The organism is Wylensekiella montiformis (assembly GCF_009697385.1).
In the GTDB taxonomy this organism is placed as follows: domain Bacteria; phylum Bacillota; class Negativicutes; order Selenomonadales; family Selenomonadaceae; genus Selenomonas_A; species Selenomonas_A montiformis.
On the sequence record NZ_VUNL01000011.1, the window covers coordinates 1 to 57,671 of the forward strand.

General features: G+C 52.6%; 56 protein-coding genes and 1 pseudogene (1 of these 57 running past the window's edge). 10 read left to right on the plus strand and 47 right to left on the minus strand.

Going from position 1 to position 57,671, the window contains the following annotated elements; genetic code table 11:
- Positions 1–211 precede the first annotated feature (211 nt).
- The 8 genes from FYJ78_RS09685 to FYJ78_RS09720 form a co-directional block, all read right to left on the minus strand.
- Complete coding sequence (locus FYJ78_RS09685; RefSeq protein ID WP_154621195.1) at positions 212–1,027, minus strand: D-alanyl-D-alanine carboxypeptidase family protein; 816 nt, start codon at positions 1,025–1,027, stop codon at positions 212–214.
- Positions 1,028–1,074: 47 nt separating this feature from the next.
- Complete coding sequence (locus FYJ78_RS09690; protein WP_154621196.1) at positions 1,075–2,220, minus strand: cysteine desulfurase family protein; 1,146 nt, start codon at positions 2,218–2,220, stop codon at positions 1,075–1,077.
- A complete protein-coding gene (locus tag FYJ78_RS09695; RefSeq protein ID WP_154621197.1) occupies positions 2,217–2,666 on the minus strand; it encodes an RrF2 family transcriptional regulator in 450 nt (149 codons plus the stop codon). Before FYJ78_RS09695 ends, FYJ78_RS09690 begins: the two co-directional genes overlap by 4 nt.
- A gap of 71 nt (positions 2,667–2,737) precedes the next feature.
- A complete protein-coding gene (locus FYJ78_RS09700) occupies positions 2,738–4,084 on the minus strand; it encodes a replication-associated recombination protein A (RefSeq protein ID WP_154621198.1) in 1,347 nt (448 codons plus the stop codon).
- A gap of 5 nt (positions 4,085–4,089) precedes the next feature.
- Positions 4,090–4,545: a dUTP diphosphatase gene (gene dut / locus FYJ78_RS09705; protein WP_154621199.1), complete on the minus strand. Its 456-nt coding sequence runs from the start codon at positions 4,543–4,545 to the stop codon at positions 4,090–4,092.
- A gap of 82 nt (positions 4,546–4,627) precedes the next feature.
- Entirely contained in the window at positions 4,628–4,876 is a 249-nt protein-coding gene (gene hfq / locus FYJ78_RS09710; RefSeq protein WP_154621200.1) for an RNA chaperone Hfq, read from the minus strand.
- Positions 4,877–4,919: 43 nt separating this feature from the next.
- Positions 4,920–5,885 (minus strand): tRNA (adenosine(37)-N6)-dimethylallyltransferase MiaA, encoded by a 966-nt coding sequence (gene miaA, locus FYJ78_RS09715; protein WP_154621201.1) that lies wholly within the window; start codon positions 5,883–5,885, stop codon positions 4,920–4,922.
- Positions 5,885–6,559 carry a metal-dependent hydrolase gene (locus FYJ78_RS09720; protein ID WP_154621202.1) on the minus strand — a complete coding sequence of 225 codons (675 nt, stop codon included), beginning with the start codon at positions 6,557–6,559 and terminating at the stop codon, positions 5,885–5,887. Before FYJ78_RS09720 ends, miaA begins: the two co-directional genes overlap by 1 nt.
- 141 nt (positions 6,560–6,700) lie before the next feature.
- Here FYJ78_RS09720 and FYJ78_RS09725 point away from each other — a divergent pair, with 141 nt between their 5' ends.
- Positions 6,701–7,417, plus strand: coding sequence for a thiamine diphosphokinase (locus FYJ78_RS09725; protein ID WP_154621203.1), 717 nt, complete (start codon positions 6,701–6,703; stop codon positions 7,415–7,417).
- Here the strand turns inward: FYJ78_RS09725 and FYJ78_RS09730 are convergent.
- The 4 genes from FYJ78_RS09730 to infC all read right to left on the minus strand — a co-directional run bounded on the left by FYJ78_RS09730 (position 7,396) and on the right by infC (position 9,485).
- Complete coding sequence (locus FYJ78_RS09730; RefSeq protein ID WP_154621283.1) at positions 7,396–8,193, minus strand: TrmH family RNA methyltransferase; 798 nt, start codon at positions 8,191–8,193, stop codon at positions 7,396–7,398. The two genes, FYJ78_RS09725 and FYJ78_RS09730, sit on opposite strands and share 22 nt — an antisense overlap.
- 124 nt (positions 8,194–8,317) lie before the next feature.
- The gene (gene rplT, locus FYJ78_RS09735; protein ID WP_154621204.1) at positions 8,318–8,671 is read right to left on the minus strand and encodes a 50S ribosomal protein L20; all 354 of its coding nucleotides are present in this window, start codon (positions 8,669–8,671) and stop codon (positions 8,318–8,320) included.
- A 48-nt stretch (positions 8,672–8,719) separates the two neighbouring features.
- On the minus strand, positions 8,720–8,917 hold the full coding sequence (gene rpmI, locus FYJ78_RS09740; RefSeq protein ID WP_154621205.1) for a 50S ribosomal protein L35: 198 nt from the start codon (positions 8,915–8,917) through the stop codon (positions 8,720–8,722).
- Entirely contained in the window at positions 8,904–9,485 is a 582-nt protein-coding gene (infC, locus tag FYJ78_RS09745; RefSeq protein ID WP_328597704.1) for a translation initiation factor IF-3, read from the minus strand. Before infC ends, rpmI begins: the two co-directional genes overlap by 14 nt.
- Positions 9,486–10,126: 641 nt before the next feature.
- Between infC and FYJ78_RS09750 the strand changes: the two genes are divergently transcribed.
- The 4 genes from FYJ78_RS09750 to FYJ78_RS09765 all read left to right on the plus strand — a co-directional run bounded on the left by FYJ78_RS09750 (position 10,127) and on the right by FYJ78_RS09765 (position 15,828).
- On the plus strand, positions 10,127–12,076 hold the full coding sequence (locus FYJ78_RS09750) for a peptidase U32 family protein (RefSeq protein ID WP_154621206.1): 1,950 nt from the start codon (positions 10,127–10,129) through the stop codon (positions 12,074–12,076).
- A gap of 78 nt (positions 12,077–12,154) precedes the next feature.
- Complete coding sequence (locus FYJ78_RS09755) at positions 12,155–13,453, plus strand: aspartate aminotransferase family protein (RefSeq protein ID WP_154621207.1); 1,299 nt, start codon at positions 12,155–12,157, stop codon at positions 13,451–13,453.
- A 215-nt stretch (positions 13,454–13,668) separates the two neighbouring features.
- Positions 13,669–14,694 carry an inositol 2-dehydrogenase gene (gene iolG / locus FYJ78_RS09760; protein ID WP_154621208.1) on the plus strand — a complete coding sequence of 342 codons (1,026 nt, stop codon included), beginning with the start codon at positions 13,669–13,671 and terminating at the stop codon, positions 14,692–14,694.
- Between the two features lie 294 nt (positions 14,695–14,988).
- Entirely contained in the window at positions 14,989–15,828 is an 840-nt protein-coding gene (locus tag FYJ78_RS09765; RefSeq protein ID WP_235899990.1) for a helix-turn-helix transcriptional regulator, read from the plus strand.
- 126 nt (positions 15,829–15,954) lie between these two features.
- Here FYJ78_RS09765 and FYJ78_RS09770 read toward each other — a convergent pair whose 3' ends face one another.
- The 10 genes from FYJ78_RS09770 to FYJ78_RS09815 all read right to left on the minus strand — a co-directional run bounded on the left by FYJ78_RS09770 (position 15,955) and on the right by FYJ78_RS09815 (position 27,680).
- Positions 15,955–16,557, minus strand: coding sequence for a cytidylate kinase-like family protein (locus FYJ78_RS09770; RefSeq protein WP_154621209.1), 603 nt, complete (start codon positions 16,555–16,557; stop codon positions 15,955–15,957).
- A gap of 67 nt (positions 16,558–16,624) precedes the next feature.
- The gene (locus FYJ78_RS09775; RefSeq protein WP_154621210.1) at positions 16,625–18,016 is read right to left on the minus strand and encodes an MFS transporter; all 1,392 of its coding nucleotides are present in this window, start codon (positions 18,014–18,016) and stop codon (positions 16,625–16,627) included.
- Positions 18,017–18,328: 312 nt separating this feature from the next.
- Positions 18,329–19,219, minus strand: coding sequence for a DMT family transporter (locus tag FYJ78_RS09780; RefSeq protein ID WP_154621211.1), 891 nt, complete (start codon positions 19,217–19,219; stop codon positions 18,329–18,331).
- Between the two features lie 44 nt (positions 19,220–19,263).
- Entirely contained in the window at positions 19,264–20,679 is a 1,416-nt protein-coding gene (locus tag FYJ78_RS09785) for a GntP family permease (RefSeq protein WP_154621212.1), read from the minus strand.
- Between the two features lie 127 nt (positions 20,680–20,806).
- Positions 20,807–21,694, minus strand: a complete 888-nt coding sequence (gene iolE, locus FYJ78_RS09790; protein ID WP_154621213.1) for a myo-inosose-2 dehydratase — start codon at positions 21,692–21,694, stop codon at positions 20,807–20,809.
- A gap of 94 nt (positions 21,695–21,788) precedes the next feature.
- Entirely contained in the window at positions 21,789–23,738 is a 1,950-nt protein-coding gene (iolD, locus tag FYJ78_RS09795; RefSeq protein ID WP_154621214.1) for a 3D-(3,5/4)-trihydroxycyclohexane-1,2-dione acylhydrolase (decyclizing), read from the minus strand.
- Between the two features lie 48 nt (positions 23,739–23,786).
- The gene (locus FYJ78_RS09800) at positions 23,787–24,584 is read right to left on the minus strand and encodes a 5-deoxy-glucuronate isomerase (protein WP_036375835.1); all 798 of its coding nucleotides are present in this window, start codon (positions 24,582–24,584) and stop codon (positions 23,787–23,789) included.
- A complete protein-coding gene (gene iolC / locus FYJ78_RS09805) occupies positions 24,581–25,615 on the minus strand; it encodes a 5-dehydro-2-deoxygluconokinase (RefSeq protein WP_154621215.1) in 1,035 nt (344 codons plus the stop codon). The genes FYJ78_RS09800 and iolC overlap by 4 nt, the downstream gene beginning before the upstream one ends.
- Positions 25,616–25,628: 13 nt before the next feature.
- Positions 25,629–26,471, minus strand: coding sequence for a class II fructose-bisphosphate aldolase (locus FYJ78_RS09810; protein WP_154621216.1), 843 nt, complete (start codon positions 26,469–26,471; stop codon positions 25,629–25,631).
- Between the two features lie 39 nt (positions 26,472–26,510).
- Positions 26,511–27,680: an iron-containing alcohol dehydrogenase gene (locus tag FYJ78_RS09815; RefSeq protein ID WP_154621217.1), complete on the minus strand. Its 1,170-nt coding sequence runs from the start codon at positions 27,678–27,680 to the stop codon at positions 26,511–26,513.
- 379 nt (positions 27,681–28,059) lie between these two features.
- Between FYJ78_RS09815 and FYJ78_RS09820 the strand changes: the two genes are divergently transcribed.
- Complete coding sequence (locus tag FYJ78_RS09820; protein ID WP_154621218.1) at positions 28,060–28,863, plus strand: DeoR/GlpR family DNA-binding transcription regulator; 804 nt, start codon at positions 28,060–28,062, stop codon at positions 28,861–28,863.
- 31 nt (positions 28,864–28,894) lie between these two features.
- The gene (locus tag FYJ78_RS09825) at positions 28,895–30,319 is read left to right on the plus strand and encodes an aldehyde dehydrogenase family protein (protein WP_154621219.1); all 1,425 of its coding nucleotides are present in this window, start codon (positions 28,895–28,897) and stop codon (positions 30,317–30,319) included.
- 167 nt (positions 30,320–30,486) lie between these two features.
- Here FYJ78_RS09825 and FYJ78_RS09830 read toward each other — a convergent pair whose 3' ends face one another.
- Both FYJ78_RS09830 and FYJ78_RS09835 read right to left on the minus strand, forming a co-directional pair.
- On the minus strand, positions 30,487–33,396 hold the full coding sequence (locus FYJ78_RS09830) for a metallophosphoesterase (protein ID WP_154621220.1): 2,910 nt from the start codon (positions 33,394–33,396) through the stop codon (positions 30,487–30,489).
- Positions 33,397–33,563: 167 nt separating this feature from the next.
- Entirely contained in the window at positions 33,564–34,916 is a 1,353-nt protein-coding gene (locus FYJ78_RS09835) for an MFS transporter (protein ID WP_154621285.1), read from the minus strand.
- Between the two features lie 281 nt (positions 34,917–35,197).
- On the opposite strand from FYJ78_RS09835, the gene FYJ78_RS09840 reads away from it, so the two are divergent.
- On the plus strand, positions 35,198–36,049 hold the full coding sequence (locus FYJ78_RS09840) for a helix-turn-helix transcriptional regulator (RefSeq protein ID WP_154621221.1): 852 nt from the start codon (positions 35,198–35,200) through the stop codon (positions 36,047–36,049).
- 73 nt (positions 36,050–36,122) lie between these two features.
- On the opposite strand, the gene FYJ78_RS09845 is transcribed toward FYJ78_RS09840, so the two are convergent.
- The 6 genes from FYJ78_RS09845 to FYJ78_RS09870 all read right to left on the minus strand — a co-directional run bounded on the left by FYJ78_RS09845 (position 36,123) and on the right by FYJ78_RS09870 (position 43,191).
- Complete coding sequence (locus tag FYJ78_RS09845; protein ID WP_154621222.1) at positions 36,123–37,271, minus strand: twin-arginine translocation signal domain-containing protein; 1,149 nt, start codon at positions 37,269–37,271, stop codon at positions 36,123–36,125.
- Between the two features lie 96 nt (positions 37,272–37,367).
- The gene (locus tag FYJ78_RS09850; protein WP_154621223.1) at positions 37,368–39,290 is read right to left on the minus strand and encodes a phosphatase domain-containing putative toxin; all 1,923 of its coding nucleotides are present in this window, start codon (positions 39,288–39,290) and stop codon (positions 37,368–37,370) included.
- Between the two features lie 90 nt (positions 39,291–39,380).
- The gene (locus FYJ78_RS09855; RefSeq protein ID WP_235899992.1) at positions 39,381–40,331 is read right to left on the minus strand and encodes a phosphatase domain-containing putative toxin; all 951 of its coding nucleotides are present in this window, start codon (positions 40,329–40,331) and stop codon (positions 39,381–39,383) included.
- A 42-nt stretch (positions 40,332–40,373) separates the two neighbouring features.
- Positions 40,374–41,579: a hypothetical protein gene (locus FYJ78_RS09860; RefSeq protein ID WP_154621225.1), complete on the minus strand. Its 1,206-nt coding sequence runs from the start codon at positions 41,577–41,579 to the stop codon at positions 40,374–40,376.
- A gap of 242 nt (positions 41,580–41,821) precedes the next feature.
- Positions 41,822–42,016 (minus strand): hypothetical protein, encoded by a 195-nt coding sequence (locus FYJ78_RS09865; RefSeq protein ID WP_154621226.1) that lies wholly within the window; start codon positions 42,014–42,016, stop codon positions 41,822–41,824.
- Between the two features lie 26 nt (positions 42,017–42,042).
- Positions 42,043–43,191, minus strand: coding sequence for a type III PLP-dependent enzyme (locus FYJ78_RS09870; RefSeq protein WP_328597701.1), 1,149 nt, complete (start codon positions 43,189–43,191; stop codon positions 42,043–42,045).
- Between the two features lie 240 nt (positions 43,192–43,431).
- Between FYJ78_RS09870 and FYJ78_RS09875 the strand changes: the two genes are divergently transcribed.
- Positions 43,432–43,986, plus strand: a complete 555-nt coding sequence (locus tag FYJ78_RS09875) for a phosphoribosyltransferase family protein (protein WP_154621228.1) — start codon at positions 43,432–43,434, stop codon at positions 43,984–43,986.
- Between the two features lie 198 nt (positions 43,987–44,184).
- On the opposite strand, the gene FYJ78_RS09880 is transcribed toward FYJ78_RS09875, so the two are convergent.
- The 14 genes and pseudogenes from FYJ78_RS09880 to FYJ78_RS09945 all read right to left on the minus strand — a co-directional run bounded on the left by FYJ78_RS09880 (position 44,185) and on the right by FYJ78_RS09945 (position 54,326).
- Positions 44,185–44,685, minus strand: a complete 501-nt coding sequence (locus FYJ78_RS09880; RefSeq protein WP_154621229.1) for a hypothetical protein — start codon at positions 44,683–44,685, stop codon at positions 44,185–44,187.
- Between the two features lie 88 nt (positions 44,686–44,773).
- Positions 44,774–45,457, minus strand: a complete 684-nt coding sequence (locus FYJ78_RS09885) for a hypothetical protein (protein ID WP_154621230.1) — start codon at positions 45,455–45,457, stop codon at positions 44,774–44,776.
- A gap of 194 nt (positions 45,458–45,651) precedes the next feature.
- The gene (locus tag FYJ78_RS09890) at positions 45,652–45,924 is read right to left on the minus strand and encodes an HU family DNA-binding protein (RefSeq protein WP_154621231.1); all 273 of its coding nucleotides are present in this window, start codon (positions 45,922–45,924) and stop codon (positions 45,652–45,654) included.
- Positions 45,925–46,033: 109 nt separating this feature from the next.
- Positions 46,034–46,246 carry a hypothetical protein gene (locus FYJ78_RS09895; RefSeq protein ID WP_154621232.1) on the minus strand — a complete coding sequence of 71 codons (213 nt, stop codon included), beginning with the start codon at positions 46,244–46,246 and terminating at the stop codon, positions 46,034–46,036.
- Positions 46,247–46,372: 126 nt separating this feature from the next.
- Positions 46,373–46,963 carry an aminotransferase class I/II-fold pyridoxal phosphate-dependent enzyme gene (locus FYJ78_RS13030; protein WP_408014449.1) on the minus strand — a complete coding sequence of 197 codons (591 nt, stop codon included), beginning with the start codon at positions 46,961–46,963 and terminating at the stop codon, positions 46,373–46,375.
- Positions 46,890–47,237, minus strand: a pseudogene (locus tag FYJ78_RS13035) (PLP-dependent transferase); the annotation flags it as partial. The gene FYJ78_RS13030 and the pseudogene FYJ78_RS13035, both read right to left, overlap by 74 nt.
- Positions 47,238–47,305: 68 nt before the next feature.
- Positions 47,306–49,234, minus strand: coding sequence for a lysine--tRNA ligase (gene lysS / locus FYJ78_RS09910; protein ID WP_154621235.1), 1,929 nt, complete (start codon positions 49,232–49,234; stop codon positions 47,306–47,308).
- Positions 49,235–49,280: 46 nt separating this feature from the next.
- Positions 49,281–49,757 carry a transcription elongation factor GreA gene (gene greA, locus FYJ78_RS09915; protein ID WP_154621236.1) on the minus strand — a complete coding sequence of 159 codons (477 nt, stop codon included), beginning with the start codon at positions 49,755–49,757 and terminating at the stop codon, positions 49,281–49,283.
- A 45-nt stretch (positions 49,758–49,802) separates the two neighbouring features.
- On the minus strand, positions 49,803–50,075 hold the full coding sequence (locus FYJ78_RS09920) for a GIY-YIG nuclease family protein (RefSeq protein WP_154621237.1): 273 nt from the start codon (positions 50,073–50,075) through the stop codon (positions 49,803–49,805).
- Positions 50,075–50,650: a peptidylprolyl isomerase gene (locus tag FYJ78_RS09925; protein WP_154621238.1), complete on the minus strand. Its 576-nt coding sequence runs from the start codon at positions 50,648–50,650 to the stop codon at positions 50,075–50,077. The genes FYJ78_RS09920 and FYJ78_RS09925 overlap by 1 nt, the downstream gene beginning before the upstream one ends.
- Before the next feature lie 36 nt (positions 50,651–50,686).
- On the minus strand, positions 50,687–51,424 hold the full coding sequence (locus tag FYJ78_RS09930) for an MBL fold metallo-hydrolase (RefSeq protein ID WP_235899994.1): 738 nt from the start codon (positions 51,422–51,424) through the stop codon (positions 50,687–50,689).
- Positions 51,408–52,319 carry a YitT family protein gene (locus FYJ78_RS09935; protein ID WP_154621239.1) on the minus strand — a complete coding sequence of 304 codons (912 nt, stop codon included), beginning with the start codon at positions 52,317–52,319 and terminating at the stop codon, positions 51,408–51,410. Before FYJ78_RS09935 ends, FYJ78_RS09930 begins: the two co-directional genes overlap by 17 nt.
- Positions 52,316–52,981, minus strand: a complete 666-nt coding sequence (locus tag FYJ78_RS09940) for a hypothetical protein (RefSeq protein WP_154621240.1) — start codon at positions 52,979–52,981, stop codon at positions 52,316–52,318. Before FYJ78_RS09940 ends, FYJ78_RS09935 begins: the two co-directional genes overlap by 4 nt.
- Positions 52,982–53,093: 112 nt before the next feature.
- Entirely contained in the window at positions 53,094–54,326 is a 1,233-nt protein-coding gene (locus FYJ78_RS09945; protein ID WP_154621241.1) for an aminopeptidase, read from the minus strand.
- Positions 54,327–54,578: 252 nt separating this feature from the next.
- On the opposite strand from FYJ78_RS09945, the gene FYJ78_RS09950 reads away from it, so the two are divergent.
- Positions 54,579–55,505, plus strand: coding sequence for a ketopantoate reductase family protein (locus FYJ78_RS09950; RefSeq protein WP_154621242.1), 927 nt, complete (start codon positions 54,579–54,581; stop codon positions 55,503–55,505).
- 41 nt (positions 55,506–55,546) lie between these two features.
- Here FYJ78_RS09950 and dtd read toward each other — a convergent pair whose 3' ends face one another.
- The 3 genes from dtd to FYJ78_RS09965 form a co-directional block, all read right to left on the minus strand.
- On the minus strand, positions 55,547–56,002 hold the full coding sequence (dtd, locus tag FYJ78_RS09955) for a D-aminoacyl-tRNA deacylase (RefSeq protein ID WP_154621243.1): 456 nt from the start codon (positions 56,000–56,002) through the stop codon (positions 55,547–55,549).
- A 27-nt stretch (positions 56,003–56,029) separates the two neighbouring features.
- Positions 56,030–56,992 (minus strand): alpha/beta hydrolase, encoded by a 963-nt coding sequence (locus FYJ78_RS09960; RefSeq protein ID WP_154621244.1) that lies wholly within the window; start codon positions 56,990–56,992, stop codon positions 56,030–56,032.
- A 68-nt stretch (positions 56,993–57,060) separates the two neighbouring features.
- A protein-coding gene (locus tag FYJ78_RS09965; RefSeq protein WP_235899999.1) for a 2-isopropylmalate synthase crosses the window boundary here: on the minus strand, positions 57,061–57,671 show its final stretch. The gene runs 1,060 nt beyond the window's last position; 611 of the gene's 1,671 nt are visible here — the last part of the coding sequence; the start codon falls outside the window, past its right edge; its stop codon occupies positions 57,061–57,063.

Below are 57,671 nucleotides of genomic sequence, written 5' to 3' on the forward strand. Positions count from 1 at the left end.
TATCCGTGGTAAAATGATTTTGATCCATAGCGATTCTCCTTTGTGGTTGTGTTTTTGTGCAACTACATTTTACCACAAAGGTTCGCTATGGATTTTTAAGTGTTCAACTTAATTATACAATCCGCCAAAAAGTTCAGCGGGCTCCCATGCCTGTCAAAAAAGGAAAAAGGAGAGCTTCCGAAAACGAAACCCCTCCAAAAAACCGAGCCGATCACTGCTGAAATCCATAATCCAATAAAGCTTCTGCTTCGGAAAATCTTGTTTCTTCATCCTGCGAATGCATGACAACCGTCAGAAGTTCGCGGCCGTTCCTTGCAGCGGCAGCCATCAAGCAGCCGCGGGCCGATCTTGTCCAGCCAGTTTTTCCTCCCGTGCAGCCGGGATAGTCCCGCAGCAGATCGTCCGTATTGACGCAATATTCCGTATGCCCTGCAGGAAAAAGATACGAAACGGTCGCATGCTCTGTGCCAACAATATGTCGAAAGGTTTCATTATGCATGGCGTAACAGGCAATGTCTGCCATATCCCGCGCCGTCGAATAATGATTGGGATCCGGCATCCCGTTTGCATTCACAAAATGTGTATTCACCGCACCAAGTTCTTTTGCCCGGCGGTTCATAAGCCGCGCAAAGTCCTGAACATCACCGGCAGAAAGCGATTCGCCGACCGCTGTCGCGCATCCATTGTCCGAAATCATCATCATCTGCAGCAGAAGGGTGCTCATACGGGCCCGATAGCCTGGTCTCAGGCGAGTACATTCCACATCAGCGGCGCGGTCGCTGACCTCGACAATACGCTGAAGGTTGCCATTTTCCACAGCCAGCAAACAAGTCATGATTTTCGTCATACTGGCAGGATATTCGCGCTTGTCCGGATTTTTCTCATAAAGAACCTCCCCGGTATTTTCATCGACTACAATGGCCGCATCGGCCGTAATGTCCGGCGGCGCCGCCGCCCATGCCGGAAGATAACTCCCTATCCAAAAAATAACCGCAAGACATGCGATCCATTGCTTCTTGCCTTTCATCCCGAATGACTTCTTTCCTTTCAAAACTGCCGTTATTCTTTCGCCTTTCACCGTCCGCGGATCGCCCCGACCAGCAAGCTCAGCTTACGGATAAACCGCTGTACCTCTTCCACCGAAGTAAAGCGCCCCAGTGTGACGCGTATCGCAGAAGATGCCTGCTCTTTCGTTTGTCCCATCGCCAGCAGAACATGCGATGGCTCCAGCGCTCCGGCACTGCACGCACTGCCAGCCGAAACAGCAAAACCTGCCATGTCCAGACGGATCAGAAGGGTATCCTGAGATATGCCGCGCAGGCCAAAGGAAACATGTCCCGGCAGACGATATTTTTCATCACCATTGATCCAACTGTCCCCGAGCTCACGCACCGCGGCAATCAGCATATCACGAAGATCCGACAGGCGCTCCCACTCGTCGCTCATCTCCTGTTTCGCCAGTTCCGCTGCCTGTCCCAAGCCAACGATTCCTGCCGTATTTTCCGTGCCAGCCCGCATTTCCCGTTCCTGAGGGCCGCCGTGAACCAGCGAATCCAGCGAAGAGCCCCGACGAAGATAAAGAGCCCCCACACCCTTCGGTCCGTATAATTTATGGCCGGACAGAGACAGCGCGTCCACATGGAGCTCATCAACCGCAATCGGAATATGGCCTGCGGCCTGCACCGCATCGGTATGAAAAAAAATCTGCTGCTCCTGCATGCGCCGGCCGATCTCTGCGATGGGCTCAATCGTGCCCACTTCATTATTCGCCGTCATAATGCTGACCAGAACCGTATCGTCCCGAAGCGCATCAAAGACCTGCTCCGGCAATACCCGTCCATTTTTATCCACAGGAAGATAGGTAACCTCGAACCCTTCCTGCTCCAGCCAGCGGCAAGCATTCAGCACGGCATGATGTTCAACACAGGACGTGATGATATGCTTTCCCCGTCCTGCCCGGCGCAGCGCAAAAGCCGCCCCCTTGATGGCCCAGTTATCGCTTTCGCTTCCGCCGCTCGTAAAATAAACCTCCGAAGGAGATGCCTGCAGCAGGGCAGCCACTTTCTCCCGGGCTTCTGCAACGGCTTTTCTCGCCTCCCGGCCCCAGGAATACAAACTGGAGGCATTTCCAAACCGTTCGCAGAAATACGGCTTCATCGCCTGAAGAACCCGTTCATCTACGGGGGTTGTCGCTGCATAATCCAGATACACCGGATTCATCTTGCACACCCCACATGTTCATGGCTGGAATCATTATCCATTAAATTGCGCAGCGTGATGTTATCCAATACGCTGCTGATGCTTGCGCAGACTTTTTCCCAGATCCCGCGCGTTACACAATCTCCCGCTTTTTCGCAGGGCTGATCCTCTGCTCCAGCTTCCGTCAACAAACAATCCACTACAGCGATCGGCCCTTCCACCGTCGTAATGATCTCGCCAATGGTAATCTTCTCCGGTTCCCGCGACAGCATATACCCGCCCTGTGCGCCACGAATGCTCTGTACCAGATCTGCGCGGCGCAGCGGCACCATAAGCTGTTCCAAGTAGTTTTCTGACAGCCCCTGACTCCGGGCAATACATTTCAATGAGACCGGCCCCTTTCCATAATGAAGAGCCAGCTCATAAAGAGCCGTCACGCTGTATCTTCCTTTTGTCGATATCTTCATATTCCACCTCGGAATTCTGAGTAATTCAGTCGGATTTCATGCCTACAATATAGCAGAAACCTGCCAGAATGTCAAAAGCGATCCGGCCAGCAGCGATGCAGGTATTCCCCCAGACGCTTTTCCGCCCCGTTCTCAGACGGATGATAGTAACGGGCGTGTTTCAAGGCCTCCGGCAAATATCCCTGCGGAGTAAAGTGCCCCGGATAGTCATGCGGATATCGATACCCCTTTCCATGCCCGAGGCTCGCCGCTCCTTTATAATGTGAATCGCGCAAATGCAGCGGTATTCCTCCACAGTTTTTGGTTTGAACATCCTGCATTGCCGCCTGAATCCCCAAATAAGCCGCATTGCTTTTCGGCGCAGAAGCAACATATGTGGCAGCCTGCCCCAGCGTGATCCGTGCTTCCGGCATGCCGACGAACTGTACGGCCTGTGCCGCATTCATCGCTACGACCAGCGCCATGGGATCGGCATTGCCTACATCTTCTGAAGCGCAGATTACAATGCGGCGCGCAATGAACTTCACATCCTCGCCGGCAGCCAGCATCCGGGCCAGATAATGCAGCGCCGCATCCGGGTCGCTCCCCCGCATGCTTTTGATGAAGGCCGAGACGGTATCATAATGATTGTCCCCCTTCTTGTCATACCGTTGTACGCGCTGTCCCAGGACTTCCTGAATGCGCTCTGCCGTGATCACGCCTCCATCCGGCAGGAGAGCCGCTACTCCTTCCAAAAGATTCAATGCCATGCGGGCATCCCCGGCCGCCATCTGCGCAAGAATCAGCAGAACTTCATCCTCAGCGGAAAGATGCTGTTCTCCCAATCCGCGTTCCTCATCGCTCAAGGCCCGTCTGAGGATTTGAACCAGCTCGCCGTCTTCCAGCTGATGGAACGGTATTACGCGGACGCGCGACAGCAGTGCATGATTAACTTCGAAATAAGGATTCTCTGTCGTTGCTCCGATCAAAACCAAGCGGCCATCCTCGACATAAGGAAGCAGGACATCCTGCTGGCTCTTGCTGAAACGATGAATCTCATCGATAAACACAATGGTGCGGCGCTGGTAATAACGCCGTTCTTCATCCGCTTTTTTGACGATTTGGCGAATTTCCTGTATCCCGGAAGACACGGCATTGAGCTTGCAAAACGTACAGCCCGTCATGCCGGCGATCATCTGCGCCAACGTCGTTTTCCCAGTTCCCGGCGGGCCGAAAAAGACCATGGAAGGAATCTGATCTTTCTCTATCATCTGCCGCAGAAAACGCCCCTGCCCCACGGTATCCCATTGTCCGATGAACTCCTGAAAATTTCTCGGACGCATGCGCCGGGCCAGCGGTTCGAACGGTCTGACTGCTCCATCCGCCCCGCTGGAAGCAGATACAGGCTCTGCAAAAAGATCCATGCTTTCTTCTGACATATCGCTCACGCCCTTCCTGTCGAGCCGAAGCCCCCCTGACGCACGGCGCCTATGCCTGCCCGGTCATCATCGACAGTCAGATAGGCCTGAAAAACTCCCTGCGCAATGCGATCCCCCTTACGGACGAGAACGTCCTCTTCCCCTCCATTTTGAAGCGCAATAAAAATATGCCCCTCATTCTCCTCATTGCCATAATAATCCGCATCAATGACTCCCGTTCCATTGGCCAGAACAATATGATGCCGCGCAGCCAGACTGGAGCGAACAAAGAGATACAACACCTCATCCGAGTTCATATACGCCTTGATTCCTGTCGGCACCATGGCCATTTTCCCCGCAGGAACAAGAACATCTGCTCCTGCTTCCAGATCATATCCGGCACTGGATGCCGTTTTCCGAACCGGCAGGCGTATTCCGCGTGCTTCCCATCCTGACACGATTTCAAATCCTCTGCACTTCATACTGTTTCTCCCCCGATTTCCTATTCCGGTTTCCTGCATAAGAAAAGCCTCCCCTGCAGGAAGGCCTGTCCTCTTACCGTCTTTATCCTTCGTCATGCCTTTCCGCTCCGAACATGCCGCCGATAGGACGCACCGGCGTAATGGTCGAAATGGCATGTTTATACACCATCTGCTGTTTGCCCATAACATCCAAAACAACCGTGAAATTGTCAAACCCTTTCACACTGCCCTTGATCTGAAAGCCATTGACCAGGTGGATGGTCACCCCTACATTTTCTTTACGGACCTGATTCAGAAAGCTGTCCTGCAGGTTGATCGTCCTGATTGCCATATAAACCCCTCCATAACTACGATCCTTCTAAAGATAATCCATTCTACCTCAAAGAAAAAAATCCTTCCACATCCTTCAATACCCGAGGCAGAAGCTTATCCTCCGGAATTTCATCCACCATATACCAATGGATATATTTCATTCTCCGATACCAGGTCAACTGACGCTTCGCAAAATGACGCGTCGCTTTTTGAATCTGCCACAGGGCTTCTTCACGAGAAATCTCACCGGCCAGCAAGGATGCCGTCTCCTTATAACCGATGCCCTTCATGGCCTGGCTGCCCCGCGGCACGCCGGTCTCCAACAACGCGCGAACCTCCTTTTCCAGCCCGTGCTCAAACATAAGTTCTGCCCGACGATTGATGCGCTCATATAAAGCCTGCCGTTCCCGGTTCAGCCCAATGACCAGCGCATCGTAACATAGAGTCCCGGCATGTCCGTCCATCTGCTTTTCCCGGGAAATCGATTCGCGCCCAAAATGCACAACCTCCAGAGCCCGGATCACCCGGCGAACATCATGCGAATGAAGGCGTCCGGCTGCTTCCGGATCCCTCCGTGCCAGCAACGCATGAACAAAATCCTTCCCCCTGCACTCCGCCAAACGGTACAGACGGCGGCGGAACATTTCGTGCTGTTCGGTTTCATTGAATCGATATCCTTCCAGCAGGGCCTGCAAATAGAGCCCTGTTCCGCCTGCCAGTATCGGAATCCTGCCCCGTTCATTCAAACGAAGTATCAACGGGCGCGCCAACGCGATAAAATCCGTCACATTAAACGTCCGATCCGGAGGGAGAATATCCACCAAGTGGTGCGGAACGCCCTGACGTTCTTCCCGCGTCGGCTTAGCCGTTCCAATATCCATTCCACGATAGACCAGCATGGAATCTCCTGACAAGATCTCCGTATGCAAAGCCCGGGCCAGTTCAATGGAAAGCGCGGTCTTGCCGACCGCCGTCGGACCCAAAATAACGATCAGGCGCGGCTTACCGCCGGATTCGCGGCCTGCCATCAAAGCTCCAGTTTCGAGCCGGGCTCGACGATATGTACTTCAGCCCGGCACATTGCTTCAGTCAGTTCGCGATAATGACGCACATCCTGATTGATCAGCGGCCAGGTATTGTAATGAACCGGAATCACATGACGTGCATTCAGCCATTGCGCGGCCAGTGCAGCATCTTCCAGACCCATCGTATAATTATCACCGATCGGAAGAATCGCATAATCGATTTCATCCTTGCGGCCGATCAGCTGCATATCGCCGAACAGAGCCGTGTCCCCGGCAAAATAAATCTGCAGTCCGCCTATATAAATCACATAACCGCAGGCGGTGCCGCCGGCAACGCCCGAGCTGTGCTTGGCCATGGTCATGCGTACTTTGCCAAACGGAAGATTCAGCGACCCCCCGAGATTCATCGGATGCTGACGAAGGCCAGCCACACGCTGTTCGCAAAGCTCCAGAACCTCCGGCGTGCTGACCAGTTCTGCGCCGGTACGCCCGGCAATTTCTGGAGCATCGCCCAAATGATCGCTGTGTGCATGGGAAATCAGGATAAAATCACATTCCACATCATCCGGCTTTACGGAAGCTTTTGGATTTCCGGAAAGAAACGGATCGACCAGTACCTTATGCTGTCCATCGTCCAGCAGGAAGCAGGAATGTCCATAGTAATTGAACGTTACCATCTTGTATCAGTCTCCTTTGTTGCTCCTTATTTTTTTCCGTGCTATTCTATAAGCATCAAGGATATTATATCATAACCATGATGAAAATCATCGGGACACAACGCGTTCTCAAAGAATATTTTATCGAATCGAGGTCGTATCATGAAACAGGACACCGGCTTTCTGCTCCGCCTTCCCCAGCAGCACATTCTCTATCACACATTGCCTTGCTCCATTCGCCCCTGGCTTCTCATATCCGGCGGCCGCGCACCGGAAGCATCCTGGATGCGACAGCTGACCGGATATGATGTTTGCTGGGCCGCGGATCATGGCATCGACTTTTGCCACGAAACCGGCCTTGTCCCGGATCATTTGATCGGCGATGGAGACAGCGCCCGTCCTGACGCGTGGTCATGGGCCGAGTCGCATGCAGTCCCCACGGAACGTTATCCTGCTGCAAAAGACTTTACCGACACCCAGCTGGCTGTCCGAAAAATCAAATCGGAAGGGGCAGCCTTTCTCATCCTGACCGGTGTATTCGGAGGCCGAACCGACCATCTCTTCAGCACGCTATTCAGTACCGCATCAGCAAAGCTTCCCTGCTGCCTCGCCGATGAAAAAGAATCGGCTCTGTTCGTACAATCCGGCCAGTCTGTATCGGTTCAGTTTCTTCGCCGCCCCAAGGCTGTTTCCCTGCTTCCCATCAGCCGCCAGTGCAGCGGCGTAACCATCGATCACGTCCGCTGGCCCCTGAATCAGGCCGTGCTCACACAATCCTTCCCTCAGGCCATAAGCAACGAATTATCCACAGAGGAAAACACCATCCATCTTTCTGTTTCCACCGGCACGCTGTGCCTCTACTGCTGCTGGGAGGAATAACGCCTCTGCCGAATCGCTTCATAAAGAAGAATCGAAGCAGATGCCCCTACGTTAAGCGATTCTGCCCGGCCATACATCGGAATATACAAATGGTCAGTCCGGGCCAGCAACGAATCGCTCACGCCGCTGCCCTCATTGCCGAATACAATCGCACATCCCGGACGAAAATCCCGCTCCCAATAGGGGCGGGCATTTTGATCTAAAGCAGCAGACAAAAGCTCCACGTTTCTCTGAGCCGAAAAGGCCAGCAAATCTTCCGCAGCGACATCCATACAAACCGGTATATGGAACAGGCTGCCCATGGAAGATCGCACCGCTTTTTCCCCGAACACATCCACCGTGCCGCAAAGGAGAATGACGGCATCCGCTCCGGCAGCATCCGCCGTCCGAATGATGGTTCCCGCGTTGCCCGGATCCTGTACCCCGTCCAAAATGACATACAGCGGCGCTTCCCGAACCGGAAGTTCGCTCAGACTGTATCGCTGCTGTTCCATCACCAGCAGAATCCCCTGCGGCGTATCCGTTCCGCTCGCCTTGCGATAAACCGGTTCTGGCACCTCATAGAGTGGACAGCCGTCATGTTCCAGTCTTTCCAGCAGAGCCCGTCCGCGGGGCTGTTTTTCCATATCCGACATATACAGTGCATAAACCATATTCCAGGAAGATTCCACTGCCATTTCCGCCAGACGAATTCCTTCCGCAACAAACAGGCCCTCTTTTTCCCGCTTTTTTCGATTCTGCAGTCCCGCAGCCTGTTTGATTTTCACATTCGTCATACTGCTGATTTTTCCCCGCACTTCTGCCCCTCCTTCCCTATCTTTCTCCCAAAAGTTGCGCTTCAAATAAGAAAAGGGCCTGACGAAACAAAACGTTCCGTCAAACCCACACTGAGAATCAATATTACTGATTCTCCTTAGCCACAGCAACCAGCTGTGCAAAAGCCTTTTCATCCGAAACAGCAAGATCAGCCAGCATTTTACGGTTTACTTCAACGCCAGCTTTCGTCAGGCCGCAGATCAGACGGCTGTACGAAATCCCGTTGATGCGGGCAGCCGCATTGATACGGGCGATCCAAAGACGACGGAAGTTCCCTTTCTTAGCACGACGGTCACGACGGGCATAATAAAGGGCCTTCATGACGGTTTCATTTGCTTTTTTAAACTGCTTGCTCTTGGAGCCTTTATAGCCTTTTGCCAGCTTCAAAATCTTTTTATGACGTCTATGCGCAGTCACGCCTACTTTAACTCTTGGCATGTTTTCATCCTCCTGATAATCAAATGATACGCTGTTTCCGCATTACGATCAGGTATACGGAAGCATCCTCTTCACACGTCCGAAATCAGCGGACGCAGCCAGCGCGGCTTTGCGAAGATTGCGTTTGCGTTTCGGAGACTTTTTCTCCAGAATATGGCTCTTGAACGCCTTGTTCCGTTTGAATTCACCGCTTCCCGTCACGGTAAAGCGTTTTGCAGCAGCTCTACGAGTTTTAATCTTTGGCATTACTGTTTCCTCCTTCAGACTGAGTCTTATTCGACTTCTTGGATTTCGATGTCTTCTGCACTTTTGGCGCAACAATCATCGTCATATTTTTTCCCTCAAGTTTGGCATTCCGCTCTATCGAGACGCTGTCGCCCAGCCTTTCAGCCACGCGTCCCAGCACCTCTTTGCCGAGTTCCGGATGAGATAACTCTCTTCCACGGAACATGATTGTCACTTTGACCTTATTTCCTTCTTCGACAAAACGAAGCGCATTCTTCAACTTGACGTCAAAATCATGTTGTTCAATATTCGGGCGAAGCTTTACTTCTTTAATATTGATGATTTTCTGCTTCTTTTTTGCTTCTTTTTCCCGCTTCTGCTGTTCGTACCGGTACTTCCCGAAGTCCATGATACGACAGACCGGCGGCTTTGCTTTCGGAGCAACCTCAACCAGATCGAGATGCTGTTCCTCGGCCATGCGAAGCGCTTCGCGGGTTGGCATAATACCCAGCTGCTCGCCAGTTGCACTGGTCACACGCACTTCACGAATCCGAATTTCTTCATTGATGCGTAATGAATCTCTGCTAATGGTAGAAACACCTCCTAATAAACGAAAAATCCATTCAAAACAAGAAAAAGAGGCGGCACAAAGCCACCTCCGAAACACTCATGCTATAAACCCGACTGACCTTTGCCAGCAGGTGAGAAGCGGTGGCTCCTTCTTGTTCACGACTCCGTTAGTATATCACACCTTCATATCGCTGTCAAATATTTTCCGCCAGATTTCGACAGAGGCGGTTCGACAGAGGCGGATTGTATAATCAACCTGCACACTAAAAATCCATAGTAAAATCCCTTGTGGTAAAATGTAATTACACCAAAACACCTACACAAGGAGAATGGCCATGGATCAAATACAGTTTATCACAAATCCAATACGAAAGAAAGGAAAACATGACTATTCAGCCGAGCATATAGAGCGTGTTCAGCAATGAGCGAACACTTCGCCACGAAGGATTCTGAGTTATCGAACTCCGGAAGAATGCTTTTCCGAAGAACTCTCGGTATGCCTTACTTCTTGATAGGGTTGCCAGGTGTTCAAGTTATTATTGCAATTCAGGGATCCCTTTCAAAACCAGTCCTGCATTGAAGCCGGATAAAAACTCTGTTATACTAATACGATAAGTACTATATTGTTATAAGTCAGGATATAAAAGGAGTTTATCATTAATGATTCTCAACCGTAAGTCTGTAGAGCTGCTGTCGCCAGCAGGAACGTGGGATGCGCTTGTCGCAGGAGTCGAGTCCGGTGCAGATGCCGTTTATCTCGGCGGCAAGCATTTTAATATGCGCATGCATGAAGGCAATTTCAACTTCGACGACGAAATGCTAAAAGAAGCAATTGCCTATGCCCATGCACACGATGTCCGTCTCTACATCACTTTGAACAATCTCATCAGCGACGAAGAGATTCCCGCCCTGCGCGAGTACCTCGCCTACCTCAGCGAAATCAAGCCGGACGCACTGCTCGTTCAGGATTTTGCCGTACTCGAACTCGTGCATGAAATGGGTATTGACATTCCCATCCATACGTCGGTCATGATGAACACGCATAATGAGCATGCCATCGAAAAGCTCAAGGAATACGGTATCACGCGCATCGTCGTCGGCCGTGAGATGACGCTTTCCGAGCTCAGCCTGTTCCGCGAGCGAACGGGCATCGAGGTCGAGTACTTCATGCATGGCGATATGTGTATCAGCGAAAGCGGCCAGTGCATCCACTCCGGCGTCGTCTTTGGCCAGAGCGGCAACCGCGGACGCTGTCTCAAGCCCTGCCGTTGGGCTTACTCATTGATCGACGAGAAAACAGGCGAAGTCCTCGACAAGGACAGCGATGGCGCTTATAAACTCGCACTCAAGGACATGTGCATGTACCGCTCGATTCCTCAGCTGATTCAGGCTGGTGTCTTCTCGTTCAAGATTGAAGGCCGCATGCGTCCGGCACCGTTTATCCGCCGCATTGTCTCGACCTACCGCAAGGCCATCGACGCCTATATCGCGGACCCGACAGGCTATCAGGTCGACGAGGAGGGCTGGAAAAGCCTCTACGAAAACCGCGCACGCGACTTCACGACGACCTTTGCCTTCGGCAGCACGACCAGGAAAGACATCGGCATGACCGGCGAGCGCGAACCGCGTTTCTTCAGCGACGCGGTCAAAGAAGCCGGGTTCCAGGACGAAATTCTCAGACAGGAAGAAGACATCCACAAGAAAAACGCCGACCGCCGCACGCTGAGCGTCCGCGTAAATACCCTCGACTCGGCAAAAGCCGCTGTCGATAACGGTGCCGATGTCATCTACGTCGGCGGCGAGGCCTTCCGCCCGCTCCGCCCGTGGACACTGGCTGAGTATGCCGATATCATCGCCTATGCCAACAGCAAGGCAAAAGTCGTCATCAACACGCCACGCACGACGATGCGCCGCGAGTGCGGCGAGCTTGAGCAGTTCCTGACGGCCGTTTCCTCCCGCCCGGAACTTGCCGCTGACGGCATCATGGTCAGCAACCTCGGCTCCTTAAAACTTGCCAAACAGTACACCACCCTGCCGGTTCAGGCCGATGTTTCATTCAACCTGTTCAACCATCTGACAGCTGAATTTCTGAAGGAAAACGGCCTCACGCAGGCCTGCTCCTCACTTGAGCTTTCCTTCGAGCAGCTGCGCGAAATCGTTGAAAACTCTAAGCTGCCGATTGAGACCATCGTCCACGGCTCCTACGAGTCCATGATCTGCGATCACAATCTCCCGGGCATGTCGCTGCCGCATTATAACAGCCTCGACAATCCCGAAGTACTCGACCGTCGCTACGCGCTCGTCGACCATGCAGGGGAGAAACACGCTATCCGCATTGACCAGTTTGACCGCAACCATATCTACTTTGCCAAGGACCTCTGCCTCTATCCATATCTTAAAAAATTCAACGGCATCGCGTCTTACCGCATCGAAGCGCAGGACTACACGCCGGAATTCACGGGCAAAGTCACAAAAATCTATCGCGAGGCACTCGACGCCCTTGCTGACGGTCAGGAAGTCGACCCGTCAAGACTTGACGAACTCAAACAGGGTCCGCGCGAGCTTGGCCTTGGCACCTACCGCTTCCGTCAAAGCCGCAATTCCATCTAACCCATACCATTAACCATACGACCAAACGCCCTCCGGCAGTGATGCGCCGGAGGGCGTCTTAAGAAAGGATACCGATAAATGGAAAAACAAAAATACATTGGCCCCGAGGCCATCATTGAAAAGAAAAAGAAATATATCATGCCGTGCCTAGCGCATTTCTACTCGAATCCGCAGCAGATGGTCAAAGGCTCGATGCAGTACCTCTGGGACAGCAACGGCAAGAAATACCTCGACATGTACGCTGGCGTATCCGTCATGAACTGCGGCCATTGCAATCCCGAAATCACGGCAAAAATCAAAGCTCAAACCGATAAACTCCAGCACGTCTGCAACATCTACCTGACCGAAAACTTCGTCAATCTCGCCGAAAAACTCGCCGAGATCACGCCGGGCGACCTGCAGAAGTCCTTCTTCTGCTCCACGGGCTCTGAGGCCACCGAGGGCGCTTTGCTGCTGGCCGAGATATACAGCGGCAACAGCGAAATCATCGCTCTGCGCCACGGTTTGCACGGCCGCACGAAACTCGGCATGAGCGTCACGGGCCTTACGATGTGGCGCACAGCGCCGACGCCGGTCGGCGGCATTCACTTTGCCCCGAACCCGAACTGCTACCGCTGCCCGATGAACAAGAAGTTCCCGGAATGCGACTACGCCTGTGCCAACGCCATCGAAGACCTCATCAAAACGGCAACATCCGGCCATCCGGGAGCCTTTATCGCCGAAACGATTCAGGGCAATGCCGGCTGCATCGTGCCGCCGAAGGGCTACTTTAAGCGCGTCAGAGAAATCCTTGAAACATACCGTACTCTGCTGGTTATCGATGAAGTCCAGACTGGATTTGCACGTACAGGAAAAATGTTTGGTATTGAAAACTACGACGTTGTCCCCGACATCATGTGCATGGCGAAAGCCCTCGGCAACGGCACGCCGATTTCAGCCTTTATCGCGAGCAGCAAGATCGCCGACACCTATACCCGCCCGGGCGCATCAACGCTTGGCGGCAACCCGGTTTCCTCCGAAGCAGCGCTCGCCGTTCTCGGCTACATCGAAGAGCACAAGCTCGCCAAGAACGCCATGGAGCGCGGCGAGCAGCTGCGCGCCGGCCTGCGTGAACTCCAGAAGAAACATCCGGTCATCGGCGACGTACGCGGCCTCGGCCTCATGGACGGTGCCGAATTCATCCACGCTGACGGCTCCGAAGCTCCCGAAATCCTCGACGACGTTCTAGAGGAGCTCAAGGACCGAGGTTTCATCATCGGCAAAAACGGCGTAGGCCGCAACGTCATGGCCTTCCAGCCGCCTCTTGTCATCACCGCGGAAAACGTAAACGAAGTCCTCAATGCCGTCGACCTCGTCCTGACAAAAAAACAATGGTAAAAACAGCATTTTCACGCTTGAAACGCAAGATATTATAGCATTACGATTCCCTTTCCGTCGAAATTCCGCTATGTCCTTGAATATTTCAAAAAATTACACCAAAAAAACGAAGAACAAATACTACTCTGCATGATATAATAATCATAAAGTTAATCAATACAAACAATACATATGATCAAAAGTTCTTCATCAAAAAGGAAAGGCGGTTATCCAAAATGATTCAAGTAGGTATTATCGGCGCAGGACGCATTGGTCACGTACACGGCGAGAGCATTTCAAAATTTGTCAAAAATGCCACGGTAAAAACCATCGCAGACCCGTTTATGAATGAAAAGACAGAAGCCTGGGCGAAATCGCTCGGCGTTGATCGTGTGACCAAAGATTATCATGACATTCTCAACGATCCGGAAATCGATGCTGTCCTGATCTGCGCTTCCACTGATCAGCATTCTCCGCTCTCTATTGAAGCGCTTCGTTCCGGAAAGCATGTATTCTGTGAAAAGCCGATTGACCACGATGTCAATAAGATAAAAGAGGTTCTCAACGTCGTTAAGGAAACTGGCAAAAAATATCAGGTTGGCTTCAATCGCCGCTTCGATCACAATTTCAAAGCCATTCACGATGCTGTCGCTGCCGGAAAGGTAGGAAAGCAGCAAATCATAAAAATCACTTCTCGCGATCCGGAACCGCCTTCCATTGATTATGTAAAAGTTTCCGGCGGTATCTTCCTCGATATGACGATTCATGATTTTGATATGGTTCGCTACCTCTCCGGTGCAGAAGTCGAAGAAGTCTACGCAGAAGGCTCTGTAACCGTCGATCCGGAAATCGGCAAAGCCGGAGATCTGGACACTGCCGTCATCACGCTGAAGCTGAGTAACGGTGCCACAGCGGTCATTGATAACTGCCGTGCCGCCTGCTATGGGTACGATCAGCGTGCAGAAGTCTTTGGCACAAAGGGATGTGTTGCCATTTCCAACGATTCCGATTCCAATGCAGTTTACAGCTGTCAGGATGGCGTCATTGCAGAAAAGCCCATGTTTTTCTTTCTCGAACGCTATATGATGGCTTATGCCAATGAAGTCAATCAATTCATCGAAGCCATTGTCAACGATACACCGACGCCTGTCAATGCCAATGATGGCCTGCAGCCGGTTCTTATCGGCCTTGCAGCGAAAAAGTCCGCCGAGGAGCATCGCCCGGTCAAAATTGCCGAGATCTGTAAACAATATGGACTGTAACCCCTCCTCACTGCCGCCACGACGGCAGGATATCCCTTGATTCTTTCGTTTCCTTTCATTATCATGGCTCCCCCCGCCATTGTTTTCGTACAGAGGATCCGGATTTTATCCGGATCCTTTTTTGAATAGTTTCTTCGCAAAAATATTATATATTGAGTATATTTCGATGAAATTTAGATTAACTATTTGCGTAAAAATGAATATTCTGCTAAAATAAAAACAGGAATCCTATCGTTTCGAACCCATAAGACGTTCTATTATGCTGTCTGTCCGGTCAGGAAGGGGGAACTATCCTTGCTGCAATACGCACCAAACCATCGTTATCATTCGACGTTCTGCAAAAATACAGCACCGCGCCTCGAATATGTCTGTCATGTCGGTGAAGACGCTTCCTCTATGCCGCGCAGCATGCATGAACACGATCAGCTTTGTGAAATTCTCTTTGTTTATCAAGGGACCGGCATCTATATGATTAACGGAAAACGCTATACCGCACGGAAAGGCGATCTGATTTTCTACAACAGCCGCACCGTTCACGATGAATTTGGCAGCATCGACAACAAACTTGGCACCTATTGCATCGCTGTCAGCGGGCTGCGCATCGAAAATCTCCCTCCGGATCACCTTTTGCCAGCTGGCCTTTCTCCTGTCCAGTCGGCAAAAGACTCCTTTCAGGAATTCTTTCATCTTTTTCAATCCATTGAGCAGGAAGCCCGAAGCCATATCGAAATCGCCCACTATCTCACCATGGCTCTGCTGACAAAGCTCACCGCTTTCCTGCGCGAACACGGTATTCCCGAAAATCAACCGGTGCCGACACTCGTAACCAGTGCCCGTGCGTTCATTGACAAAAATTACAGGGAGGATCTGCGCCTTGACGATATCGCCAGAGCCATCCATACCAACGCCTATTACCTCGCCCACCTCTTCAAAGCGGAAATCGGACTTTCCCCGATGAAATATGTCATCCTTCGCCGGCTGGGCGAGGCGCAAAACCTTCTGATCAATACCAACATGACAATCACACAGATCGCAGCCCAAGTCGGGTACAATAACTCCAACTATTTCCAAAATGTATTCAAGGGAGCGCTCGCCATGACACCGGGGGAATATCGACGAAAATGGACAACCTGAAAAATGGCAGCTCTTCCTCCTAACAGGCATGTTTTCCTTTTCCGTCAGCCCCAAAAACGTTCTCCTCCAAAAAACAGGATGACGGCATGAAACCAAGTTTCATGCCGTCATCCTGTTTTTGCTAAATTACCGATCAGCGTTCTGACGCATCTCAATGTAGGAAAGGATAAGATTCGCAGCGGCCTCCAGAGGCAGATTGCTCGTATTAATCATAAGATCATAGTTCTGCGGATCCCCCCAGGTGCGTCCCGTATAATACGCATAATACTGAGCGCGATGCTTTTCTTCCGCATCAAGATCTTTGAGCGTGTAACCGACATACTGCGCCTTGGCGCGCTGTTGACGAAACGCATTATCCGCATAGATGAAAAAGGAAAACGTATTCGGTGTATCCCGAAGGATATAGTCCGCACAGCGGCCAAGAAAAACCGCACTTCCCTCCCGCGCTATACCGAGAATAACCTTGGCTTGTTCAATGTACATGCGATTATGCTGTGGTACGCGCTCATACGCATAGTCGCCAAGATTGCCCAGACAATTATCCGGAGCATTATACGAACGTTCTATGAGATCATGAAAGTTCGTCTCATCTCCCAGCTTTTCAGCAGCCATGGCCACTACTTTGCGGTCGTAACGCCGTACCCCCATTTTTTTTGCCACAAGATCGGCGATTTCTCGTCCGCCGCTTCCGTACTGACGCGTAATGGTAACCATCGTATTTGTTTTCATATGCGTGCTCTCCTTTCGGATTATAAACAATAAGATGAATGAAAAAGATCATGCCCATCCAAGGCGCTTAGAGTTCCCCCTTGGCTTCGCGGGCAACGAGATCCCGCATGATCTGCGGATAGGCCTTATCCAGCTTATACGAGACAAGAACGACGATCAGGACAGCCCATACCAGCAGCGGTCCCCATTTATAAATCGAAACAATCATATCAATAACATTCTGTGACTGAACAACGGCTCCCGATGAAGTGGCAACATAACCGACATAAGCGAGCAGACCGGTAAGGATGGCGCTCGTAAGACCGGAACCGACTTTTGTCCCGACAGAACCGCCGGAGAAGATCAGACCTTCCTGGCGGATGTGGGTCTTCCACTGGCCATACTCAACAGCATCGCCGAGGAAGCCAAAGATGACGGACTGGACCGGAGCAAAGCCGATGCCGCGAATGACGCAGCTGAATACGACCCAGTTGAAGTCCGTCGGGTTCAGCAGGAAGATCGCATGACCGGCAAAGCAGAGGCTAACGCCGTAAAGACTCATATTGCGCTTGCCGAAACGCTTGAGGAGTCTTGGACTGAAGACGGCCATGACAAAGATCGTGATGAGCGTCTCCAAGAGGTACAGTCCGCTGTAAAGCGAATCATCCATGAAGATGTACTTGCAGTAATACGGCAGAATGGTACCGGTGATCGTGAAGATGACGTTCTGCATCATCCAGATGATCATGCCAGCCCAGAAGTATTTGTTGACGGCCAGGCACTTAAGCGCTTTGCCGACTGGTACCTTAGCAACCTTCTTACGCGCCTCGATGACGACCGTCTCTTTACATTTCGAGAAACAGAAGAGCAGCAGCAACAGGGCGACGACAGCCCATACGCTCATGACTTCGACCCAGGCCATCTGATTGTCGCCAAAGACCTTGACGAGCGGCAGCGTAGCCGAGACGGAAAGGATACGGCCCCAGGGAGACAGGCACATACGCGTGATGGAAAGCATATCACGCTCTTTCGATGAGCGCGTCATCATCGCGGACAGCGAGCCGTACGGCAGGTTGAGTGCCGTGTAGCAGACCGTCGTGCAGAGATTGTAGGTCACAAACAGGTATGCAAACTGCATAGCCGAGGAACCATGTGGCACCGTGTAGATGAGAACGATGGAAATGGCAAATGGCACGCTCATCCAGAGAATCCACGGCCTCGATTTGCCCCATTTTGAATTCGTGCGCTCGACGAGGAAGCCCATGATGACATCGGAAAAACCATCGAAGCAGCGGGAAATCAACATGACCAGACCGACCATGGCCGGGTCGATGCCCGCGTAATCGGTGTAAAAGAATGTCAGGATGCCCATTGCACCCCAGACGACGTTCTGTGCCGTATCGCCGAGACCGTACGCAATACGCGTCAGCCAGGGCAGATGCGCACCGGATTCAGCCGGAGCTGCTCCTGGATTACTCATTGAAAACCCCTCCCAGATTGAAAATAAAAAGATCCTACGCGTGATATCTCGTGGAGGAAATTGCCTCCATCTCTATCCAGATACTATATTAATATTTTTCGCACTATTTCATCTATATTTTCTTGTCTTTCTTGAGCATGTTATGATTTTATTTTGTTATCATCATTGGTATTTTCAATGCTTTATTGGGGCTATATTTATGAGGTCGAATTATCTTGCTATAAAATATTGTTTTTTGCCTCTGAAACAATGGAAAAGCGGTCAAACGCCATGCATCTGACCGCTTTTCTAGTAATCTCTCTGAGGGCCGACTCACCGAAGGCCGCCATGTGTCGTCAGGTAGACGCCGCCAAAGATGGCCGCTGCGCCGAGCAGTTCCATGATGCCGATGACCTCGCCGAAGCAGAGGACACCGCCGATCATACCGACGACTGGCGTGATGTTCTGGAAGATGGAGGTGACGCTGGCACCGGCATTGTGCACGCCGATATTCCAGAAGAGCATCGCCATGACGCCGCCGAAGATGACCGTGTAGAAGAACGCAATCCAGAGCGTGGGCGTCAGCATGACGGGCGCAAACTGCCCCGTCACTAGGCCGTAGCCCGTCACGATGAAGGCGCCGAAAAGCCCGGCCCAGCCCGTCGTCTGCAGCGCAGACATGCGCCGCATGATCTTCAGGGCGATCAGGGAATACGTCGTCCAGGCCACCTGCGCGAGCAGGAAGAGGATATCGCCTGCATTGAACGACATCTTCTGGATCACGTTGAGCGAGCCGTGGCTGATGACGAGCAGCGCGCCGAGGAAGGACAGGACGATGCCTCCCCAGGCCAGCAGGCTCAGCCGCTCGCTCACGAAGATGACCGCCATGAATGCCGTGATGGCGGGGCTGGCCGCCGCGATCAGCGTGCAGTTCGTCACCGTCGAGATAGCGAGGCCCGTGAACTGCATAACATTATTGAGCCCAATGCCCGTGACCCCCATGAAGAAGAGACCGAGGAGGCAGCTGCGCGGCGGCAGCAGGCGCTCGCCGCGGTAGACGGAGAGTGCCAGGAGCGTCGTGCCAATCAGGTAGTAGCGCATGGCCGTGATCGTCACAGGCGACCAGGTCGTCACGAGCCACTTGATGCAGAGCGGCTGGATGCCCCAGATGATCGTCGTCGCCGCCAACAGGAAATACGTCTTTCGTTTTGTCGCTTCGTCCATATGAGACATCCTCCTTTTTCTAGCGTCTCGATTTCTGCTGCTCGTCATTCAATACCTGTCATCAGGTAGACGCCCAGGCAGGCGAAAACGACAAGCGTCTTCAGGAGCGTCAGGATCACAACGTCGTAATACGACTCGCGATGCGTCAGGCCGCAGACGGCGAGCAGTGTGACGAGTGCGCCCGACTGCGGCACGGTGTCGATGCACTCAGAGGCCATGCAGATGATGCGGTGCAGGACATCTGCACTCATGCCGATCTGTTGCGCCCAGGCCAGCCACTCCTGTCCGAGCATGCCGAGGGCAATCGTCATGCCGCCCGAGGAAGAGCCCGTGACGCCCGTCATGATGCCCGTCGTCACGATGGCAGACATCAGCGGGCCGTCGCCGAGGTGCAGGCCGAGCAATGCTTCCTTGATGATCGTGAAGGCTGGCAAGGCTGCGATGACACAGCCGTAGGCGTAGCCTGAAGCTACGTTGAGGATGGCCGTCGTCGAGCCGATGGCTCCCGTGTTGATGGGCTTTGAGAGACCGCCCTTGAGTCTCAGCCGTCTGCGGCCGATGATGGCCGCGACGATGGAGCTCACGATAAGAGCCGCATTGATGGACCAGATGGCCTGTACCTTGTCGACGCCGCCCGCGAGCAGGGAGAGGTGCAGTGGGATGAAGCTGTCGAGGCTTTCCGGATCCCAGTGGTACGCCCAATCCCAATGGAACGGATTGATGATCAGGAGATTCAGCACGATAACGAGAAGCAGCGGCAGTGAGGACAGGAGCCAGTCCGGCAGAGCCTCCCGCGACTCCTCCGGCTCATTGAGCACATGATGACCGTATCCCTCACCCTTTGCCTTGAGTTTCTTGTGGCGATAGCTGATCCAGCCCCAGGCCAGTCCGAAGTAGAGTACGGCACCGATGAGGCCGAGCACCGGAGCCGACCAGGTCGAAGTGCCAAAGAACGACGTCGGGATGATGTTCTGGATCTGCGGTGTGCCCGGGATGGCCACCATGCTGTAGGTGAAGATACCCATCCAGAGCAGCCCCGGCAACAGACGCTTCGGGATATCAGCCTGCTTGAAGAGGATGGCAGCAAATGGGTACATGACAAAGGCGACGACGAAGACAGAGAGGCCGCCGTACGTCAGGACGCCGCATCCGAGCAGTACGGCCAGAATGGCCTTGTCGCGGCCCAGCGCCGAGACGATCTTGTCGGCCACGGCCGCCGCGAGCCCGCCCTGCTCCATGATCTTGGCGAAGACGGCGCCGAGCAGGAAGACGGGGTAATACGTCTTGATGTACTCCGCGGCTTTCGTCATATAGATCTCACTGTAGACCGGCATGGAGGCGTGGCCGCTGCCGATGGCGGCGACGACGGCGAAAATCGGTGCGATGAAGATGATAGAATAGCCACGATACGCGAAGAACATCAAAAGTATCAGGCTGAAGACAATCATGCTAATGCCCATGGAGATAATTCCTTTCTAGATGATCCTGAATGATTCCAAGAGAAACGGTGAACCGGCAGAAAAAAGGCTCCCCTGCCCATAGTGGACAGGAGAGCAGTCTTTCTGGGAATCCGATGCCTTCCGGCAATCAGATATGTGCTTTTTCCTTGATATACTTGCGAGCTTTGATCGCATACTCGAGCGGGTTGGCCTTGGCCGGATCCTGCTCAGCTTCGACGATGAACCAGCCATCGTAGTCGCTGTCATTGATGATGTCGAAGACCGGACCGAAGTCGAAGTCGCCATCGCCCGGGACCGTGAACATGCCTGCGCGGACGCCTGCGAGGAAGCTCATGTTCTCTTCCTTGACTTTGTTGCGGATGTCCATGCGGATGTCCTTGAGATGTATGTGGCGGATGCGCGGCAGGTACTTCTTGAGGATGTAGATCGGATCCTCACCGGAGCAGACGAGATGACCCGTATCGTAGAGCAGGAATACGAGGTCTGGATCCGTCATCTCCATGAGGCGGTCGATCTCTTCCGCCGTCTGGACGCAGGTACCCATGTGATGATGGTACGTCATCGTCAGGCCGATTTTCTTGGCGACAGCGCCGAGCTTGTTGAGGCCCTCAGCGAGCGTCTTCCACTGCTCTTCCGTGTTGTACGGCTTATCGCGGAAAACGGCCTTGTCGAGCTTGCCCTGAACACTCGTGCCCTGCTCTGCGACATTGCAGAACTTCGCCCCCATGGCCTTGAGGAATTCACAGTGCTTGATGAAGTCTTTCTCGACCTGCTCGTACGGCTGCGTGAGGAGGTAGGAGCTGAACCATGCGCTGGCGATCTGGAGTCCGCGCAGGTCAAGAGCCTTCTTGAGGACAGCCGGATCTTTCGGGTACTTGTTGCCGATCTCGCAGCCCGTGAAGCCAGCCAGAGCCATCTCGCTGACACACTGTTCAAACGTGTTCTCTTTGCCGAGGTCCGGCATGTCGTCGTTCGTCCAAGCAATCGGAGCGATGCCAAGTTTGATATTAGCCATTTGATAAACCCCCAAACTTCAATTTATACAACAGGGCCCGCCTGCCGCAGGTGCGGCAGGTGCCCTCCATACACAAGATAGACAAGAAAACGGATCAATACTTGCGAGCTGCATCGTAATGCGGCTTCATGAGTTTCTCGTAACAGTCGTGGACTTTCTTGCTCTTGGAGACCTGTGCGACGCCGACACGCCACCAGTCACCGTAGCCATGGACCATCGTCTTCGGCATGACCTTGCAGTCGATGAGCGTCGAGACCTTCTGCTTCTTAGCATCCTCGATCGCTGCAATGAGCTCTTCCTCAGTGTGAGCCGTGTAGCTCTTGCAGCCGTAGGAAGCAGCGTTCATGGCGAAATCAACCGGTACATAGGCACCGTCGAGCTGGCCCGTCTTCTCGTTGCGGAAGCGGAACTCCGTGCCGTAGCTGCCCTGGCCGTGGCCGATCTCGAGGTTGTTGATGCAGCCACCCTGCATGTTGTCGAACAGGATGACGTTAATCTTCTTGCCCTCAGCGATGGACGTCGGCAGTTCCGAATGGAGCATCATGTAAGCATAGTCACCGACGAGAGCGTAGACCTCGCGCTGCGGCTCAGCGAGCTTGACGCCGAGCGCCGCATTTACTTCATAGCCCATGCAGGAGAAGCCATACTCGACATGGTAGCTGCCGACCGTCTTCGGACGCCATACGCGCTGCAGGTCGCCTGGCAGGGAGCCCGATGCACCGACAATGATGCCGTTCGGATCCATGTACTCCTCGAGCAGGCCGAGGACGCGCGTCTGCGGCAGCGTCCCGCCGACTGCTTCTTTATAGGCTTTCTCCGCTGCCTTGTAGTCGAAGTCATCGTTGACTTCCGGCACGAAGTTGTCGCCGAACTGGATGTGGAAGACGCGCTCGACTTCCTTCGTGTAGGCTTCCTTGGCTGCCTTGATGTCAGCAGCATAGGCATCCGACACATGGTAGCCCGTCTTGCCGAGTGCCTCGTCGAGCATCTCAAGTGCTGCACCGGCATCGCCGACAACCTGGATGCCATCGAGCTTGTAAGCGTGGAAGCGGGAAACGTTGATGTTGACGTACTGGACGTTCGGGTTCTGGAAGATCCACTTGGAGGACGTCGTGAAATCCGTGTAGCGCGTGCCGACGCCGATGACGACATCTGCATCCTTGGCGAGCGTGTTGGCTGCAAGGCCACCCGTCTCACCGACGCCGCCCATGTTGAGCTCATGCTCCCACGTGATCGTGCCCTTGCCGGCCTGCGTCTCGCCGAACGGGATGCCGTACTTCTCAGCAAACTTCTGGAATACCGCCTCTGCCTCGGAGTACTTGACGCCGCCGCCGAAGATCATCAGCGGACGCTCAGCCTTCGCGATGGCCTTGACAGCCTCTTCGATGGCACGTTCCGTCGGCTTTACGCGGTCGATGTGATGGACGCGCTTCCGGAAGAAGTACTCAGGATAATCCCAAGCCTCGCCCTCGACATCCTGCGGCAGAGCGATGCAGACAGCACCCGTCTCAGCCGGGTCCGTCAGGACGCGCATCGCATTGATGCAGGCCGTCATGAGAATCTCAGGACGCGTGACGCGGTCCCAGTATTTGCAGACGGCGCGGAAAGCGTCGTTCGTCGTCGTCGTCAGGCTTACCGTCTGCTCCATCTGCTGGAGTACCGGATCCGGCTGGCGGTCAGCGTACGTGTCGCCCGGCAGGAACAGGACTGGGATGCAGTTTGCCGTAGCCGTAGCAGCTGCCGTGACCATGTTGGCAGCGCCCGGGCCGACAGAAGACGTGCAGGCGTACATCTGCTTGCGGCGCTTCTGCTTTGCAAAGCCCATCGCTGCGTGTGCCATGCCCTGCTCATTGCGGCCCATGCGCATGATCAGATGGCCCGGATCCTCTTCGAGAGCCTGGCCGATGCCGATGACATTGCCATGGCCGAAGATGCCGAAGATGCCTTCGAACATCGGCACTTCTTTGCCGTCAAATTCTACGTACTGATTATTGAGGAACTTCACGAGAGCCTGTGCTACCGTGAGTCTGATTGTCTTAGCCATTGGAATACCCTCCACTATGCCACGTTTCACCACGTCGCGGATACGCTATCACTTCTTGTGCGGCTGCCAGATCTTCGAATCGGCATCCGGCTCGAGCAGCCAGGTGTGCTCCGGCAGGTCATTGCGCGTCTTCTTCCACGGATCGCCGTCGAGATGACGAATCATCCAGCTGTACCAGATGGCGTAGCCAGGAGCTGCGCACTGCGGATGCATGTAGCCGCCCGAGATCTCCGACCAGGTGTTGTCCTCGATCTTGAAGACGTTGTCGCCGATGAACGCACAGCCAAAGCCCTGCGGACGGTCGACTTTGTAGGTGTAGACTTCCGGCTGCGGATGATTGTGCGGCGTGTAGCCCGTCCAGCAGCCCGGCGTCATGATGACTTCGCCGTTGACCATGTTGGAGTACGGCGCATTGTCGTAATCGAAGATCGTGCGGACCGTGCGCTCTGCCGTGCCCTGCCATACGCCGCCGCCGAAAACGTCAGCCTGGACATCTTTCGGACGGTAGAAGACCGGCTCAAAGTCGCGGTCGTTGAGCGTCTTCTGGATCAGAAGCTCCGATTTCTTCAGGGCCTTGACGACGACCTTGACGCCGTGCGGCACGTGCAGGCAGTACGGGTTCTCGTCAAGCAGCGACTCGCGATGCATGAGCTCTTTCTTGCCATTCCAGCAGATCTCCACATCGCCCGTCGTGATGACGAAGGCCGTCTCCTGAAGGGGATCTTCGAACTCGACGATCTCGTTCTCATCCATCTCCTGGTAACCGATATCCATGAGCATATCGCTCTCGCGCGTCGTCATTGCATTGTAGCCGTGCTTGAGCTGACCTAAGCGACCGAATCTCATAATGCTGCCTCCCAATCCAATTCCGTGATGACTTTCTCGTCTTTATGTTCCTGCATGAAGGCGTCAATCTGCTCAACCGTCTGCATGGCATCTGAGCAGCTGTGGCTTGCGACGACCATAGCGGCGTGTGCCGTGCCGTGCTGCAGAGCCTGCGGCACCGTCCAGCCTGCGAGCAGGCCATAGACGAAGGCGCTGCCATACGCATCGCCGCCGCCGAACGACTTCAGCAGCTTGATGTGGTACGACTCAACCTTGTAGGCCTTCTTGTCGGCCGTGTAAGCGATCGAGCCCTTCTTGCCGTGCTTGATGATGACGATCTTGGCACCCTGCTCGATGTACTTCTCGGCGATGACGTGATCTGCCGGCTCCGTTGCCTCCTCATCGAGACCTTCCGTGAGGTTGACCTCATCGCGCGAACCGATGATGACATCGGCCATGCTCGCGAGCAGCGAGTAGTAGATCTGGATGTCCTTCTTGCTGCGCCAGCTGTACGGACGGTAGTCGATATCGAAGATGACGCGCGTGCCATGTTTCTTGGCGTACTGGACAGCCAGCAGGCAGGCCTCGCGCGACGGGCTCTTCGAGAGCGCCGTGCCAGAGACGATCAGGATCTTGCTGTCGGCGATGTACTGCTCATCGACATCTTCCGGCGCAATCTCGAGGTCAGCGACCTGGTCGCGGTACATCAGGATGCTCGACTCCGTCGGGCTCTTGATCTCCGTGAACGTCAGGCCCATGCGCTCGCCGTTCTTGGCGCGCGTCATCTGGGACGTGTCAATGCCACGCTCATTGAAGTAATTGAGGACGAAGTCGCCGAACTGGTCGTCGGATACACAGCCGATGAAGCCGACGTTCTTGCCCAGTTTGTTGATGCCGACGGCTATGTTGCCCGGCGAACCGCCGAGGTACATGGAGAAGGTCTTGACCTTGTCCAAGGTGCGGTTCAGTTCATTCGGATTGAAATCCAGCGTGACGCGGCCAATCAGGACGACATCGCGTTTCTTGTTTTCATCAAAGCTAATGAGTGCCATATCTTTATCCTCCTCATGCCTTCTGTTCGAGACCGAAGATGTGCATGTGTTTCTTGACGTTCTCGCAGGTACCCTGTACGATGGCATCGCTGAAATCGAAGTACTTTGCCTGCGGGTTCGCTGCGGCGACTTCCTTGATCTTCGCAGCCGAGGCATCGTACGACGCCGTGGCGATGTTGATCTTCTGGATGCCGTTGGCAAGGCAATTCTTGAAGTCCTCTTCCGTCAGGCCCGTGCCGCCGTGCAGGACAAGCGGCGTCTTGACGGCTGCATGGATTTCCTTGAGGCGATCGATGCGGAGCTTCGGCGTCTCCTTGTAGTTGCCATGCGCCGTGCCGATTGCGACGGCCATCGCATCGATGCCGGATTCCTCGGCAAAGCGCTTGGCTTCCTCGACGCTCGTGACGAGGACATCCACGCTCTTGTAGTCGCCTTCCGCGCCGCCGACGCGGCCAATCTCACCTTCGACATCAGCGCCGTAGCGCTTCGCGAGCTTGACGACTTCCTGCGTGCGGGCGATGTTCTCATCGAGCGGGTACTTCGAACCGTCGAACATGACGGACGTGAAGCCGAGGTCGAGCGCGAGCTTGATCGTCTCCATCGTGCTGCCGTGGTCGAGATGAACGGCCGTCGGCATCGAGCATTTCTTGGCGGCCGCGATCATCACAGGGCCAAGCAGGTCGAGTGGCGAGTAGCGCAGGCGGCCTTCGGCGATCTGCAGGATCAGCGGGGCCTGAAGCTCTTCCGCTGCCTTGATGGCTCCCATGGCCATCTCCATATCCGAGACATTAAACGCGCCGATCGCGTATGTGTTGTCCGGCTTGCTTATGAGGTCTGTCAAATGTACGAGTGGCATGACCACCCCTCCTATTCTATCGTGCGAATTCCCAGCTTATCAGAAGAGTTCCTTGTAGATCTCGATGAGCTGTTCCTTCGTTGGGATGCGCATCGTGTTCTGCGGGCTGCCGCTCTCGAGCGCATCGGAAGCCATCTTGTCGAGCTGTGCGAGGAAGTCTTCCTTCTTGAAGCCGCGCTGCTCGAGCAGGGACTCTGCCGACGGGATGCCGACTTCCTTGCAGAAGCGCGTGACCTCTGCGACGAATGCCTCAGCTGCATCGTGGTCCGGCGTAGCGTCATCCGCAACACCCATGACGCGGGCAATCGTGGCAAAGCGTGCCGTGTTCTCCTCGATGGCGAACTTCATGCAGGCTGGCAGCAGGATGGCATTCGAGACGCCGTGTGCGATGTGGAACAGAGCGCCGATCGGGCGGCTCATGCCATGGACGATCGTGACGGAGGCATTGTTGAAGGCGATGCCGGCTTCCGTTGCCGCGATGCTCATCTGCAGGCGGGCTTCGACGTTCTTGCCATCCTTGTAGCAGATTGGCAGGCTCTTGTGGATCTTCTTGATGGCCGAGAGGGCGAACGTATCGGTCAGCGGCTGTGCCTTGCGGCTCGTGTAAGCCTCGATCGAATGGCAGAGCGCATCGATACCCGTTGCAGCCGTGACAGATGGCGGAGCCGTCATCGTGAAGGTCGGATCGACAACAGCGAGAGCCGGGATGATGGACGGGCCGCCGAGCAGCATCTTGACGTTGTTCTCCGTATCAGCGATGATCGTGTTCTTCGTGACCTCAGAGCCCGTGCCAGCCGTCGTCGGGATGGCAACGAGATACGGGACCGGCATGTCGATGTTGACATGCATGAACTCGTTGATCTTCTTGCCTTCCGGCTGCGTCGACATGAACATGATGGCCTTTGCCGTATCCATCGGGCTGCCACCGCCGAGCGCGACGAGGAAATCGCAGCCTTCTTCACGGTATACCTTCAGGCCGGCATCGACGATCTTGTCCGTCGGCTCCGAATTGGCACCAGCGAAGGTGACATACGGGATATTCGCCTTGGCGAGTGCATTCTCGACTTTCGCCGCATTGCCGAACTTCACCATGAACTGATCCGTGACGATCAGGGCCTTCGTGCCCTTGCCCTGGATGTGCTGGCCGAGTTCTTCAATGACATTCGTGCCCGAGATGATCTTTGCCGGAACCATAAACGTATAACCCATGTTTTCCACTCTCCATTCCAAACCACATTATATTGAGTTTATTATTGATAAACTTTTGATTATCTTATGGTTTAAATTTAATACTTTTAAGGATAATTGTCAATATGGTTTTGATGATTTAAGCAAGATTTTACCAAATCTCATGATTTCTGATAACTGCGAATAATCATTACGTTTCTTCCTTATAACTTAAAACAGTGCGCGTCATACGAAACGATATTTTTTCGTTTTTCCCTTGTACATCCCAATCGTTTCGATTATAATAAATTTATAAAACATACTCATAACATGATTATTTTTTGAATGTCTGTTGATGAAGTTTCACGAAACATGATTCACTGCGCGGAACTTCTGCAGACAGATAAAGCAGGTGATCCGCATGAAAATTGATCGAATCAATCGCATCCATGAAATGTTGCGCGATGTACACAACATTTCCATCAATGACCTCTGTGATACCTTTCAGGTCTCAAAAAACACCATACGCCGTGACATCGCAGAACTTGAACAACAGGGCATCATAAAAAAAGTCTACGGCGGCATCGTTCTTGCAGAGTCCTCCGGAAATCCGGAACCTTTTGCCTCCCGCGAAAGCCGCAATGCAGAAGCAAAAAAACAAGTGGCGCACATGGCAGCCGGATTTGTTCATGACGGAGACGTCATCTACATCGATTCAGGCACGACAACCATGCACATGATTCCGCATTTGACTGAGAAGCAACATCTGACCATTGTCACGGCCAGTGTTCATGTGATCAATGCCGCTTCCAATTATAGTAATCTCAATGTATTGGCTACAGGCGGGTCCCTGTTCTCGCCATCGAAAGCCTTTGTCGGGCCACAGGTCATACAGGTTTTACGCCGCTGCAACATATCAAAGGTTTTTCTTGCCAGTACAGGCATATCCCTCGAGCACGGGGCCACCAATGCTTCTCCGCTGGAATGTGAGATCAAACGCTGCCTCATTGAAAAGGACTGCAAACACTTCCTCCTTGTTGACGATTCTAAGTTCGATGTAGCGTCTCTGATGAGTTATTGTTCTTTAAAAGAGTTTCAATACATCGTCACCAACAGACTTCCCCCTGAAAAATACCAGTCATACTGTACCGCAAATCGTATCCAGCTCATCACGCCGGACACGATACACAAAGAGGAAGTCGAGAAACCCACAATGATGCGTTGATCAGCAATTGAACTGTTTAGGAGGTATTCTCATGAAAGAACAGCCCTTGTACATCGGCGGTCAGAAAGTCATAACCGAGAAGACCGTCCCTGTCTACAATAAAGAGACGAACGAAATCATTGCCGAGATTGCCGTCGCAGGCGAGGCGGAATGCCGTGCGGCCGTCAACGCGGCCGAGAAGGCCTTCCGAGAGGTCAAGCTCTCTGCCTACGAGCGCTACGAAATCATCCTCAAGGCCGCCAACCTCATGCGCGAGCGCACCGAAGAATTCGCCGCAGCGCTGTCGGCTGAAGCAGGCAAGCCGCTGCGCGATGCCCGCGGCGAGATCGGCCGCGCCTACCAGACGCTGATCCTCTCGGCAGAAGAAGCCAAGCGCCTCAAGGGCGAGACGATCCCGCTCGCCGGCGCGCCGGGCTGCCAGCACAAGCTCGCGTTTACCATCCGCCAGCCGCTCGGCGTCGTCTGTGCCATCACGCCGTTCAACTTCCCGGTAAATCTCGCCGCCCACAAGATCGGACCGGCGCTCGCGGCCGGCAACACCGTCATCTACAAGCCGGCCTCCGCCACGCCGCTGACGGCCGCCCTGCTCTGCGACGTCTTCCGCGAGGCGGGACTGCCGGCTGGCTGCCTCAACCTGCTGACCGGCCCCGGTGCACTCGTCGGCAAATACCTGACGAGGGATGCGCGCATCCGCATGTTCTCCTTCACGGGCAGCGTCCCCGTCGGCAAATCCCTGCAGGAAGCCGCCGGGTTCCGGCGCGTGGCTCTCGAGCTCGGCTCGAACTCCGCCAACATCGTGCATGAAGATGTCAAGGATGTCAAGAAAGTCGCCGAGCTCTGCGCAAAGTACGCCTTCCTCAACGCCGGCCAGGTCTGCATCTCCTGCCAGCGCGTTTACGTCTCGCGCAGCATCTACCAAGAGTTCTGCGGCTACGCCGTCGCCTTTGCCAAGACATTCAAGAGCGGCAAACTCAGCGACGAGTCGACCTGCCTCGGCCCGATGATTGCGGAAAAAGAAGCCGTCCGCATCGAAGGATGGGGCAAGGATGCCGCAGCCGCCGGTGCCAAGGTACTGACCGGCGGCCACCGCCACGGTGCCTTCTACGAGCCGACCATTCTCACCGATGTAACACCCGACATGAATGTCGTCAAGAACGAGGCATTTGCCCCCGTCTTCTCGATCATCCCCTACGACACGATTGAAGAAGCCGTCGCCGGCGTCAACAACTCCCGCTACGGCCTGCAGGCCGGCGTCTTCACAAGCTCTCTCGCCATCGCCCACTACGCAGCCGAGCATATCGAAGCAGGCGGCGTCGTCATCAACGACGGCTCCAGCTTCCGCATGGACAACATGCCGTACGGCGGCGTCAAGGACAGCGGCATAGGCAAAGAAGGCCCCGAGTACGCTATCCGCGAACTCACGGAAGAAAAGACCATTATCATGAATTTCGATTGAACTAGAGAAACGAACCGACTGCATGGATTCCATGCAGCCGGTTTTTTTGCACACATCTACGGTCAAGCATGAGGACCTGTTTTTGCTTCGGTGTTCCGTCGAATGCGCTCCGACACCAAAAAGAGGACAGGAATGATCCTGTCCCCGTAAAAAAGATTGAGAGGTTGTCATCCATGGATGACGTCGGTGTATTCGGGATAGTCGCGCAGGCGGTCGACTGGCGGAAAGCCGACGGCGCCGGTGAAGCGGCCGCGTTCCCAGTCGGGGCGCGTCGACCAGAACATATCCGTAAAATCGCGTCCATTTGAAGCCACAACCTGATAACTCAAAAGCTCCGGCACAAAAGTGCCATCCGGACCTACTTCAGCCGAAAACTCCGTTACAATACGCAAAAACTGCGCTTCCGGCAGGCCGGAAAGATCAACATAATTCGTTCCATTTTTAAGGACGATCTGCCTGCTCCCCTTGACCGTTGCCATATCATCCGATACTTCGACCGTAGCCTTCAGCCCTGCCTGCAGCGGTAAATTCGTTCTGGCTTTCAACTGCGTAAAGCGCCAATATTTTTTCTGCGTCTTAAAGGATGTGTTGTAAATGGCCGGATGACGCCATTCTGTCGTATGCGTACCTACCTTGAGAATATTGCGGAAATCCAGCCATACAGCAAGAGCTTCACGTTTTGGCCCCTCCGCTTCCGGATTCTCGCAGATTTCCCGATTTTCTTCCGCAGTCAGTCCTTGTTCATAGAAGCGGACCTGTCCGATCCGCCCCGGCAGATGAGTAAAATATTTGGGGCGGCCAATATCGGGGATTACGTGGCCAATATAAGAATAACCGACAAAAATCGGCTGATCCGCCCACTGACGGATCTCACTTTCCGCTGAGACGCCGGCAACATGCGCCAGCTGCTGCCCATCACAATAGGAATCACCGCCGGCTTTCTTATCAAACGTCATCGTATACTGAGCCCAGCTGCCAACTTTTGCTTCTCCGCCCTGCCAGGAATATTCTGTAATATCATGGCAGATGCCCCATTTCAATCCACCGGTACGTTCCACTACCATGCGCAGACAGTACGTCGCTCCCCATCCGACCGATTTTCCACGAACCATCAGCGGATTATGTCCCATCTCACTGGCTCTTGCCAGACGCTCGATGTTCGCCCACACCATACCAGTAAAGCCCTGTGGTGCTTCAAGATCACGGCTCGCGGGAATCTCAATATAGTCACCATACTGTTCAAGAGCCACTTCCATGTGTCCATCGATCTCACGAACTTTCGGAGAACCATGCAGCAGCGCTGTATGTCCGCGGCCGGATTTATCCAAAATGCGCGGGATAATACGAATACCGCCTTCTATGGATACCTCTTTGGGAAGCTGGTCGGCGATACTGACCTGATATTCGCCGCCCTGCTGAAATTTATAATGAAACTCGATATAACGTTTCTCATGAGCGCGAAAAAACAGACTTTTCGTTTCCGCTATGCGCTGATTGATATAGAGCGGCACCGAAACAAAAATCTCATGATCGAGATTATTGGTCGCCTCAATCCCCGCAACCATGCAGTCCGCTGACTCCCCCCTTCCGGGCTGCACCCGCATATGTGCGAACGACAGCTGGGTAGGCTCAAATACAACAAGCCTGAGTTCCGTATCACCGACACACAAAAGATGCTCACCGGGCTGCATAGCCTGATAAACAGACTCCACTTTACGCTTCTCTCCCGGTTCCAGCGTCACGACCTGACTGTTCTCTTCATTGCCAAACAAATTGATGGTATGCTCCATCTTATTGTCAAAGAGACTGATTGACACCTCGGCCATAGCCGTACCGCGATTCTCTGCCAAGGCCCGAATTTCCACGTTGCCATTATTATCCAATCGACGCAGTTCAATATCGGTCAGACGAATATCCGGCTCATCATGTGTCAAACAAATCGTATCAACAAGCTTTTTACTGCCGTTTTCCAAAAATCCATAGAGCCGATACGTAAGCGTTTTCTCCGTCACGTCGAGAATTCCATAATTGCTCCGGCCTGTTGCTACAACCTCCGGAAATTCACTCAGGAGACGTTTTTCGCCTGTGTTTTTCGTATATTCCGCCTCCGGATCCTGAGCGCTGCCCTCGCAAACATAAACCGTACGAGCTCCCACCTTCGGGTCCACCGAAACAGCCTTGACATAATAATGAAGATGTCCCCCCAGAACAAGCTGCGCTTTGCAGCGCTCGGCAATCGGTACGATATAGCGGTTATTGAACGAATCGGTATATGGATGATGCATCATGAGGATACGCCATTTTGCCCTGCGGGCCGCCGGACTCGTCAGATCTTCTTCTACCCAGCGCAGTATATCATCAATATGTCTGCGCGTCTCCGGGTCAAGAGGCACCTCGGAATTCACCGCATTCATCTCAAACAGCCCCCAGGGGTTGCTGTCAATCAGCGTAAAATGCGCGGGACCGTAGTCAAAGGAAAACGTATTGCCGCCATCCGGAGTATGAACCGTGCGCCCCTGCGGTGCCGCAAAGAACGCATCATAAAAGGGGCCGTCGTCATGGTTCCCATGAATATAATAAACCGGGGTTCGTGCAAGGATCTCCGAAATTTTGTGAAACCAGTTGTCCTTGTACTGATCATGCTGGTACCCGGTACCAAACGAAATATCGCCTCCATGAAGAATGATTTCCGGTTTTTCTTCGGTCACAGCCTTCTTAAAAGCCTCATTGTTATGAAAAAGATGAGAATCCGACAGCGTCAGCAAATGGATGGACTGCGGCTCTCTGCGCAGCGTCCGAAAGGATGCTGCCGCTACTTCGCCGTTTCCACTGACCATATAGGCATATTCTGTATCTGGCACAAGGTCCCGGATTACCGCCGTATACAAAAAAGCTCCCTTGGGATATTCACGACAGGGTTCCTCCTGCCTGCAGCACACATCCCCAAAAAATTCTGTTCCATCCGCCGCTCTGGCCGTCACCTTGAACGGTTCCGATGCAACCGTCTCCCATGCCACGGTAATTTGCGTGTCATGTGGATCCAGAAGGTAGGGCCCATTGATGATGTTCTTGTTCATATTATCTTCCTTCCAAGACCTGACATAATCCTTGCTTCGACTTCAGCCGCAAAACGGGAATGCCAAGGGAGCGAGGTCATGATAAAATCTGACGATAGACGATACTTTGAACACAAATCATTCTTCCCCTATTATGATAATAGAGAAAGAATGATGTTGCAAATCTTTTATTCAGCCTCTCCATCCGCTTCTTTGTGTTTCTTCGCCCAAAGAGTCGGCACAATGAGCAGCGTCATAATGGCCACCGACGCAATCCAAAAATTCGTGATGGTTTCAAAGTGATAGGTCGTAACACCGTTCACAACTACCTTAGCCGAATCCATCAGGATGCCGTTGACGATATCCTGCAGGGCAGCGCCGCCGTAAGCGAGCAGGCCGATGACGCCCATTGCCGCACCAGTTGCCTTGCGCGGGCAGAGATCAACAGCCAGCAGGCCGCCGACGAAGCAGAGGATGACGCCCAGGCCGAAGCCGAATACCGCAACGCAGATTGCCGCCAGTGTCGGATCATCAGCCGGGACATAGCAAACGCCAATGATACCGATCAGCATGACGATGCCGAAGACGATCGTCGTGATGGAGTGATGCGAATGGAATATCTTATCCGAAATGATACCGGAAAAGAACGATCCGACACCGCCGAGAATCGGCGAGAGCGACATGATGCTGCCGGCCGTCACGAGGTCAAATCCCTTCGCTTCCTGCAGGAAGATGACGCCCCAGCTCGAGATGGAGTAACGCGAGATGCCGAGGCAGATTGCCGCAGCGGCGAGCAGCCATACGTACGGGTTCTTGATGACCATGAGCTGTGCTTCCTTCGTGGAAACCTGCTGCTCTTTCTTTTCCTGGGCGACTTCGCCCTCAAACTCATTGGCAGACGGCAGGCCGTAGGTTTCCGGCCGGTCGCGCATAAAGCGATACATGATGAATGCAAGCACAATGCAGGCGACGCCCGGCACAAAGAACGCTGCATGCCAGCCAAGAGCGACGATAATCATAGATGTGCCGAGGTATGTGGCGCCTTCGCCAACATAATGGGCAATACTGAAAACGCCGTAGTAAGTAGCAAGCTGACTTTTCGCAAACCACTGCGAAAGAGATACAATACACGGTGCGGATCCCATACTCTGAAACACACCGTTAACCGCCCAGAGTACAATGAACACCCATGTTGCGCTGCTCATGCCGAGAATCGCATTAACGATAGCAGCACCAAGCAGGCCAAGCGGAACAATCTTTTTAATATTGCAATGATCGGCAATAAAGCCATTTGCACATTTGCCGATCGCGATAGCAACGAGCATCCCCGCTCCCATCATGCCAAGTTCTGTCGGCGTGAAGCCATCTTCCAACATCGGCTTTTTCGCAACGCCCAGAGTCATGCGCATCACATAATACATGCCATATCCGAGAATCATAGCTGTAACAGCCTGAAACCGCGCTGTATGATACATCTTCCTGACCACGTTTTTGTCCTGAATACGAGGCTTATCGGGTCCTGTCAGAAACCAATTCAGCATTTCTTCCACCTTACCTTTCCCCTGAAAACAACACAGTGTTTTTTCCAATCTCTCCGGAAAAGACTGGATTTTTTGTGATTTCTCAGTATAATAATAAGTATGAAGATTAAACTTCCCAAAAGTCAATCATCAAATTATCATTAACTGATCTTTCTGAAACTCATTATACCGAAAAGCGAACCAAAAGTTCTCTGTTTTCTTGTTTCATATTGTGCGAAAACTTACAATTTTTGTTTTTTGCACAAATTCTCCAGTATTTTGACACAGAAAGGTCGGACACTATGCCTATCATTTCCATCGGAACCCCAAAACGATCGATATTCGAGCCCGGCAGCCGCCCTTATCTTGAATCCGTTGAAACCATCAACCATATGACGCCCTTTGGTACACTCAAATCGCATCAGGATATGGCAGAGTTCCTCTTTATTGAAAAAGGCCATTGCCGCATGCTTCTCCCTGACAGAAGCATCCCGTTGCGTGCCGATGATCTCGTTCTCATCAACAGCGGCGTACTGCATGATTTCAAGATCCACACGTCTTTCACGGCCTTTACGATGCATATCAGTTCACTGCATCTCTGCGGCCTTCCGCCGGGACATCTGACAAAAGCAGCCGTTCCTGTAGTCCTGCGCGTCGGTTTAGAGGGAAACCATTCTTTTCTGCGTACCTTGATGAGGGAACTCCAGCTGCTCGCAGCGCTCAATGTCGAAAGCGATGCACGGAATGAAATCGCTGCCGTCCTCGTTCAGGCATTCATTATCGCTTCCATAGAGCTCGCCCGAAAAAAAGAGACGGGGGAAGAAAATACATCCTTCAACATGGGAATACGCATCAAGGAATATATTGATGCCCACTACCTGGAAAACATCAAGCTGCACGATATTGCTGAGGCGCTTCACATCAATCTGTATTACCTCTCCCATACCTTCAAGGATGTCACGGGTTCCTCGCCTATGCAGTACATCATCCGCCGCCGTATCGATGAAGCACAAACACTTCTCCTCACAACAAATATGACGATCACCGACATTGCCATGCAATGCGGCTACAACAACTCCAACTACTTCCAGTCCGTTTTCAGCAACATCGTCGGTATGCCTCCGGGCAAATATCGCAAAACATGGTCCCAGTGACAGCGAAACATTGCGGAGAAAAAAATCCCCTGAACCAGAAGAATCTTCTTCCTGTTCAGGGGATTTTACCCGTTTAGTCAGGGATAACCGAGGCTCGGACAGCCTGCCGGAAGGCATCGTACCCCTGATCCGCAAGGATTTGGTAGAGATGCATATCCGACGCTTGTGAGTAGACGTAATTGCGCAAATTATAGAACTTGCTGCTGTCGAGATCTGCCTCCGTCAGGCCATAGTCCGACAGAGCGACTTTCTTCAAGTATTCCTGCGTCCAGGACGAAATGCCCGACGTCAGGACGAAGTCGTGATCGCCGAGGTGCACCAAAAAGGATTCCGGACGCCTCGGCAGAGGCAGCGTCTCTCCGTCCGATGCCAGATAGCCTTCTTGGATCGGATCTTTGCCGGCAATGATGGCAGCCGCCTTTATATAGCCGACTGGTTTTTTCTCTTCGCTTGGCCACCCCGCATGATCATGAGATACAGCTACTGCTACCACAACATCCGGGCGCAAGCCGCGATACATGCAGTCTGCAACTTGCTGGATGTGATGGCAGCCTGTACCGGCAATCTTGATCTCCGGCAGGCACTTATGATCCGGAGTCCACTGCAGGATCCACGGTTTAGTCAAGTCGTGCAGCAGCACCGCTTCTGTCAGCAATTCCCGATTCATGGAATATCCAAAGAACTGCTCGTAGTTCTCGATTAGGCTCAACCCTGTTTGGAGATCCGTTGCGACATGCGTGATCAGGCCGCATGGATAAGCGTGATGACCGCCCCAACCTGCACCGGCGGCGTCCCAGAAATTCAACTTATTCTTGACTTCGGGGAAAATCTGATCGATTGTGTTCTCTTCTTTGATATATCCCGCTGCCAGCAGTGCCTTGCGGCAGGCTTCCTTGCTCGCCTTATCCGGGTATTTCTTCAAGATCAGCGGCTTTGGAGATTTCAAGCCCTCTAAAACAACCTTCTTGACCGTCTGATCCTGAAGACCATTCGCTCTGTCCATGAGCCAGTTATAGCCATATTCGCGCAGCGGCGAGCGCTCAGCCATCTCAGTCGGTGACAGTTTCTCCATCTCCGAGAATTTAATAGCCGTCGTCTCAATATTGCGCGGTGTGGCAGCGCTCCGCTTGGGCAAGATGGAAGCAGCTGCAAATACAGCAGCTGCGCCTGCAGCCGTTTTCAGGAAATCCCTGCGATCGATTGATTTGTCCCAGATTGCCATAATAAACCTCCTTCTATTGTGCGATACACAGCAAACAGGCCTAAAAGGCCTGTCCGCTGAATCAAAGTTGTTTGTTGAGAATACGCTTCATCAGCATCAGATATCCTGATGTGCGGCGAGCCACTGACTCCAGCTCGTCTTGAATCCATCGGCATGATTCTCCTGGACGTACTGATAGAACTTCTCTACCATATGTGCCTTCTGGTGATAGTAGTCAGCCTTCCACTGATCCGGCTTCGGTTTTGCAATTTCATAAGCAACGTAGTTGCCGCCGAGCAGGTACTGACGCGAGAGGATATCGCCAAGCGAGACATCCGGGTTCTTCATCATATCGTACATAGCCATGTAAGCCGTCGTGCGGCCTGCACCAGCCTGGCAGTGGAAATGCAGCCAAGCATTTGCCGGCATCGTACGCGTGAAGTTGATGAACTCATCGATATTGGCAGCCGACGGCCAGATGTGATCCGTTGCCGCAATGCGATAATAATGGAGACCATTTTTCTCGACCAACTGCTGCTCCGTCATGACGGATTCAATCTTGACCGGTTTTGGGTCAATTGGCATCTTGTCCTTGTCAAGCTCTGCTACGATAAGGCTCTTGCCTCTTGCTGCGTTCAGGCGGCTGTTCTCATCCTTGAGTACCTCGGCCTTGTTCTTGCCGAGGTTCCCCCAATCGCGCAGGCCATACCAGCTGACTGCACTGCCGTTAAAGACACCGTGCGTCTCCTGACGGAGGTCCATGATGTAGATGGGGCCTTTCGCCTGCTGTTTGAGAATCGGCAGCATTGCCTGAAGCTCACCATTGGAGAATTCCGCACTGCCGGACATGTAGAGCGTATCGAGTCCCTTGCGCGTCGGCGTCGGATTAAAGCCTTTACCTGTCTTCTTGACATTGACATCCGTCTTGAAGGCCGAATTCATCGTGCGGAAGTTGCGCGGCAGCTGATTGCGGTTCTTCGTGTCCATGCGCCAGATGTAACCGCTGTAGTCCGGTTCCCACGAATTGACCTTGTTCTTCTTGGCCCAGACACTATACGGCGTCTTGAGGTCAGGATTCTCTTTTACATAATCATAGAAATGCTGGACGAACTGGTAGCGTTCGATATACGCCTTGCGGCCGTAATTTTTCTTCTTATCTGGAATCTCGCTGAGATCGACAATGCCGATGAGCTTCTGACGCTGGATGATGTCGTCAAAGCTGACATACTTTGCGTTCTTGAGAATATCATGCATGACCATGAAGATAGTCGTGCGCCCCATGCCGGCATAGCAGTGATAATGCAGCCATGCATCCTTTGGCAGGGACTTGTAGAACTCCAGGAACTTGTCGACATCGGGATCATCCGGGCGGAAGTGATCCTGCAGCGTCAGGCGGAAGTAATTAGCACCATGCTGCTTGACCATCTGTTCCTCGGTGCGGACTTTGTTATAGTTGACATAAATCGGGGAAAGGAGCACGTTCTTTTGATCGTCAAAGCGATAAATCGATTTGACCGTGCTGTCCTTGAACGAAGCAAGCTGCTCTTTTTCCAGCGGGATGATGATATCTTCTGTACGTCCATCATTTCCCCAATCGTGGTTAGCGAACCAGCTGACAGCCGTGCCATTGAGGTAGCCATGCGATTCTCCGCGCAGATCCACATCGTAGAACTGCGATGGTTTTACCGGCACTTTCTTGAGGATTGCTTCCAGCTCTTTCTCGGAAAAGCAACTGGAAGCCGATACGTTCATCGTGTCCATGCCTTTACGGGTCGGCATGATGCCGGTCTTCGTCACACCGACGTACTTGTCGCTGCCCATGCGGAAGTTGCGCGGCAGCTGATTGACGTCAGCGCGGTCGATCTTCAGTGCAAGCTTCGGCGGGTTCTTAACGACAACCGGAGCCTGTGCCGCAGCGGAGACCTCCTGAGCGACGGCAGCTGGAGCCTGAGCAGCCCATGACGTTCCCGGCAGCTGTGCACTGCCGAGCATGACGGCAACGGCAACAGAGAGCAATGTCTTTTTCTTGAAACTTATCATGAAATCTTCACTCCTCTTTCAAAGCGAGTATCATTGAACCTACGCTTCATCATATAACATATAACAAGTCAAATTTTACCGCATCCCTGATCAAAATTCCAATCCATTTTCCTTTGTCCACTGCGTGTACGATTTCTTGAGCTGTGGGTTAGCCTTGACGTATTCATAAAAGTGACGCGTGAACAGCGCGCGCTTCGGATAATTCTCTTTCTTATAGACATCCTTCGTCGTCTCTGCCGACTTGCGGACATCCTGACCACCGAGCAACACTTCGCGCGTCATGATGTCGTCGTAAGAAAGCTTATCGGCATTCTTGATCATATCCATGAGCGAGAGGAAGATTGTCGTGCGGCCTACGCCAGCCTCGCAGTGAACGTGAATCCAGGCGTTTTTCGGCAGCTTCTTGTAGATGGCCAGGAATTCATCGACATTGGCTGGAGTCGGTGCCGAATAGTCCATGACCGGCACGCGGTAATACTTGACTCCCATCGATTTGACAAACTGCTCTTCCGTCTGCACCGAATTGACGTGCTCTGCCTTCTGTGAAGCGATGTCCTTATGTTTGTCTAACACGGCCACATCCACATCCTGATTCATCCGGAGCGTTTCGAGCATGCTCTTCTCACGGCGGTCAATCTCTTTTGCCGACTGACCTTTATTGAACGTTTTGTAGCGCGAATACCAGCTGATGCCATCGTCATTGATATAACCATGCGATTCATTGCGCAAGTCAATGACAACAAGATCTTTGGCCGGTACATGCTTCAGTAGCTCCTTGAATTCGTTCTTAGAGAAGAAGCTGCTGCCGGACTGGCGCAGATGATCCAGACCTTCGCGTGATGGATAAATCCCGTCCTTTGCCGCCTTGTACGGACTCTGCGCCGTACGGAAATTCTCCGGCATCTCTGAGACAGCGGCGGGGCGATCGTATTTGAGAATCTGCACGCCCGGTACTGGCTCTGCGGCAAATGCCGCAGCCGTCGACAACATCGCCGCAACAGTAAGGGCTGCAATTCTTTTGCTGATTTCTGAATAATTCATGATGACATCTTCCTCCTTCATGGATTTTAGTGGGTTCGTCTCTTAGAACTTCGTTGTGAACTTCAGATATGTGGAATAATGCGGGGATTTCTCCAACGAGTGGCCATCTTCATCCACATTGGTACCATCCGGGTTCGTATGTGCCCAGTAGCGCAGCAGCGAAAGTTTTGTATGATCGCTCGTCGCATAATCCAGAATCAAGCCGAATCCCTTGAAACCATCTGCCGTGATGTAATCATCCCAATCCGTATAGCCGTCGTCCATAAAGAGGTTTTGATCCACGTTGAGATACTGTCCGATGATGTCCCAAGTACCCTTCTTCTTGGCCTTGCCATAGTTCAAGCTAATCACATAGCCCTGCGTGTCCTTATGGGCACCGAAGTAGTCATAGCCATATTCAATCTTTTTGTCCATTTTAGGTTTGTCCTTATTAGTATTCCGTACATATTCAGCCGTAATGCCGAACTCACCTACAATCGGCGTCGAGCCATAGATGCCGAAGTAACGCTCTGGCTGCTGCGCGCCGACATACAGACCGGCATATGCATCCTTCGAGAAATCATGCTGATACTGTGCGAATTTCAGCAAGCGCGTGCGAACAGGTGGATTTTTATCACTTGTATCATTGACCAGATAATCCTGCGAATCGCGGCCATAGCCAGTATACAGCGTGTCATGCGGCGTCATCTGATAGCTGGCTGTGAACTGGTTCACGCTTGATTTGGAAAGCCACAATCCTTCACCAAGGGATACGCTCTGAACGCCAGCTTTCACGTAGACAGGACCAAAGGAGCGGCCGACATACGCCTGTTCCAGTTTGATTTTATTTTTTTCCGAAGAGTATTTGCCATTATTAGGCTCCGACGAAGTCGATTTGAACTTGAGTCCAAGGCCGACATCATACGTCTTGTCCACCACTGTCGTCGCCAAGATCTTTGCCTCTGCCTTGACTTTTCCGGTTTTTTTCTCATCATACATGTAGCCGGATTTCGTGGAACCGGACCACTTGAGCGTCGGCGCCTCTTTCTTGGCCTTCTTCTCGCTCTTGGCTGCCTCCTGCTTCTCCTTAGCGGCAGCCAGGCTGTTCTCCAGATCGGTTAAGCGTGCCGTCAGGTCGTTGATCTCAGCCTGCAGTGCTGCGACATCCGGTTCCGAAGCAGCAGCTTCCGAATGACCGCCGCCAAAGCATGCCTGCAACAGTATCGAAGCGGTAAGCCCCCCAATTACTGCTTTTTTATTATTCTTCATCTTCAAATCCCCCTATGACTTATCTTCAAAAATAATCAAAACAGATCAGCGCGCTGTTATGGTTTCCCTGATTCTTATTGTAGCAAATAGTTCGTACCAAAATTCTCTTATATTTTGCTGATATTTTTGAAAAATATACATATTCTTGCGTTTATTTATATTATAGTGAATATTCTAAATATTATCGATAAAAAACAGCGGTGCAAAGGCAATCATGCCTTGCACCGCTGTTTTCATATCGATCAATCGGAGAATTCCTGCTCCTCTCTCAACGCCTGAATCCCCTGCTGGAACTCTTCCATGCTCAAAGAGAAATACGGAAGTTTTCGAAGGATTTCATAAACCTCCTGCTGGGATTTCGCCCGGTCCAGACTCCCCCCTGTTGATTCTTCCGTCAACGCGTGGAGCAACATATGCTTGATTTCTTCGATGTCCATCTCCGATACCTTCTCCCGTCTTTCTCTCAGACCGCCGCGGCTTTTTCCATCCCGCTGTCCCTCGATGGCTTCTGGCGTTCGGCATATTCCGGCTGATCTTCAAAGATGATCGTCGGCGCCAGATAAAATCCATTAAAACGGGTCGCACTCACACTGGTGTAAGCTCCCATATCCGTAACGAGGACCTTATCGCCCGTCTTTAACACCGGTGCCGGGAAATCGCGGTAAAGCACATCAATCCCGTCACAACTCGGCCCCCCGAAGGTAGACGGCCGCACCGGTCCGTTTCCAAAACAATGCAGTGGATACGTCCAGTGGTCGTACATAATACCGGAAAAACATCCATAGATGCCCTCGTCCAGAATATACCATGGCTTGCCGCCGCGGTCCTTTGTCCCGATGACCGAGGCAACCAGATTTACCGCCGTACCGACCATATAACGGCCGGGCTCCGTCCAGACCAATGTATCCGGGAACAGCCGGTCAATCTGATGATCAATGGCCTCCATCATGGCAGCCAAATCCACTGGCAATCCCTCCGCGTCGGGAACGGGAAAGCCGCCGCCAATATCCAGATCGGTCAGATGCAGCCCGCGCTCCGATGCTTCATCAAAAAGCTTACGTGCGAGCAGCAGCGCTTCCTCATACGCCGCTGTCGACAAAGACTGACTTCCTACATGGAAACAGATCCCGGCAGCATGAAGTCCGGCCTCTTCTGCCTGTTCCAACAAATCCAATGCCGATCCGGCCGGCGCGCCAAACTTCGTATTCAGATCGATCAGCGCTTTATTGTTGCGCACCTGAATACGAACCAAAACGTCCGCGCCCGGCACAGCCTCAGCCATTTTCGGTATCTCGGTCTCATCGTCAAAGGTCATCCGCCGCACACCATAAACGGCAGCGGCTCGAAGCCCGCGTGAATCCTTGACCGGATTCGCATAAATCATCTGACTGCCTTCAATGCCGAGACTGGCCAGCAACTCCATTTCACCGGCAGACGCCACATCAAAATGCGATCCCAGCGCAGCAAGACGCTTGAGAATATCCGGTGTCGGATTGGCCTTCATGGCGTAAAAAACGCCTGCCCGGGGCAAATGCCTGCGCATAAACCGGTAATTTTCCTCCACCTTATCCAGTGAAGCCACCAGAAACGGCGTAGGGATTCGGTCTGCCATCCTATCCATGTCTTTTTTTGTCAGTCTGAAGCTTTTCATAACACAACCCATTCCATAATAAATTTAAGATTCAGCCGGCCTGTTCAGGCCACAGCGTCAAAGGAATCTTATACGAGTATTGTAGTACAAATGTCCGCGTTAAACAATATCTTTTTCTGTCTTTTCCGCAAATTGTTCGAAATTTGCACCATGGTCCGAAAGAGAGTATAATAATTTCGTATTCTATAAGAGAGGTGTATCATGGCTGATCGATTTTATAAACTGCATGTAGCAGGCTGCACACGCTCCCTGCCCATCCTGAATGTCACGGACAGTCTGGCTATCGCCGGTTTCATTATGCTTGGCGATCCGGATCTCACGCTGGCCTGCGCCAAGGCTCTGGCAAAAAAAGTCCCGGCAAACACGGACATCATTCTGACGGCTGAAACAAAAGGCATACCTCTGGCAGCTGACCTGGCCCGCGAGCTTGGCATGGAACGCTATGTTGTCGCCCGAAAATCCGTCAAGGCCTATATGGAAAACGCCATCTGGGTCGAAGATATTTCCATCACAACAAAAGGCGTCCAGAATCTCTGTCTCGACGGCGTTGATGTAGACCGGATCAAAGGGAAAAATGTTCTGCTGCTTGACGATGTCATCAGCACCGGCGGCTCTATGAAGGCACTGGCTGAACTGACTGAAAAAGCCGGCGGAACAGTCATCGGCGAAGCCTGTGTGCTCGCGGAAGGCGACGCAGCAAAGCGAAACGATATTCTCTTTCTCGAACCGCTGCCGCTATTCGAAGCCCAGAAATAACATGACCGACCCGGGTTTTGCAAACGTCGTGCCGGCCTAAAAAACAGACATAGAACTCCTGCTCATTTCCTCATGTGCCTGAGTTTCTATGCCTGTTTTTTTTACCCCGTTTTTCGATACGGAACACACACCAATAGCAAAAGGCTGCTGCAAAATTCATGCAGCAGCCTTTTGAACATCACTTCGATTCGATCCGATTCAGAATTTCACCGTCAGACCGGCACCGATGCCATTTTCATGATGACCGTTATCCGGCTTGAAGTTATGATAATTTACATTGAGATCCACATTGAAGAGCAAGTTCTTATTGACTCCGACCTGCGTCTCATTGAAGTCCTTTCCTGCGACATAAGAGGCATACGCATCGAACCCCAAAACCTTAGGGGTACTCAAAGCAATACCGCCAAAGGCCTGATCCTTGTCACCCGGAAGGCCCCAGCGGTAACCGCCGATCATCTTAACCTCCGAACCCACAAGGTCATACTGGAGATAGACATCCTTGTGGTCGCCATACTCATCGCGGTCCGCGTACTGATAGCCAATTGTCGCCTTTCCCGTCACCTTATGTTCAATATAAGATTCTTTCGTCCCTACGCCGATCGCCGTCTCATGGTTGGCCATCTGATTAATCGGTGCCGCCATAACGGCTGAAGAAGCTGCAAGCATCATGCTCATCGTCAACAATACAGTCTTTTTCATAAATGACTCCCTCCTGAAAAACCTGCCTTACTACGTCTAATAGATTAATGGATTTTTCCCCTTCTGTCAAATGCAGCAGGCATACTTACTACTCGCGGTTCAGGCGGTCGTAAAGGTGAACCATTTCCTGAATGCGCTGAATCTCCTGCGGCCGCAGATCATGCCTTCTCGCTTTGCCTCCCTGCTTATAATAGACGATATAAGCGGAACCGGCATTTGCTATGCGCCGAAAGGCCGCAATCGTCTGTTCATCCGCATTCATCACGTAATTTTCTGCGAGCCATGACGCATCCGATGCCATATGCTTGCGAAGCTTCGATGGATCCAGAGACAAGACGCTCTCCTGTCCGCCTGCAACAATCGAAAGACGATCGCCAAAAATCCAGGCGGTTTGATCCGGATCATCGATGGAATAAAAATAATAAATATCGTTTTTTAGCACACAAACGCCATTGCCTACTGCAATAAAGGGTCGGAGATAGACCCCCGACGGCAGACGAACCGGCCAGGTATGCTTATAATAGGTAATGCCATTGACGGTTTCTGTTTTTATATCCTCACTGATCGGCTCAGCGGCGGCCGCTTCTTCCTTCTTCGCCGCTTCCTGCTCCCCATCCTGCCGGCGCTCTGCAAGGGCCTGCTGTGTCTCCTGATTGATTTTCATCTGCCGTTCGGCATGCTGCAGACTATACGCATAATACACAGCACCGCCGATGCTCAGGATCATCAGATAGAGGATGAGCGCCGCTGCGATAATATGAGATTTTTTCAACGCTCTTCCTCCAGACTATTTCTCGCTCAGGGTGTCTGCTGCCTCATCATCAAACGGTCAGGAGCGCCCTCTTTCATCTATTTTAACGAATATCCAATCTCCATGCAAGAGCAAAAAAACAGGCGGGCCCTTTCTGAATCATCCGCCAATCGGATGAAACAGCAGGTTTCCCGCCTGTACCAAGAAAATCAGAATCAATACTTGACGCTGGATTTGAATGCCAGACTGTCGCTGGCAGCAATCTGAATCGTCTCGCCAGACTGCGGATTACGGCCCTGACGCGCGTTGCGATGTGCCTTCTTAAACGTACCAAAACCGATCAGGCGGATTTCCGCATCAGCCTTCACGCTCTCCTTGACCGTTTCAAGCAGGGCATCGACAACAGCCTTCGTATCTTTTTTGGATACACCAGCTGCCTCTGCAACCTTATCTACCAGAGCAGATTTGCTAATTACTTCTTTTGCCATAATGAGTAGTCCCCTTTCTCTTATTAACAAAGCTGATTATAGCGAATTCTTCCGGTTTCGTCAATTTTTTTTCAAAAAATGCAGAAATCCATGGAAAAATACCGTCCTTTTACCCTACCGTATTCCGTTCCGCCGCCGCTACGGCATCATTCAAAGCAGCCTCATACCCGGCCTCATAGCCATCATTCTCACGGCTTTGTCCATAATCACGAAGCAGTTCCAATACATCCTGCAGCTGATCTTCCGTCCATTCGCTCATCGCACACATTGTGCCCAGCTTATCAATGCAAGCCAGTTCTTTTCCCTGTGTATCTACCGTCATCACGATTCTCCTTCGCCGTTTGATTTGCCGAGTCGGCACAGTTCAAAGTATACCACGGGAAAGAGTTCAGAAACAGTCTTGACTTTTGCAAATAAAACGATGTGCCTTGCGGAATCCACTCCGGATTCATCTGGCCCTCAAAGCCAGCTTCAGATGTTCCAGCCCATTTTCCAGAACGCTCCAGGGACAGGCAATATTGATCCGCTGGAATTCCTCCCCAGCATGACCAAAAATGCGGCCACTGTCCAGCCAGAGATTCCCCTTCTCCACAATGGCCCGATCCAGCTGTTCTGCCGTCAATCCGGCAGCCGAACAGTCCAGCCACAAGAGATAGGTGCCCTCCGGCTCAATCAGGCGAACCTCCGGCAGCTCCCGTTCCAGAAACTCCCGGGTACGCCGGATATTTTCTTCCAGATAACCCAGCAGTGCGCTGAGCCAGCCGGCGCCGTCCTTATAGGCCGCTTCTGTGGCAAAAAGGCCCAATGTATTGGGCTGGCTATAACCAGAAGCAGACCGTTCAGCACAGAACCGGCGGCGCAGGCTGCTGTTTCGGATAAAAATATTGGAAACCTGCAGCCCGGCCAGATTGAACGTTTTGCTGGCTGACGTACAGGTAATCGTACGCTCGGCAATTTGCGGAGACAGCGATGCCAGAACCGGACCCGGATGCCTGACTTTGATGAAGCGCATAGCCGGGATGCTCCGGCAGACCAACATAGTAAACCTCCTCAACCGCCTCCTGTGCCTGAAGCCAGCGGGCAATCTCCAAAGCACGGGCTGCCTGACACTCAACGCGCAGCCCTAGTGTTTTGATGCTGCGCAGCATAAGCCAGGAATCCATCGGCGACAGATTCGGCCCCTCGGACTTGATGCACAGTTCCAGTTTCCGCGCATATTCCGAATCGGCTTCACGGACTACAAGGAATCCGGCAATGATATCGTTATGCCCGCAAAGATATTTCGTTCCGCTATACACTACAAAAAAGCAGCCTGAATTGTCAATCAGAAAAAAAATAAGCCCTTTCGCATGGAAAAGGCTTATTTTAACCATCCGGCAGATCAGCACATCTTCGCGCCCGCCGGAATATGCGGATCAAGCATAAGCAGATGCAGTTTTTCTTCGCCGGCTTCCTTATGAACTGCAGAAATCAGCATGCCGCAGGAATCAATGCCCATCATCGCACGCGGCGGCAGGTTGACGATAGCAACAAGCGTTTTGCCGATAAGCGCTTCCGGTTCGTAGAAGGCATGGATACCGGAAAGAATCGTACGATCCGTTCCTGTACCATCGTCGAGCGTGAACTGCAGGAGCTTTTTGCTCTTTTTAACGGCAACGCAGTCTTTGACCTTGACTGCACGGAAATCACACTGGCAGAATGTATCAAAATCGATATAATCCTCATAGAGCGGTTCGATTTCGACTTGAGAGAAATCGATCTTCTCCGGTTTCTCTTCCAACCGTTCCTGACGATCAGGCGCATGAAGCGGTTTCATCGTCGGGAACAGCAGAACGTCACGGATAGAGGCCGCATCGGTCAGCAGCATGACGAGACGGTCAATGCCGATGCCAACGCCGCCCGTAGGCGGCAAGCCATACTCCAGTGCCATAACGAAATCTTCGTCCATGCCATGTGCCTCATCATCCCCGGCCTCACGCTGTCTGAGCTGGTCCTCAAAGCGGGCCCGCTGATCAACCGGATCATTGAGCTCAGTAAAGCCATTGGCCAGTTCACGGCCATAGATAAAAAATTCAAATCGATCGGTAATGCGCGGGTCTTCAGCATTGCGTTTAGCCAAGGGAGAAATTTCCGTCGGATGTCCTGTGATGAAGGTCGGCTGCATCAGCGTTTCCTCAACTTTTTCTTCAAAAGCCTGATTGAGAATACCGCCGATACCATGGCGTTCTTCGTATGGCACACCGATTTCATCCGCCATTCTCCGGGCCTCTTCGACCGTCTGACAAGTCAGGAAATCCTTGCCCGTCGCCTCTTTGACCGCATCGTTCATGCTGATGCGCCGCACCTTCGAAAGATCGATCTCCACACCCTGATAGTTGATGACGGACGTCCCCAAAGCCGTTTTGGCCGCGTTGACAACAATTCCTTCGGTGAGGTTCATCATATCCGTATAATCCGCAAAGGCCTGATAGAACTCAATGGAAGTAAATTCCGGATTATGGCGTACGTCCATGCCCTCATTGCGAAAGATACGGCCAATTTCATAAACGCGGTCCAGTCCGCCGACAATCAGCCGCTTAAGGTTCAGCTCGGTTGCAATGCGCAGATAAAGATCAATGTCGAGCGCATTATGATGGGTAATAAACGGACGCGCAGCCGCCCCTCCGGCAATCGTCGAAAGGACCGGCGTCTCTACTTCCAAATACCCGCGTTCATCCAAATAACTGCGGATCGAATTGATAATTTTCGTACGCTGACGGAACGTTTCACGGACATCCTGATTCATGATGAGATCAAGATAACGCTGACGGTAGCGGATATCCACATCCTGCAGGCCATGGAATTTTTCCGGCAGCGGGCGCAACGATTTGCTGAGCAGGTCAAAGTCCTCCACGCGGACGGTAACTTCGCCGCGATGCGTCTTGAACACGATACCGCGAATGCCTACGATATCACCGATATCCAGCTTACGGAACTGTTCCTTATACTTTTTCTCGCCCAGTACATCGATCTTGAAATACACCTGAATATTTCCGGTCCGGTCATTCAGTGTGCAGAACGACGCTTTGCCATGACCACGTATCGCCATAAGACGGCCGGCAATGTGGACCTCCGAGCCTTCCTCCTCGCCTTCCAGATGCTCATTTTCATTCTTGATATCGGCAGCATAGTCGGTGACCTCATAGCGATGTCCGAACGGCGCAACGCCCATCTCACGGAAAGACTCCATCTTTTCACGACGGACCTTCATCATCTCATTAAGGTCTTCCACCGGAGACGTGTTCTCCTGCCTCTGCTTATTTTCTGCCATAAACGCACTTACTCCCATCTATTGCCATAGTTTTGCGATATATTGCTCAGCCTTTTATTTCCTTGATCTCATATTTGATCACACCAGCCGGCGCATGAACATCCACGACAGCTCCGACCTTCTGACCGATCAAGGCCTGCCCCAGCGGTGATTCATTGGAAATCTTTCCCTCGTCCGGATCCGCTTCCGTCGAACCGACAATCATGAAGGTTTCCGGTCCGTCCTCCGCAAACTCAAGATCAACGACAACAACCTGCGACCCCATCTGAACGACATCGCCACTGCCTGCCTTGATGATGTCGGAATTACGAATCTTTGCTTCGAGCTCCTGAATTTCTCCCTCCAGAAAAGCCTGTTCATTTTTGGCGTCGTCATACTCCGAATTTTCAGAAAGGTCGCCGAGAGCAATGGCCGCCTTCAGCCGTTCCGCAATCTCTATGCGGCGCACGCTTTTCAGATAGTTTACCTTATCCACCAGTTTATTATAACCGTCTTCGGTCAGCATGACCTTTTTGTCTGCCATGTAGAAACGCCCCTTTGCAAAATCATAGAACTATCCTATAGTAACTTATTTATTATAATTTTTTTCCGTTTTCTTGTCAATGAGTGCCTGTTTCTGCGCACGGTTCATTGTATGCTTGATCTGCCACTCCCGGCGCAGCGCCTCTTGTCTGCTGTCAAATTCCTCAAAATAAACCAGGCGCACAGGCAGGCGCGAACGCGTATACTTCGCGCCTCGCCCGGCATTGTGCGCCTTCATGCGCCGGACCAGATCATTGGTCCAGCCGGTATACAGGCTGCCGTCCCCACATTCCAGAATATAGGTATAGGCTTCCGCCATTATTTCGCCTCTCTGATGGTCACGGTCTTCATGACCATATTTTCCAGCGGCCGCTCCTGAAAATCACATTCGGTATGTCCGATTTCACGAACCACGTCCATACCCTTAATGACCTTGCCGAAAATGGTATGATGCCCATTCAGCCAGGGAGTCTTGGCCAAGGTAATAAAGAACTGGCTGCCGCCGGTATGCGGCATCCCCGTATTGGCCATGGCCAGAATCCCCTCGCCCGTAAACTGGAGATCCGGACGGAACTCCTCTTCAATGGTATAACCCGGGCCGCCCATACCAGTACCTTCCGGATCGCCGCCCTGAATCATAAATCCGTCAATCACCCGATGAAAAATCAGCCCATTGTAAAAGCCTTTTTCAGCCAGATCAATGAAATTCTTCGTCGTGATCGGCGTCTTGTCCTCAAACAGCTCAATCTCAAAGGTTCCCTTATTGGTTTCAAATACTGCTACGCGGTTTGCCACTTTTTCATTGCCTCCACCCTTTGCCGTGCCGCTCTGCGCCAAACATCCGCCTGTCAGCAGGACCATGGCCATCAGCAGCAGGACCAACATCTTCTTCATTGTACCTTATTTCCTCCTGTCCTTTCAACGTTTTTCTCATTCTGCGGGAAAAGAAAAGACCTTTTCTTCGCCGGGACTGCGCGGCGACCAAACAGGGATACTCCTGCCCGGCGGAAAAAAGTCCATCGATGGCTGCCAGGCCGGATACCCCACCGAATGCATGGTAACCAGCGACCGGATTTCTGCCGTGCGGACAAATTCCCGCACCCCTTTTTCCATTGAGGAGCCGAGTCTCCCGTCTACCGGGAAAAAGGCCAGATCCGCCTGCATTCCCGCCATTCGTTTAAGCTGCTTATGAAAGCCATTTGCCGCCAGCTGCCGATTTTCATGTGTATCTCCCGTCCAATCCCACCAGTTAAAATCGCCGGCATGAAAAATCGTTCCGGCTTCGGTCGTGACCTGAAAACTGGTTCCTTCATCCGTCGAAGAATACGTCACCACATCGATCTGCCCATCCTGCCAATGATCGTAAGTTTTCACATAAGTAATCTTTTCCGGGGGAAGCGGCGAGGTATCGGCGCGTACCCGGATATCATCACTCAAAATATAGCGCGCAGCCTCCCGGCCGAAAGCGCCGATGGACGGATCGTAATGGTCATAATGCCAATGCGACGCAAAGAAATATATCTTATCGCTTCCCGCTTTGGCTGCAGCAGCGCTGACCGCATCGGATGGATCGCGAAAATCATCAAAGACCAGCAAAAGATGACCAGCCCGAATTAAAAAGCCGCTGTTCAGCAAATAAGTAACATTCATTTCACGTTTTCTGTTCATCCGGATGTTCCTCATATCGCCGAATAACATTGCCGACGCGGACTCCCGGCGAACTGAAACCGCGCCCCATGACCTCATTCGCTGACATAATGATCATAAACGCATTCTTGTCCACAGCATTGGCGATCATTTTCACTTTAGCCACCTGCGTCAGCGTGACCACGACAAACACAACATTGCGTTCACGCCGGGTAAACGCCCCCTGCCCATGCAGAAAGGTAACGCCCCGTCCCACTTCCATAATCCCTTCAGCAATGGCTTCGGCCCGGTCCGAGACGATCAGCACGGCTTTACGGCTGTTAAACCCCGCAATCACCTTATCCGTGACCATCGCATTCATAAACATGCAGATCAGCGTAAACATAGCCGGCGCGACACCAAAGAGAAACGCCGCGGCAATCATAATCAGGCAGTTGAAGCTAAAAATCACGCCGCCCATATTGAACGAATAGAATTTTTTAATGATCGCGCCGACGATATCAAAGCCGCCCGTACTCCCGTTCATGCGAAATACCAGACCGTAACCAATTCCATTGAATACACCGCCGAAGATCGCTGCCAGCATGACGTCCTGAATCGGCGAATACGCATTGAGAACGCGTGTGATATCCAGACAAAAGGAAAAGATTGCCGTGCCGACAACGACATCAATGGTATATCCTCTCCCCAGCGTTTTCCAGGCGGCAGCCAGCAGCGGAACATTATATAGAAAGGTCTGCAAACCGATCGGCAGTCCGGCCAGATAATAAAAGATGATGGCAATGCCCGTGGCCCCGCCCGTCAGCAGATGTGCGGGGACAAGAAACAAATTGATCGAGCAGCTCGCAATAAAGCATCCTGCCGCAATTCCCAGATAACGAAGCAACCGATGCTCCAGCATCCGCAGCTGTATCATTCCGTCAAACCTCCCAGACGGACCGGTTTCGACTCCGGCATACCAGAAAGATCAATCTCCTTCTCGCTGGGAATAAACCAGGTTCCTTTCTCTTCCGGATCGCGGAACAGGTCCGGCTTCGCTTTCATCATCTCCTGCATCTGCATTTCGTCGATAGGCAGGCCTGTAATCCGCATGACCATGAGATGCCCGTCACCGGAATCGACCTGCAGCATCAGATGCTGAAAGCGATCGGCCGGGTTCGCATAGAGATAAAACATATTGCCGTCAATATTTCTTCTCTTAGACCGGCCATAGGTATCCTGAATCCATGCTGATGTCGCACCATAACGAATACCGCGGCGCAGCTCGAAGTTCTTATTCCGAATCGTAATATCAATCACTTTTCCAGTTGAAGCCGCGAAGCCGATCGTGAAATCTCCATCAAAATCGCATTCTTTCACCAGTATGCCCTGAATCCGGACCGTTCGTTCATACCGCGGCGCGCCAAAGGCGGCAATCACCTTTCCGTCATCATCTCCGATCCCTACGGTATGACAGACAAAATCCGACGGGAGCGGCTTCCCCTCGGCAGCGGCCCGCGCCGGCTGTGCTGCCGTCACCATCACCAAAAGGAATGCCAGCGCCATAACAGCACCGGTCTGGAACAGATTCTGTTTCATAGCAACCTCTTTTCCCCTGCGCCCTCATGCACAGGCCTGCATTTCTTTCCGAAACTCATTATACCGTAAACCCCGGAAAACCGCTACAAAAAGCTCCCGGTACATCATCGGATCAAAAGGCAAAATTTCCCTGACGGAACACAGGAACAACCTCTCCCGAAGCAGTTGTTCCATCAATCGCCAGATCCCGTGTGCCGATCATAAAGTCTTCATGCAGCAAAGAATCATTGACACCATGCTGCAGCAGCGTCACGCTGTCCATCTTCGCACCGTCCCGGATGCAAGTTGGATAAGCCTTGCCCAGAGCCAGATGGCAGGCGGCGTTTTCATCAAACAGCGTATTATAAAACAAAATGCCGCTTTGGGAAATCGGTGAATCATACGGGACCAAAGCCACTTCTCCCAAATAACGCGCGCCTTCATCGGTATCGAGAAGTTCTCTTAAGATTTCTTCCCCCTTGTCTGCCGAAAAATCCGTCACGCGGCCTTCACGAAAGGTCAGCCGGAACCCATCGATGAGATTGCCATGAAAGTTAAGCGGACGGGAGGCTGCCACCGTTCCGTTTACCCCATTGCGCTGCGGCAGGGTATAAACCTCTTCTGTCGGCATATTTGCGGCAAATTCCACACCGAGTTCCGAAGCCTCAGCACCTCCGGCCCAGATATGTCCTTCCGGCAGGTCGATGTACAGATCCGTCCCTCTGGCATTGGTATAATGCAAGGTCCGGAAATCATGCGCATTCATAAAGCCAGCGGCTTTCTGCAAAAAAGCAATATGCTTTCGCCATTCCGCTACTGGATCGTTCCCGTCTTCGATTCGTACCGCCCGGAAAATCTCCTGCCACAGTCTTTCCATCGCTTTCTCCGGAGCCAGCTGCGGGAACACCTTCCCAGCCCAGCCACTTGTCGGTACCGACACAACGCACCAGGTATTGCGATTGTTCATGAGGCGCTCGCGATATTCCAGAAGAGCCGCTCCTGCCGCCTGCTGGGACAACCTGAGTTTCTCCGGATCAACACCCCGGAAAATTTCCGGATCATGCGCTGCAATCGAGACAAACGCCGCCCCCTGCTCCGCATAGTCCATATAAAATTTTCTGCGCCATTCCGGGAATTCAGAAAACAGCCTCCTGCTTCCGCCCTCATAACGGATGCGGGCCAGAAGTTCATCGCCCCAGCTCACAACAACATCCTGTGCGCCGGAGGAAAATGCCTCCGCAGCAATGGTTCGCACAAAGGCCGCGCATTCAATCGGCGCATTGATCACAAGAATTTGATTCTGCTGCAGATTAACGCCTACATTCACCACCAGACGCGCATATCGTGTCAGCTTGTTCTCATCCATTCCTACTCACTCCTTATCATGGGTTTCACTGCCTGATATTATATCCGCTTCTGCCCATTTTGTCACGATGCAGCTCCTAAGGATCCGACGTTCTCTGCCTGTACGAATCGGGCTGCCTTATGTTACAATAAAGTGAGACTTATTCAGAGGCGTTTTTCTCCCTTTGAATCTGGTCAAACTTATCCATGGCTTTCGCATCGGATAAGAGCAGAATGATGAACAAATTTCTCTGCATATTTGGGAGGGATGAACATGAAATTTGCCATTCTCGGCGCGGGCGGAACCGGCGGCGTCCTTGGCGGCTATCTGGCCAATGCCGGCAATGATGTAACCTTTATCGCACGCGGCAAACATTTGTCGGCCATGCAAAACGATGGCCTGACGATACGCACAAACCACCGCGGCGATATACATATCGCACCCGTCAAGGCCTGCACGGCCGCAGACTATAAAGAAACTCCCGACGTACTCTTCATTTGTGTCAAATACTATGGGATTCCGGATGCCATTTCCCTTGCGGGGCGCATCGCCGGTTCCGACACGCTCGTCATACCGATCCTCAACGTCTTCGGTACAGGAGCGGTCATGCAGGAACAATTGCCGGACTGTACAGTTCTTGACGGATGTATTTATGTTTTCGCCAAAATCGGCAGCCCCGGTGTCATCGAACAGCCGCAGGAAATCCTGCGCGTATTTTACGGATTCCGGCCGGGTCAGGACCGTCGCCTGACGGAAAAAGCGACACAGCTTGAAACCATCATGCGATCGGCGGATATTCACGCCCATTTCACCGAACAGATCCAACGCGATGCCCTGACAAAATTCTCCTTTGTCTCACCGATGGGCGCCGCCGGCCTTTACTTCCATGTGACCAGTGAAGCCTTTCAGCAGCCCGGCGAAGTACGGGATACCTTCATCGGCCTTGTCCGAGAGGTCGAAGCCGTCGGACATGCCATGGGCATCGTATTCGACCGCGATCTCGTTGCGGCGGACCTGCGGCTCATGGATGCCTTTGCGCCGGGACTTACCACTTCCATGCAGCGCGATGTTGAAAAAGGCGGCCCTTCGGAATTTTCCGGATTGGTTTCCCGCATGTCCGAGCTGGGACGAATCCACCACGTTCCCACTCCGCTTTACGACAAAATCGCCCATTGGGGAAAAGAACACGGCCTTGCCTGAACGGCAGTGAGCAAATAAAAAAACGGCTTTTGGCCGTTTTTTTATTTGCTCACCGTATCCTTTTCCATATCAAACAGCAGCGTAACCGGACCGTCATTCACAGATTCTACCTGCATCTCCGCCCCGAATTCCCCGTGCTCTACAAGGAAATGCCGGCTCCGAAGTTCTTCCAAAAACTGTTCATACAAAGGCTGCGCCAGCTCCGGGCCAGCTGCATGACTGAATCCCGGACGCCGTTTTCGCAGATCCGCATAAAGCGTGAACTGCGATACGACGAGAAAAGCGCCGCCGGCCTGTTCGATGCTTCGATTCATTTTTCCTGCTTCATCCGGAAACACCCGCACATGAACGATTTTTTCCGCCAGACGCGCACAAAGCTCTGGTGTATCTTCCGGACCAATGCCCAGCAAAACCAAAAATCCCAGCCCGATCTTTCCATGTGTTACGCCATGAATCGTAACAGAAGCGGAACGCACCCGTGTAACAACTGCCCGCATATTCTCCCTCCTCACTTTCACCAGCTCTTACTGCATATAGGGACGCACAAAGGTCCGGATGGTTTGAAAATACTTCTCCTGATCCTGCTGAGAGGAAGCGGCATGTATCGCACCGTCGATGAACAACAGCTGCTTTTTCGGCGCGTCCGCTGCCTCATAAAGCGCTTCGGCCATGTCCGGCGGTACCAGCGTGTCCTTCGTTCCATGAATGAACAGAATCGGCAGCGAAGAATGACGTACCGCCTCCAACGGATCCGCTTCATGAAGGCTGAATCCAGCCACTTTTCGGCAGCGCCAGTCCAACAAATTCATCGCGGGAAAAGCAGGCAGGCCAAAAGAAGCAGTAATCTGATGCACCAGCAGGTCAAAAGCGCCCGTGTACCCGCAGTCCTCAATACAGGCTACAGCCTGCCCGGGAAGATCCGGACGTGCGGCAGCCATCATAACGGTCGCCGCTCCCATAGACACCCCGTGCAGAACAATCTTTGCCTGCGGATGGCGTTCGGCAATCAGCCGGGTCCAGGCAGCAATATCCTCGCTTTCCCGGCAGCCCATCGTCAAATACCGCCCCTCGCTTTTCCCTGCTCCTCTGAGATCAGGCGTCAGTACATGATACCCCATCTTCAGATAATTCGCCGCAATATACCAGGAATTCTCCTGCGTACAGCCATAGCCATGAACGACAATAACCCATCGGCTGCTCTTTTGATCGGGGAAAAAATGTGTCGCCCGGAGCTTCAATCCGTCCGCCGACTCCATCGTCCATTCCTCATTCGTATAATCCGGCCGGTTATAATGCCGGGCTTCCGGCGGCATAAGCAGTGCATACGCCCGCGGCGGTTCCTGCGAATGGTCGCCCGTGCCGCGCTCCAGACCAAAATGAACGGCATAATTGCCGACAAAATATCCTGTCCCCACGACAAAAACCGTCGCTGCAGCGGCCAGTGTAAAAACTGCAGTCAGGAGACAGGACACTACAATCTTCTTCATGGAATCACCCTTCATCGCTGAATATAAAATGTGACTCCATTATAGCATAAGAAACAGCGGCCGGGATTTTATTTTCCGGCCTTCATCCGGTTAATCGCACTGATCAGCGCCTGCAGCGACGCCGTAATGATATCCGTATCCATACCTGCGCCCCATGTAATATGCCCGTTATCAGCCGTAATGCCGATATAAGCCATAGCACGGGAATTCTGACCGATCTCCAGCGCATGCTCACTATACGTCAGATCCTTATATTGAATATCCAGATTCTGCTGCAACGCATTCGAAACAGCGTCCAGGCGGCCATTGCCTCTGGCCAGGAAAGTCACCGGCTTCCCCTCCACCTTGAGGTCCACCGTACCGGAACGCGTGCCATCCGGCTCTTTTTTCAGGAGGAAATCCACCAGTTCATATGGTGTATCGATATTGACGTATTCGTTCTGGAAAATCTGATAAATTTCATCCGGCATGAGTTCTTTATGCTTGTGATCCGAAACGCCCTTGACACAATAGCCAAAGTCCTCACGCATCTTTTTCGGCATCTCAATCCCGTATTTCGATTCCATAATAAAGCCGACGCCGCCCTTGCCGGACTGGCTGTTAATCCGAATGACATCGCCGTCGTATTCGCGGCCGACATCCTTCGGATCGATATAAAGATACGGGAGAGTCCACTTAT

Bases quoted from the DNA above. Each gene is read 5' to 3' on its own strand.
- FYJ78_RS09780 (WP_154621211.1), bottom strand. From the start codon at position 19,219: ATGGACGAAGCGACAAAACGAAAGACGTATTTCCTGTTGGCGGCGACG.
- FYJ78_RS09730 (WP_154621283.1), bottom strand. From the start codon at position 8,193: ATGACGAATGTGAAAATCAAACAGGCTGCGGGACTGCAGAATCGAAAA.
- iolC (WP_154621215.1), bottom strand. From the start codon at position 25,615: ATGGCACTCATTAGCTTTGATGAAAACAAGAAACGCGATGTCGTCCTG.
- miaA (WP_154621201.1), bottom strand. From the start codon at position 5,885: ATGGCAGGCCGCGAATCCGGCGGTAAGCCGCGCCTGATCGTTATTTTG.
- FYJ78_RS09820 (WP_154621218.1), top strand. From the start codon at position 28,060: ATGAAAATTGATCGAATCAATCGCATCCATGAAATGTTGCGCGATGTA.
- FYJ78_RS09775 (WP_154621210.1), bottom strand. From the start codon at position 18,016: ATGAGTAATCCAGGAGCAGCTCCGGCTGAATCCGGTGCGCATCTGCCC.
- FYJ78_RS09945 (WP_154621241.1), bottom strand. From the start codon at position 54,326: ATGGATGAGAACAAGCTGACACGATATGCGCGTCTGGTGGTGAATGTA.
- FYJ78_RS09895 (WP_154621232.1), bottom strand. From the start codon at position 46,246: ATGACGGTAGATACACAGGGAAAAGAACTGGCTTGCATTGATAAGCTG.
- FYJ78_RS09960 (WP_154621244.1), bottom strand. From the start codon at position 56,992: ATGAAGAAGATTGTAGTGTCCTGTCTCCTGACTGCAGTTTTTACACTG.
- iolE (WP_154621213.1), bottom strand. From the start codon at position 21,694: ATGGCTAATATCAAACTTGGCATCGCTCCGATTGCTTGGACGAACGAC.
- hfq (WP_154621200.1), bottom strand. From the start codon at position 4,876: ATGGCAATCAGGACGATCAACCTGCAGGACAGCTTTCTGAATCAGGTC.
- lysS (WP_154621235.1), bottom strand. From the start codon at position 49,234: ATGGCAGAAAATAAGCAGAGGCAGGAGAACACGTCTCCGGTGGAAGAC.
- FYJ78_RS09845 (WP_154621222.1), bottom strand. From the start codon at position 37,271: ATGGCAATCTGGGACAAATCAATCGATCGCAGGGATTTCCTGAAAACG.
- FYJ78_RS09700 (WP_154621198.1), bottom strand. From the start codon at position 4,084: ATGTCAGAAGAAAGCATGGATCTTTTTGCAGAGCCTGTATCTGCTTCC.
- FYJ78_RS13030 (WP_408014449.1), bottom strand. From the start codon at position 46,963: ATGTTGGTCTGCCGGAGCATCCCGGCTATGCGCTTCATCAAAGTCAGG.
- rpmI (WP_154621205.1), bottom strand. From the start codon at position 8,917: ATGCCAAAGATTAAAACTCGTAGAGCTGCTGCAAAACGCTTTACCGTG.
- FYJ78_RS09855 (WP_235899992.1), bottom strand. From the start codon at position 40,331: ATGAATTATTCAGAAATCAGCAAAAGAATTGCAGCCCTTACTGTTGCG.
- FYJ78_RS09840 (WP_154621221.1), top strand. From the start codon at position 35,198: ATGCCTATCATTTCCATCGGAACCCCAAAACGATCGATATTCGAGCCC.
- FYJ78_RS09835 (WP_154621285.1), bottom strand. From the start codon at position 34,916: ATGCTGAATTGGTTTCTGACAGGACCCGATAAGCCTCGTATTCAGGAC.
- FYJ78_RS09810 (WP_154621216.1), bottom strand. From the start codon at position 26,471: ATGCCACTCGTACATTTGACAGACCTCATAAGCAAGCCGGACAACACA.
- FYJ78_RS09880 (WP_154621229.1), bottom strand. From the start codon at position 44,685: ATGAAAAAGACTGTATTGTTGACGATGAGCATGATGCTTGCAGCTTCT.
- dut (WP_154621199.1), bottom strand. From the start codon at position 4,545: ATGAAGTGCAGAGGATTTGAAATCGTGTCAGGATGGGAAGCACGCGGA.
- FYJ78_RS09860 (WP_154621225.1), bottom strand. From the start codon at position 41,579: ATGAAGAATAATAAAAAAGCAGTAATTGGGGGGCTTACCGCTTCGATA.
- FYJ78_RS09930 (WP_235899994.1), bottom strand. From the start codon at position 51,424: ATGAACAGAAAACGTGAAATGAATGTTACTTATTTGCTGAACAGCGGC.
- iolG (WP_154621208.1), top strand. From the start codon at position 13,669: ATGATTCAAGTAGGTATTATCGGCGCAGGACGCATTGGTCACGTACAC.
- FYJ78_RS09865 (WP_154621226.1), bottom strand. From the start codon at position 42,016: ATGGACATCGAAGAAATCAAGCATATGTTGCTCCACGCGTTGACGGAA.
- FYJ78_RS09725 (WP_154621203.1), top strand. From the start codon at position 6,701: ATGAAACAGGACACCGGCTTTCTGCTCCGCCTTCCCCAGCAGCACATT.
- FYJ78_RS09940 (WP_154621240.1), bottom strand. From the start codon at position 52,981: ATGAAACAGAATCTGTTCCAGACCGGTGCTGTTATGGCGCTGGCATTC.
- FYJ78_RS09935 (WP_154621239.1), bottom strand. From the start codon at position 52,319: ATGATACAGCTGCGGATGCTGGAGCATCGGTTGCTTCGTTATCTGGGA.
- FYJ78_RS09870 (WP_328597701.1), bottom strand. From the start codon at position 43,191: ATGGCAGACCGAATCCCTACGCCGTTTCTGGTGGCTTCACTGGATAAG.
- FYJ78_RS09685 (WP_154621195.1), bottom strand. From the start codon at position 1,027: ATGAAAGGCAAGAAGCAATGGATCGCATGTCTTGCGGTTATTTTTTGG.
- FYJ78_RS09750 (WP_154621206.1), top strand. From the start codon at position 10,127: ATGATTCTCAACCGTAAGTCTGTAGAGCTGCTGTCGCCAGCAGGAACG.
- greA (WP_154621236.1), bottom strand. From the start codon at position 49,757: ATGGCAGACAAAAAGGTCATGCTGACCGAAGACGGTTATAATAAACTG.
- FYJ78_RS09890 (WP_154621231.1), bottom strand. From the start codon at position 45,924: ATGGCAAAAGAAGTAATTAGCAAATCTGCTCTGGTAGATAAGGTTGCA.
- FYJ78_RS09695 (WP_154621197.1), bottom strand. From the start codon at position 2,666: ATGAAGATATCGACAAAAGGAAGATACAGCGTGACGGCTCTTTATGAG.
- FYJ78_RS09755 (WP_154621207.1), top strand. From the start codon at position 12,155: ATGGAAAAACAAAAATACATTGGCCCCGAGGCCATCATTGAAAAGAAA.
- FYJ78_RS09770 (WP_154621209.1), bottom strand. From the start codon at position 16,557: ATGAAAACAAATACGATGGTTACCATTACGCGTCAGTACGGAAGCGGC.
- FYJ78_RS09720 (WP_154621202.1), bottom strand. From the start codon at position 6,559: ATGGTAACGTTCAATTACTATGGACATTCCTGCTTCCTGCTGGACGAT.
- FYJ78_RS09690 (WP_154621196.1), bottom strand. From the start codon at position 2,220: ATGAATCCGGTGTATCTGGATTATGCAGCGACAACCCCCGTAGATGAA.
- iolD (WP_154621214.1), bottom strand. From the start codon at position 23,738: ATGGCTAAGACAATCAGACTCACGGTAGCACAGGCTCTCGTGAAGTTC.
- FYJ78_RS09920 (WP_154621237.1), bottom strand. From the start codon at position 50,075: ATGGCGGAAGCCTATACCTATATTCTGGAATGTGGGGACGGCAGCCTG.
- FYJ78_RS09925 (WP_154621238.1), bottom strand. From the start codon at position 50,650: ATGAAGAAGATGTTGGTCCTGCTGCTGATGGCCATGGTCCTGCTGACA.
- rplT (WP_154621204.1), bottom strand. From the start codon at position 8,671: ATGCCAAGAGTTAAAGTAGGCGTGACTGCGCATAGACGTCATAAAAAG.
- FYJ78_RS09785 (WP_154621212.1), bottom strand. From the start codon at position 20,679: ATGGGCATTAGCATGATTGTCTTCAGCCTGATACTTTTGATGTTCTTC.
- FYJ78_RS09815 (WP_154621217.1), bottom strand. From the start codon at position 27,680: ATGGGTTATACGTTTATGGTTCCGGCAAAGATCATCTCGGGCACGAAT.
- FYJ78_RS09850 (WP_154621223.1), bottom strand. From the start codon at position 39,290: ATGATAAGTTTCAAGAAAAAGACATTGCTCTCTGTTGCCGTTGCCGTC.
- FYJ78_RS09800 (WP_036375835.1), bottom strand. From the start codon at position 24,584: ATGAGATTCGGTCGCTTAGGTCAGCTCAAGCACGGCTACAATGCAATG.
- FYJ78_RS09950 (WP_154621242.1), top strand. From the start codon at position 54,579: ATGAAATTTGCCATTCTCGGCGCGGGCGGAACCGGCGGCGTCCTTGGC.
- FYJ78_RS09875 (WP_154621228.1), top strand. From the start codon at position 43,432: ATGGCTGATCGATTTTATAAACTGCATGTAGCAGGCTGCACACGCTCC.
- FYJ78_RS09825 (WP_154621219.1), top strand. From the start codon at position 28,895: ATGAAAGAACAGCCCTTGTACATCGGCGGTCAGAAAGTCATAACCGAG.
- FYJ78_RS09830 (WP_154621220.1), bottom strand. From the start codon at position 33,396: ATGAACAAGAACATCATCAATGGGCCCTACCTTCTGGATCCACATGAC.
- dtd (WP_154621243.1), bottom strand. From the start codon at position 56,002: ATGCGGGCAGTTGTTACACGGGTGCGTTCCGCTTCTGTTACGATTCAT.